We start from the raw sequence: 57417 nt of genomic DNA, 5'->3' as shown, positions 1-57417 counted from the left end.
ACACGGTCCGCGCACACCGCCCCGACGTCGCCGAGATCGACGTCGACTTCGTGGTGCACGGCGACGCGGGCCCCGGCACGCGCTGGGCCCGCCGCGCGATCGCGGGCGACCAGGCCGGGTTCCGCGCGGGAGGTTCGGCCTACCGGCCGCCGTCGGAGGGCTCGGTGCTGCTGGCGGCCGACGAGACCGCGTTGCCCGCCCTCGCGGCGATCCTGGAGGTGGAGACGCGGCCGGTGCACGTGTTCGTCGAGGTGCCGGACGAGTCGTACCGGCTCGACCTCGAGGCGGAGTGGGTGTTCCGCGGTGACGGCGAGCCCGGTTCCGCCGTGCTGAGGGCGATTCAGGGCAGAGTGCTGTCCGTTGTGGACTACGCGTGGGCGTGCGGGGAGTCGGCGCTGGCGACCGGGGTGCGGCGGCACCTCACCAAGGACCGCGGAGTGGATCGCAAGGCGATCATGTTCAGCGGGTACTGGAAGGCCGGTTCAGCCCGCATGTGAGACGCCGCTCAGCCGCAACGTCCTTTCGACCACGGGATCGGACGCCGCAATCCCGTACCGGTGCTCGTACACGGCGACCGTGATGCGGGCCAGGTCGTCGGCGGCGGCCGGGGTCTGGGCGACGTAGTCCGCGGCCATCAGCAGCATCGGGTAGCCGGCGCTGCCCTGCGGTGGCAGATAGCCGTTGACGGGCAGCAGCACGGCGCCGAGGCGGCGGTAGAACGCGATGCGGCGGTGCCGGATCCGTTCCTCCGCCGGGTCGATGCCGTGCTGGGCCGGGTCCTCGACGTCGTAGATGATCCGGGTGTGGCCCGCGTCGGTCATGGCTGTGCGCAGGTGTGTCCAGAGGTGTTCGCCGAGACCGCGGCCCTTCTCCCCCACGGTGAAGTAGCGCAGGTAGACCCAGCCGGTGTCGCCGAGGGTGCGCAGGACGGCGAGGCCGAGCGGTTTGTCGTCCATCAGGACCAGGGCGGTGTCGGCGAGCAGGTCGTCGAACGGCGCGCGCAGGTGTGGTTCGAAGCCGTCGAAGTAGATCTGCTGGACGTGCGCCAGTTCGTCCGGCGTCAGCGTTGAAGTGGCGACGAGCCTCATCGGAACTGTCCTCCCACCATCGTGCGCAGCACCTGGATGTCCTTGATCCGGTCGGCGGTGACCGGGTTGTCCGAGAGCACGACGAGGTCCGCGAGTTTGCCCACGGACAGCGTGCCCTTGAGGTGTTCTTGTTTGCAGGCGTAGGCGGAGCCGTAGGTGTAGGCGCGCAACGCTTCCAGGCCCGTCACGGCCTCGGCCGGGCTGAACGGCGTGCCGGACGACGTGAGCTGCTCGACCATGTCGTGCATGCCGAGCAACGGGGCGCCGTTCACCACCGGGCGGTCCGAGCTGCCGGGAACGATCATGCCCGCGTCGAGCAGCGAACGTTGGCGGTAGGCCCACGCGGCACGTTCCGGGCCGAGCGCTTTCAGCATGCCGTCGCCGATCTCGTTGACGAAACGGCCCTGCGGCACGGCGATCACGCCCAACGCCACCGCGCGCTCGACCTGGTCGGGACGGGCGACGCCGAAGTGTTCGACGCGGTGGCGGACGTCCGAGCGCGGGTCGAGGCGGTGAGCTTCCTCGTAGGCGTCCAGGACCAGGTCGATGGCCGCGTCGCCGATCGCGTGGGTGGCGACGCGCCAACCGCCTCGGTGGGCGGCGATGATCTTTGACCGCAACGCGGCCGACGAGTCCTGCAGGTAGCCGTGGTTGCCCGGGGTGTCGGCGAAGTCGTGGCACATCGCGGCGGTGTGACCGATCAGCGAGCCGTCGGAGAAGATCTTGGTCGGGCCGACGCGCAGCCAGTCGTCGCCGAAACCGGTGCGGACGCCCAGATCGAGGCCCAGGCCCAGTTCGGTGACGGGGTGCAGGGCGTCGGCGGCGATCATGAGTTCGACGCGGACGTGCAGTTTTCCCTGGTCGCGGGCGCGGTGGTAGGCCTCCAGCTCTACCGGGGACTTGCCGATCCAGCCTCCGCCGATGCCCGCCTCGACGCAGCTCGTGATGCCCTCGCTCAGGTACACGCGGCCGGCCCGGTCGATCGCGTCGACCAGGGTGTCCACCGGGTAGGGCAGCACGAGCGGGTTGACCAGTTGCTGCGCCTGTTCCTGCAACAAGCCGGTCGGGCGGCCGTTCTCCGTGACGACCAGCCCACCCGAGACGTCGACCGCGCGATCCGAGATCCCCAGAGCTTCCAGCACAGGTGTGTTGACCACGCACATGTGGCCGGAGGTGTGCTTGATCCACACCTTGCGGCCGCGGGCGACGCGGTCGAGGCCGTCGCGCGTCGGGTGGCCGCCGCACTTGTTCTGGTCGTAGCCGAAGCCGATGACCCACTCACCGTCCGGTGCGGCTTCGACAGCCGCGTACAGGGCGTCCAGGCTCGTGACCCGGCAGTCCACTTCGGACAGCGTGAGGCCGAACCACGCCATGTGGTTGTGGGCGTCGTGGAAGCCCGGCGTGACGGTCGCGCCCTGGAGGTCGGCCACCTCGCGGGCCGGCACCTCCTCCAGCGCCACGATCCGGTCGCCCAGCACGGCGAGCGCGGTCGCCGGACCGTCCAGCGTCACGAACTCGGCGTTCGTCAGCAGCAGGTCGGCCTTGATCATGAGAGCCCTTCGAAAGCCATGCGGTACCAGTCGCTCCACGGCGCGGGACGGCCGTCCGCGCCGACCTTGACGATCACCCGGTAGCCGGAGGCGTAACGGCCGCAACGAAAGCCGTAGCGGGCGCTGGTGGTGCCGATGCGGTCGGCGGTGATCTCGACCGGGAGCACACCGGGCGCGGTGAAGGCGGCGTTGAACTCGACGTGCAGTTCCTTGACCACGTAGTTCAGGTCGGGATGGCGGTCGGCGTAGGTGGACCAGCCGAAACCCATCGACTCGAACAGCGCGGACTGGGCTCGTTCGACGTGCAGTGCGAACCGAGAGTTGTGCAGGGTGCCGTTCAGGTCCAGCTCATCGAAGAAGACCGGGCTCTCCCAGTGAAAGCTCACCGCAGCAGCTCCTTGGCAACGCGTTCGGACGGGGTGCGCGGTAGATCCTCGCGGAACTCCCAGAAACGCGGAACCTTGAACGACGCCAGTCTTTCCGCGCAGAACTCGGCGAGCTCCTGATCAGTCACTTCCCCGACGACGAACGCTTTCACCTCCTCACCGCGAATGTCGTCCGGCACGCCGATCACGGCGGCGAGCCGCACCGACGGGTGCGACATCAGCACTTCCTCGACCTCGTGCGCGGCCACGTTCTCACCGCTGCGCCGGATCATGTCCTTGGTGCGGCCGAGGTGGTAGACGCGGCCGTCCTCGATCCGCGCCAGGTCGCCGGTGCGGAACCAGCCGTCCGCGAACGGCGAGGGCAGGCCCAGGTAGCCGTCCATCATGCCGGGGCCGCGCAGCCACAGTTCGCCGTCGACGATCTTGGCCTCGCGATGCGGCGCGGGCAGGCCGAGACAGCCCGTGCCGACGAACCGGTCGTGGTCTTCGGCGGTGATGCGGAGGTCCGCACCGGTCTCGGTCATGCCGAACGCCTCGAACCAGCCGACGCCCCAGCGCTCTTCCAGTTCGGCGTGCAGGGCGGGCGGAATCGCCGAGGCCTGCACGACTCGTACCGAATGCCTGCGGTCCAACGGATCGGCGGGCATGCGCAGCAACAGCGCCGGCATCGCGCCTAGGCAGTAGAAGTAGGTGACGCCGTGCTCGCGGACCTTCCCCCAGAACGACGACGGGTGAAAGCCGTCCAGCACCACGAGACGCGCACCGGCCAGCAGTGCCGCGACGACGTTCCACTGTGGATCGATGTAGTGGAACGGTTGCGCTGTCAGCATCACGTCGTCGGAGTTCAGCTGCGGGAAGTGCTCGACCAGGCTGCCGCCGAGCGTCAGCCAGTAGGTGTGCGACAGCACGCACGCCTTCGGCTTGCCCGTGGTGCCCGAGGTGAACTGCAGGCTGACCGGCGCGGACACCTCTCCCTGCACGAACCCGTCGACGGGCTCCAGCTCCTCGACGTAATGCACCAGGTGATCAGCGAGCAGCGGCCGGAACTCCTCGGTGCTGACGACGGCGACGGCCTGCGAGGTGGTCAGCACGTGCGAGGCGTCGACCGAGCGGTACTTGACGTTGAGCGGTACGGCCGTGGCACCGAGCTTGATCAGCGCGAACCACACCAGCGGGAACTCCGGCACGTTGCGCAGCATGATCGCGACCCGGTCACCCGCACGGATCCCGTTGTCCCGCAACGCCTGCGCGTACCCGTCCGACAGCGCGTCGATCTCGGCGAAGGTGAACGAGCCGCCGGGATCGAACGTCCACGCGGTCTTGTCCGGCCACCGAGTCACGGCCGTTCGCAATGCGGAGATGAGGTCAGCCACGGCCGAACTCCTCCCGGGGCTCGTCCCCCTCGCCGGACAGGCTCGTGACGATCGCGTGGTCGACCTCGGTCGCCATCGCCTGCTCCAGCGTCGAGTCCACACCCAGGTCGAGCGCTCGTTTCGCGAGCCCGGCGGCGACCGGCGGCTGGGCGGCGATGCGGCGCGCGAGCTTCATCGCGTGCTTCTCGTGGTTCAGCGCGTAGGAGTTGATCAACCCCAACTCGTACGCGCGCGGAGGGTGAATTCGTTCGCCGAGCAGGAGCATCTCCTTGGCACGCGCCAGACCGACGATCCGAGGCAGCAGGCTGGAGATCCCACCGGTGACGCTGAGCCCGACGCCGACCTCGGGAAATCCGAACTGCGCGCTGGTCTGCGCCACGACCAGATCGCAGCCCAGCGCGAACTCGGCGCCCGCACCGAGCGCGTAGCCGTGCACCGCGGCGATCACGATGCCGGGGAAGTCGCGGATCGCGCGGGTGACGTCCTGAATGCGCTCCAACCGGGCTCGCGTCTGCTCCTCGGTCTCGACCGGAACCGGCTCCTTCAGGTCGTGGCCGGCGCAGAACGCCCTGCCGCGGCCCGCCAGCACGATCACCCGCGCCTGGTCCTCACCTGCCCGCGCGAACGCGGCCAGCAGGTCCTCGACCAGCGCCGGGACCACGGCGTTGAGCCGTTCCGGACGGTTCAGGTGCACCTGCGCGATGCCCTCGGCACAGGAGTAGTCGACGGTCATCTCTCCCCTTCGATCGATCGATCGATCGGGACTGACGCTAGAGTGAGCGAGTCGGGCCGGTCAAGGGAGGCAGCATGACGACGGAGGAACGGGTCCGCGAGGCGGCCGTGCGGTTGTTCGCCGAGCGCGGCTTCCACGGCACCGGCATCCGCGACCTCGCCCAGGCCGCCGGCCTGTCGTCGGCGACGCTCTACCACTACATGGGCACCAAGGAAGACCTGCTGGTCGAGATCATGCGCACGAGCCTGACCGAGCTGATCGGCAAGGCCGAGCAGATCACCGGTGACGAGACGGACCGTCTTGTCTCGTTGGTCAAGATGCACGTGCAGGCGCACGCCGAGAAGCCGCGCGAGACAGCGGTGGTGGACGGCGAGATGCGCGCGCTGACCGGCGAGCGCCGCGAGGAGATCGTGGCGTTGCGCGACCGCTACGAGCGCTTCTGGCAGGACGCGATCGACGACGGCGTGAAGGCGCGCAAGCTGACGGTCGCCGATCCGAGCGTCGCGCGGCTCGCGTTGCTGGAGATGTGCAGCGGCGTCTCGCGGTGGTACTCCCCCGCGGGGCCGGTCAAGTTGAGTGATCTCACCATTCAGTACGCGGCTATGGCGCTGGGCATGCTCGGCGCGGCCCGCTAGTGTCGGTCCTGCCAGCGGTTCACCCGGGCTCGTTCCGGGTGGAGCAAAAGGGAACCCGGTGCGAGTCCGGGACTGCCCCGCAGCGGTGAGTGGGAACGAAAGCCGTCAGAAGCACTGGGTCTGCCAGATCTGGGAAGCGACGGCCGGTAGGAGCCAGCGAGACGCCCACGAGTCCGAAGACCTGCCGCCGGTCCGCGCGCCGACCCGGTGCGCGGTGCTCCGGAGCCTCTCGGGCGGGCTGACGGGCGCGGCTGCGTGCCGTCCTGCTCGCGTGTCTCCGGTGCTTCCGCACGCTCGCGAGGAGAGAGCCTGTGACCATTGGCAGCACTGTTTTCGGCTACCCCCGCATCGGACCGAAGCGCGAACTGAAGCGCGCGGTCGAGCAGTACTGGGCCGGGAAGATCGACGAGGCCGCCCTGCGGGAGACGGCGAAGCAGCTCAGGGCGCAGACCTGGGCCGAACTGTCCGAACTGGACTCCGTTCCGTCGAACACCTTCTCGTTCTACGACCAGGTGCTCGACACGTCGTTGCTGTTCGACGCGATCCCCCAGCGGTTCCGCGACCTCGGACTGTCCGAACTGGACACCTACTTCGCGGCGGCCCGCGGCCGGGACGGCGCCGCGGCCCTGGAACTGACGAAGTGGTTCGACACGAACTACCACTACCTGGTGCCGGAACTGGGCCCGGACACCGAGTTCCGGCTGGCCGGCGACAAGCCGATCGCCGAGTACCGCGAGGCGCTCGAACTCGGCGTCACGACCCGGCCGGTGCTGCTCGGCCCGGTGACGTACCTGTTGCTGGCCAAGAGCACGGTGCCCGGCTTCGAACCGCTGGCACTGCTCGACCGCCTGCTGGAGGCGTACGTCGAACTGCTCGGCCGCCTGCGCGTCGAAGGCGTCGAGTGGGTGCAGATCGACGAACCGGCGTTCGCCGCCGACCGCACACCGGCCGACCTGAACGCGTTGCGCCGCGCGTACCGGACGCTCAGCGGACTGCCCGGCAGGCCGAAGCTGCTGGTCACCGGCTATTACGGCGGCCTCGGCGAGGCGTTGCCGATCCTGGCCGAGTCGCAGGTCGAGGCGATCGGCCTCGACCTGGTCAGCGCACCGGACACGTCGGTCGCGATCCCCGCGTTGCGCGACAAGATCCTGGTGGCCGGCCTGGTCGACGGCCGCAACGTGTGGCGCACCGATCTGCACGCCGCGCTGGCGAAGGCCGCGACGTTGCTGGGCTTCGCGAACGAGGTCGTCGTGTCGTCGTCCTCCACGCTGCTGCACGTGCCGTACGACCTGGAGGCCGAGGACCTGGAGCCGGACGTGCGGGCGCGGCTCGCGTTCGCCCGGCAGAAGGTGCGCGAGATCGTGGTGCTGGGCAGGGCTTTGCGCGGCGGAGCCGACGGTGCCTGGGCCGACGAGGCGAAGCGCCAGGTGCCCAGCCCGCGCCGCGACGACCACGTCCGGGCGCGCATCGAGTCGTTGCGGCCGGAGCACAGTCTTCGCTCCCCGTACGAGGAGCGTGCCGCCGCCCAGCAGGCCCGGCTCGGGTTGCCGCCGCTCGCGACCACGACGATCGGGTCGTTCCCGCAGACCGGTGACATCCGCAAGGCGCGTGCGGCCGTGCGCAGCGGTGAGATCACCGAGGACGAGTACGGACAGCGGATGCGGGACGAGATCGGTCGCGTGATCGATCTGCAGGAGGACATCGGCCTGGACGTGCTGGTGCACGGTGAACCCGAGCGCAACGACATGGTCCAGTACTTCGCCGAGCACCTGGAAGGCTTCGCCAGCACGCAGTTCGCGTGGGTGCAGTCGTACGGGTCGCGGTGCGTGCGGCCGCCGATCATCCACGGCGACGTGTCCCGCCCGAAGCCGATGACGGTGCCGTGGAGCACCTACGCGCAGTCGCTGACGTCCAAGCCGGTCAAGGGAATGCTGACCGGCCCGGTGACGATCCTCGCGTGGTCGTTCGTCCGCGACGACCAGCCGCTGGCCGACACCGCGGCGCAGGTGGCGCTGGCGTTGCGCGACGAGATCCGCGACCTGGAGGCCGCCGGGATCCGGGTGGTGCAGGTCGACGAACCGGCGTTGCGCGAGCTGCTTCCGTTGCGCCGGAAGGACCAACCGGCGTACCTGGAGTGGTCGGTCGGCGCGTTCCGGCTCGCCACCGCGGGCGCGACGCCGGGCACCCAGATCCACACCCACCTGTGCTACTCGGAGTTCGGCGAGGTGCTCGGCGCGATCTCCGACCTCGACGCCGACGTCACGACGATCGAGGCCGCGCGGTCCAAGATGGAGATTCTGGAGGGCCTGGAGTTCCCGCGCGGCATCGGTCCCGGCGTCTACGACATCCATTCACCGCTGGTGCCGAGCGAGGACGACATCGTTTCGCTGATCACCGAAGCGGTGCGCGCGGTCCCAGGTGAACGTTTGTGGATCAACCCCGACTGCGGGTTGAAGACGCGCGGTTACGCCGAGGTGGAGCCCGCGTTGCGAAACCTGGTCGCGGCGACCCGTCGCATGCGGGCCGAACTGCACTGATGAGAGCGCGACCCCGGGACGTGATCGATTCCGTCCCGGGGTTGTTAATTTCCCGGTATGGCAAAGATTTGGCGAAGTACCTAGACGTGAACGTGGTTCATGTACCACCTTCGGCCTCGCAAGCCTCGCTCCCCTGCACCCCGGAGGCCTCTGTTGAGGAAGAAGCTCCTGTCCGCGCTCGCCGGCGCGCTGCTGATCACGGCACTGTTCCCCGGCATCGCGCTCGCTGACCCGCCCCGGGCCATCCCCGCCAACTACGAGGAGGCCGACGGCAAGTGGCAGCCGGCGTTCGACTACGACGGCGACGGCTGCTACCCCACCCCGGCGATCTCGCCGACCGGTGACATCGCGCCCGGCCTGAAGAACTCGGGCGCGTTGAACGGCAACTGCCACGACAGGTCCGACCTGGACAACACCAACTCCTACAGCCGCTCCAAGTGCAACAACGGCTGGTGCGCCTACCTGTACGACCTGTACTTCGAGAAGGACCAGGCCGTTCCGCTGATCGACTGCTGCGGCCACCGCCACGACATCGAGCACGTGGTCGTCTGGGTGCAGAACGACGTGGCCCAGTTCGTCTCGACCTCGGAGCACGGCAAGTACAAGACCCACCCGCGTGCCAACGTGCAGTGGGAAGGCAACCACCCGAAGATCATCTACCACAAGGACGGCGCCAGCACGCACTGCTTCCGGCTCGCGGGTGCGGGTGAGCAGGCGGAGAACCACTACGGGGTCTACCAGTACCCCGCGCTGGTCAGCTGGGACCGCTTCCCCGCCGGCGTGCGCGACAAGCTCGTGAACGCGAACTTCGGCAGCGCGTCCCTGGCGATCAAGGACAGCGCGTTCAACTACAACCTCGGTCAGGCCAAGCCGTCCGGGATCGCGTTCGACCCGAACGCCTAGCTATTTCGCCACACGGTTGAGCCACTCGGCCAGGAGGACCCGTTCCGCTGGAGACAGCATCAGGGGCGGGTCCTCCTCCAGTGCCACCCTCAGCGCGATCGCCCGGCTCGGGATGTCCGTCGGCTCGTCCGGCGCGGTGTCCGTCGTGATCGCCCTGATCACCTGCTCCCGTGAGAACGTGATCAGCTCCAGGTCGCGGTCCTCCTCCGGCGTCGCGATCAACGCCAGCACGACGCCCATGCCGGCCGCGTGCACGAACTGCGCCGCCTGCTCGACGGGGACCGTCAACCGGCCCGCCGACGCGATGCGGCTGATGATCTCGCGGAGCATCGCGTCCGCCGTCAACCGCGCCTCACGCTTGCGCGGCTCGCCGTACATCAGCAGGTAGAACGCGGGCCGCGCCAGGCCGAAGCCGATGTGCAGCTCCCAGCCCCGGCGCAGGTCGTCCACGGGGTTCTCGCTGGCGCCCATCGCCTGCTTGGTCGCGAGGTAGTCGGAGAAGCCGAACGCCGCCACGGCGTCGAGCAGCCCGTCCTTGTCGCCGAACAACCGGTACAGCGTCGGCGCCTGCACGCCGGCCGCCGAGGCGACCGCGCGCGTGGAGACCGCTTCCTTGCCACCCTCGACGAGCAGGTCGGCCGCAGCCTTCACCAGACGCTCTCTCGTGTCCATGTAACGACGATAACACATCAGCGGTAGCGCTGATTCGATATCAGTGCTACGTTGATTGAGGTAACAGCGGAAACACCAGCTAGGAGTGCTGACATGACTCGCGTTGCGATCGTCACCGGCGGATCGAGGGGCATCGGGCGGGCAGCCGCCGAGCGTCTCGCCGCCGACGGAACCGCCGTCGTCATCGTGTACGCCGGCAACAAGACAGCGGCCGACGAGGCCGTGGAGAAGATCAAGTCCGGTGGGGGCCAGGCCGTCGCCGCACAGGCCGACGTGGGCGACGAGGAAGCCGTCGCCGCCGCGTTCGAACTGGCCGTGGAGACGTTCGGCGGCGTGGACGTCGTCGTGAACTCGGCGGGCATCATGCCGCTCGGCACCGTCGCGGACATGGACCTCGACACGTTCGACCGCATCATGCGCACCAACGCCCGTGGCACGTTCATCGTGTCCCAGCAGGCCGCACGCCGGCTGCGCGACGGTGGCGCCATCATCAACGTCTCGTCGTCCGTGGTGGGCCTGCGCTTCCCCCAGTACGGGGCCTACGCCATGTCGAAGGGCGGCGTCGAGGCGCTGACCCTGATCCTGGCCCGCGAGCTGCGCGGCCGCGACATCACCGTGAACACCGTCGCCCCCGGCCCCACGGCCACGGACCTGTTCCTGGACGGCAAGGACCAGGCGACCATCGACACCCTCGCGAAGCAGCCGCCGCTGGAGCGTCTCGGCTCGACCGCCGACATCGCGGAGGTCATCTCCTTCCTGGCGGGCCCGGCCCGCTGGATCAACGGCCAGACCATTCGTGCGAACGGAGGCATCATCTGATGAGCAAGGTCATCGTCGTCACGGGAGCGTCCAGCGGTTTCGGCGCGCTGGCAGTGCGCAGGCTGGCCCTCGCCGGCCACACCGTCTACGCGGGTATGCGGGAGACCTCCGGCCGCAACGCCGCAGCCGTCTCGGAACTTCAGGCGTTCGGGACCGAGAACGAGGCCGACGTGCACGCCGTCGAGCTCGACGTGCAGTCGCAGGAGTCCGCGGACGCCGCGATCGCGTCGATCATCGCGGAACAAGGGCGCTTGGACGTCGTCGTGCACAACGCCGGCCACATGGTCACCGGCCCGGCCGAGGCCTTCACGCCGGAGCAGTACGCGGCCCTGTACGACGTCAACGTCCTGGGCACCCAGCGCGTGAACCGCGCCGCCCTGCCGCACCTGCGCGGTCAGCACTCCGGCCACGTCGTGTGGGTGGGTTCCAGCTCGACGCGCGGCGGCACTCCCCCGTACCTCGCCCCGTACTTCGCGGCCAAGGCGGCGATGGACGCGGTCGCCGTCTCCTACCGCGCCGAGCTGCTGCGGTTCGGCATCGAGACCACGATCGTCGTGCCGGGCGCCTTCACCCACGGCACCAACCACTTCGCGCACTCCGGCACTCCCGCCGACACGTCGCGTGCCGCGGAGTACGAGGAGTTCTACCCCGGCCTGATGGACCAGGTGGGCGGCCGCCTCGCCGAACTCGAGCCGTCGTGGGCGGACGTCGGTGCCGTGGCCGACGCGATCGTGGACGTCGTCGGTGCTGCCAAGCCGCCGTTCCGGGTGCACGTCGACCCGTCCGCCGATGGCGCCGAGGTCGTGAACGCGGTGGCGGACCGGGTGCGCAGCGAGTTCCTGCGCCGGGTGGAGCTGGCCGATCTGATCTAACGGCTGTTGAGGAGCGCGGACACGGTCAGGAACCGGTAGCCGCGCTCCTTCAGCCCGGTGATGATGGGCTTGAGCGCCTGCCTGGTCTGCTCGCGGCTCGCGTACATGGGGTGGAGCAGGATGATCGAGCCCGGCTTGGTCTCCTTCAGCGTCTGCTCGGCGATCTGCTGCGCGGTGGGCGTGCCTGCGGAGTCCGGTTCCACGTCCCACATGACCGTCAAGCGGTTGTGTTCCTCGAGGTAGTGCGGCAGGGCGAAGAGCTTCTTGCCGTTGGGCGGGCGGAAGTGGATGTCGCCGCTGTAACCGGTTCTGCGGATCTGCGCGTCGGTGTCCTCGACCTCCTTCGCCACCGTGCTCGGCAGGACGCCGATCATCCGCTGGTGATTGAAGGTGTGGTTGCCGATCTCGTGCTTCGCGTCCGCGATCTGCCTGCCGAGTTCCGGGTGCTTCTCGAGGTCGCGGCCCATCAGGAAGAACGTGGCCGGCACGTCCTCCGCCTTCAGCAGGTCCAGCACCTGCTGGGCACCGGCGGGGTCGGGACCGTCGTCGAACGTCAGCGCGACCAGCTTCTCGTTGGTCTCGACGCGGTCGACCAGGTCACCGAAGAACTGGAACGTGCGCGCGCTGGCGACATTCCACAGGGAGAACGCGGTGGCGAGCACCAAGGTGAGGCTAACCGTCACGATGATCGTTGGCTTGCGGCGCAACCACTTCATGCGCTCACTAGACCATGCGGCCGGAGAGCCTTGCACAGGCTCCCCGGCCGTTGGCCTCAGGTCACCGCCGGTAGATCCCGAACTCGTAGAGCGAGTAGCCCCAGCCGGTACCGCGCTGGGTGGCGTGCAACCGGACATAGCGGCCGGTCGCCGTCACGTCGATCGAGTCCACTCCACCGTTGCCGGTCGTGGTGCCGTAGACGGACCGGAAGTTGGTGCCGTCGTCGGACACCTGAATCTCACAGGCACGGCCGAAAGCACCCTCCCAGACCAGTTGCACGTGCTGGAACGTCGTCACCGCGCCCAGGTCGACCCTGATCCACTGCGGATCGGCCCAGTCCGTGGCCCAGCGCGAGGTTGCGTTGCCGTCCACCGCGTTCGACGGCGGGAACGGCGCCCCGTCACCGACCTGCTGATACGATGACGCCAGAGTCGGCCTGCCCCGAGCCACGTTCACACCGGACGGTTGAGGCGCCACGACTCGGACCGAGCGGGTCTCGATGCCGATGTTGCCGCGGCCGTCCTCGGCCATCACGTAGACCTTCCACACACCCAGGCGGTCGGGTGCGGTGACGGTGAGCCGGTTTCCGTTGACCTGCACGGGAGTACTCGCCAGGCCGCCGCTGTTGTCGATGTACTTGCTGTTGAACGCCGCCGACCACTGAATCGCGTCACCGTTCGGATCCGACGCCGCCACATCGATGTTCAACGGGGCACCGGCCGCGATGGTCTGCGGCAGGTTCATCGCGGAGATCACCGGTGGGGTGTTCGTGGGAGTGCCGCCACCGAACGCCTTCTGCACCGAGTAGAACGAGAGCCGCTTCTTGCCCGCCGGGGTGAGGTTGAACCACACCGCGCCGAAGTCGTACTCCGTGCCGTAGTGGAAGAGCGTGCCACCGAACGACACACCGGTGTGGCCGATGATGCAGTTCCACGCCTGCGTGTAACCATCACGCTTCTGCACATCAGTGGGCTCGGCCGGAACACCGTTGGCGTCGTTGGGCACCTCCCACTCACCGGCCGGACCGGCCTCCGTGAGGATGTACGGCTTCGTGTAACCACCAGAGATCCAGTCCTGACGGACCTTGCACACGTTGCCGTAGGAGTTCACCGAATACAGGTCCAGGTCAGGCGTGTACGCCTTGAGGTACACCCACGCACCGGTCCACGCGTCCGTGTTCGTCACCGGATGGTTCGTGTCGATCGCGTGGATCGCCCGCGCAGCCTCGTTGATGTACTTCGCATACTCAATGCGCTGAGTCTCCAACTCCGCACCCGAATAGCAGTTCTGCAAGCCGAGGATGGACTCGTTGCCTACGTTCCACATCAACACGCCGGGATGATCCTTGTACGTGGTGACCCACTGGCGGATCTGGCCGAGCATGTCCGCTTTGTACTGCCCGTCGGTCACGTAGTTCACGCAACCACCCGAACCAGGACCACCACCGGGCTGCAACCAGAACCCGTTGATCACACGCAAACCGTTCGCGGCAGCCGCATCCAACAACGGACGAGTGGAGGCGTCCGTGCCCCAGGTGCGCAACGTGTTGACACCCATGGACTTCAGCTCCGGCATGTACCGCGCCGCATCCGCCGCCGGCGGACCCCAGGTCAACCCCTTCACCACCCACGGCTGACCATCCACCGTCAGCCGCCAGTTGCCCTGCGACCCGGTCACCCGCACGCCGGTGCCAGGCTGCGGGTTCGAGCCCTGCTCGCCGTACACCCGGAACTCCCACAACGACACGCCGTAACCGTTGGCACGCTGGGTCGAGAGGACTCGGACGTACCGGCCGGTGCCGGTCACGTCGAAGCCCTGCCGGCCACCGGTCCCACCGGTCACCGAACGGATCGACGTCCAGGAATCGCCGTTGTCGGAGACCTCGATCTGGAAGGACGTCGCGTAGGCGGACTCCCAGTCGAGTTCCACCCGTGTCACGGTCGAGGTCGCGCCCAGGTCGACCCGCAGCCACTGCGGGTCGCTCCACGCACTGGACCAACGGGTTCCCGGATCACCGTCGACCGCGGCCGACGCGGGTGTGCCGCCACCCTCGGTCGACGAGGCGGTGGCGGGCTTGCCTTGGGAAAGCAGCGAGGGCGCGGCGCTGACCGTGCCCGGCAACACTGCTAGTCCCACCAGCACGGCGAGCACCGTGCCGACGGAGCGGAGGCGGAACATTGCGTCTCCTGCAGGGTCTAGTGAGGGATGAAAATGCGGGAGAGCGCTCTCACAACCCTGGCGGCGAATGTTACGAACAGACGTCGTCTCGTGTCAACGACCCCCTTGACAGCATCCCGACACGGGCGGACGCTAGTTGGGAGAGCGCTCTCCCAGCCGGTTTCCCCACGTCGGCAGGAGGACGAAGTTGTCCCGAAAACTCAGCGCGCTGGCCCTCGCGGCCAGCCTCATCGCGGCGGCGCTCGCAGTGGCCACGAGCTCGGCGCAGGCCGATGACTACGTGAGCCACCACGAGTTCCAGGCGAACTGCGCGTTCACGACGGACCGTCCGGACGACCCCATCGTCTTCCCCGGTCTGCCGGGTGCGTCGCACCTGCACACCTTCCTCGGCAACAGCTCCACGAACGCGAACAGCACCAACGACTCGCTCAAGGCAGGCCAGACCAACTGCAAGACGCCCGACGACAAGTCGGCGTACTGGTTCCCGTCCGTGCTCAACGGCGACCAGGTCGTGCGCCCCGAAGGCAACCAGGTGATCTACTACAAGTCCGGCATCCTGAGGTACCAGGACGTCGTGCCGTTCCCACCGGGCATGCGGTTCGTGGTCGGCAGTCCCACCGCGACAGAGGAGCAGTTCCGCACCTCGCCCGGCGCCATCGAGGGCTGGGAGTGCGGCGACAGCGCCCACAACTGGGACATCCCCGCCCACTGCGCACCCGGAAGCCAGCTCAACGTCCGTTACCAGGCACCGAGCTGCTGGAACGGCCGCGACCTCGACTCCGCCGACCACAAGTCCCACATGGCCTACCCCGACCGCGCGACCCTCGTGTGCCCGGCCAGTCACCCGGTCGCCGTACCGATGATCGAGTTCAAGATGGCGTTCCCCGTCTCCGGCGACATGTCCCGCGTACGACTCTCCAGCGGCCGCGGGTACACCTGGCACTACGACTTCATGAACGCCTGGGACGCACCCACCCAGGCCGCACTCGTCCGCCACTGCGTCAACGGCGGACTGCAATGCGACCCACGCGGATTCGACCAGTACAAGCCCCACCGGGGCGCCGCACTAGGACCGGACTACCGGTTGCCGAGGTGAAGTCGTTCTTCAGCACCCCAGGGCGCACGCGCTCTGGGGTGTTTTTCGCGCTACCGCAGGACTGAGCCGGGCGCGGCCAGGGTCGTTCCCTCGACGAACTCGCACGCCAGCAGCACCTCGGACCGCTTCTGGGGCAGGCGGGCCAGCAGGTGCACCGCGCGGCGGCCCGTCTCCCACCTCGGCACGCGCAGTCCGCTGAGGCCCAGCAGGTCGCCTTCAGGCAGGTCGAGCGCCATCACCGAGAGATCTCCCGGGACGGACAGGTGCCGGCGACGTGCCGCACGGACGAGTGCCGCCGCGTCGTCGGAATGTTCCGCGATCACCGCCGTCACACCGATCCGCAGCAGCTGGTCGAGCCAGACCGCGGGCGCGTGCATCCCCTTGACGTCCCAGGCCTTCGTGGCGGTGCGGAAGGCGTGCAGGCGCTCGACCGAGGTGGTGCCGCTCGGCAGGCCGATGTAGACGATCTGACGATGGCCGAACGCCGCGGTGCGCGCGACGAGGTCGCGCACGCCCGCGGCGTGATCTATGTCCACACATGGCACTTGTTCGCCGGCGCAGTCCCGTCTGCCGATCGACACGAACGGGATCGCGTGGTTCGCCAGGCACGTCAGGTCGGCATCGCCGGCCGTGCGGTCCAGCAGGACGCAGCCGCTCAGGGCCACGTGCCGGGTGTCGACGAAGTCGAGATCGGCGCACAGGAGCAGGCCGTTGCCCATCCTGTGCGCCGCGTGCCCGATGCCCGCCAGAGCGGGCGTGCTCTCACCGGGAATGACGTCCCGGGAGAGCACGCCGATCAGACTCACGGATAGTTCACCAGGTACCGGATCTGGTTGGCGGCGTTCGCGACGCCACCGGTGCCGTTGATGACGTTGGCGATCGTGCCCACCCCGCCGAGCGACACCGTGACCAGGTGCGTGAACCGGACACCCGACCGGTTCGGCGCCTCGAAGCCGTTGTCCGTCACGATGCTCGGATCAGCCTGGTTGAACGCGTACACGCCCACACCGAACGCCTCGTGCGTCGTCACCGAATCAGCCACCTTGTACCCGGCCCAGCCCCGTTTCGACCCGTTCATCCACGCGGCCTGGTTCGGCGGATCGTACGGCAACTCGTTCTGATACAGGTAGACCTTGCCGCCGTTGCCGTTCCACACGAGGTTGTGCTGCTGGTAGTGCTCCACGAACAACCCGTACGCGATCACGTTGTCGCCGTTCACGACCACGCCGTTCCGGCCCGGGTTCGCGGTCCAGCTGACGCCCGCGCCGTGGTCCGCCCGCCACACCCACGTGTGGTCGATGATCGTGTTGCGGCTGTTCACCCGCAGGCTCTCGGTGGCCTTGCCGGCCTGCGACCCGCCGACGCGCAGGTACACGTCGTGCATCGAGGTCGGGTTCGCCGCGTGGTCGCGGGAGGTCGAGTCGCCGATCTCCAGCAGCACCGGGGAGTTCTGCACGCCAGCGTCGACCAGGAACCCGGCCAGCTTCACACCGTCCACATCGGACGTGGTCAAAGCCGCCTTACCGGTGGTCGGCGTCAGGGTCGCCAGGCCAAGGCCGAGCACGACGGTGTTCGGCCGGGTCACCCGGATCGTGTCGTCGAGCTGGTGGATGCCCGGCGTGAGCAGCAGGTGTTTGCCCTGCATCAACGCGGCGTTGATCGTGGCCACCGGCGTACCCGGCTTGACGATGAAGAAGTCCGCCAGCGACACCGACGACCCCGGGTTGCCGTTCTCCCAGCTCGTCCCACGCGAGTTCTGCCGCAACGCGGGCAGGAACACCCGGTACTCCCCCGAGCCGTCCAGGTACAGGTAGGGCTTCTCGCGCGTCACCGGTGAGGTGTCCACAGTCGTGTGCGACGGGTTCGGGAAGTTGTTGGGCGGTGCACCCTGCGTACCGGCGAACACCATGTTCCACACCGAACCCGACCAGCCGCCCGCGAGGTTGCTGTTGCGCGTCAGGAACTGCTGCTGCGAACCGGAGATCACCGTGCCGTCGATCTTGCTGTCCACGATCAGACCACCACTGGCCCAGCCGTCGTAGCCGTTCCACAGGTGCGCCTGACCGCGCAGGTGCATCCGCCGGTACGCGGTGGCCTGCGAAACGGCCCACCGCTCGATCTGGTTCGCGGGCAGGGTCACCGACAGGTTCTCCGCACCACGCCAGAAGTTCTGCGTCGCGTTGCCGAGGTTGTTCGGGTCGTCGCCCTGCTGCAACCAGTCGGCCTCGACGCGGATGTGGCCGTTGATGTTCACGTCGTCCGGGTTCAGGCCCAGGCCCGCCACCTGCGTGTAGAACCGCAGGTTCACGTCCGCGTTGTACGACCCCGGCTTGAACAGCACGGCGTAGCGCTGCGGCCCGAACTGGTTGGTCTTCATCTGCGCGGAGATCGAGTCGAGCCGCGACTGCATCTCCGACTGCGACGAACCCGGCCCGTAGACGAACACGTTCGGCCCGAAGTCCGGGTTGCGCGGATCGGTCGACGGCACACCCGGCGTGTCCGTGGTGGTGAAGACTCCCAACTCCCACAACGAATAGCCGTACCCGGTGCCACGCTGCGTGCCCAACACGCGCAAGTAACGGCCGGTCCCGGTCACGTCGACCGACTGCGTGCCACCGGTACCGGTCGTGGTCGAGTAGAGGCTGCGCCACGAGCCGGCATCCGCGGCGTTGTCGGTCACCTGGACCTGGAACGCCTTGCCGTACGCGCCTTCCCAGCTCAGCGACACGCGACAGACCTGCTGACTCGAACCCAGATCCACCTGCAACCACTGCGGATCCGAGAACTGCGAAGACCAGCGCGTACCGGCGTTCCCGTCCACGGCAGCGGAAGCAGGGGTGCCACCGTTCTCGGTCGACGACGCGGTGGCGGACTTGTTGAGAGCGACATTGGTGGCACCGCACTCGGCGGCACCGGCGGGAAGAGTGGAGATGCTCGCGGTGGTCACGAGACACAGGGCGGCAGCCGCTAAAGCAGCCGTCCTGGACAGGGGAGAGCTCATGATCCTGCCTGACACCTTTGGGGCGAGGGAGCCCGAACGGTGGCGTCCGTGGCACCGGACGCCGGGAGAGCGCTCTCCCGTAGATTAACGCGTGGTGTCGAACAGGTCAATCATGCTGACGCCCGAACCACGAGTTCCGGTTCGAAGATGACGGACCTCGGGCGCTCCTCGGGATCGTCCAGGGCCGTGATCAGCACTTCTGCCATCTTCGCGGCCATCTCCTCCACCGGCTGGCGCACGGTGGTGAGCGGCGGCCGGCAGGCGAGAGCGGGCGCGCTGTCGTCGAACCCGACCACGGCGACGTCCTCGGGAACGCGTTTCCCGTGCGCCAGCAGCACGTCCACGGCGCCCTGCGCCATCAGGTCGTTCGCCACGAACACACCGTCCACCTCGGGGTACTCGGCGAGCAGCCGCCGCATCGCCGCCGCGCCGCTGGCCACGGTGAACCCGCCCTCGACGACCGGAACGTACGGGAAACCGTTGCGCGCCATGGCCTCCCGGAACCCGGTGAGCCGGTCCTGACTGGCGTGCACGTCCAGCGGTCCCGCGATGGTGGCGACGCGGGTGCGGCCGATCCCGGCGAACCGGGCGGCGGCGAGCCTGCCGCCCGCCTGATGGTCGAGGTCGACGTAGCTGACCGGCATCGGCCGGCCCGGCCGCGCGTAGAGGACCGTGGGCACACCGGCCTCCAGCAGCCTGCCGGGCAACGACTCGGCGGCGTGCGTGGTCACCAGCAACGCGCCGTCCGCGCTCCCCTGCCGCAGGAACTCCACGACCTCCACCCTGGTCCGGTCCGTGTCCGCGAGCATCAGCACCGGGTGCACGCCCCTGGTGCGCAGGAAGTCGACGACACCGGCGGTGACGCGGCCGAAGAACGGGTCCACGAAGACGTCGGATCCGCCACCCGCGCCGGAGATGACCAGCGCGACCGTCCCGGTGCGGCGGGTGACGAGCGAGCGGGCGGCGTGGTTGGGCGTGTAGCCGGTCTGCTCGATCGCGTTGCGCACCGTCTCCTGCAGCTGCGGGTCGACGTTGCGCGTGCCGTTCACTACGCGGGACACGGTCGCACGGGACACACCCGCGATCCTCGCCACGTCCTCGAGCGTCGGCGTTTCCTTGATCATGATCCGTTTTACCACGGCCGGAGAGCGTTCTCCGACTCGAGGCGCAGTGGTGTGTCACCGGCGTTCGGGCCGATCAGGACGGTGAACGCGCCTGGCTCGACCTCCCAGGATCCCGCCCAGTGGCTGATGGCTCGCCGCTCTATCCGGACCAGTGCTTCCACGCTTTGTCCCGGTTCGGCGGTGACGGCCGCGAAGCCCGCCAGCCACCGCTCCGGTCTGGCCACGGCGCTGTCCGGGCGGGACAGGTAGACCTGCACGACCTCGCGTCCGGCGCGGTCGCCGGTGTTGCGCACCCGGACCCGGACCACGTCCCGCTCGACCCGTGCTTCCTCGTAGTCCCAGATGGTGTAGCCGAGCCCGTGGCCGAACCAGTACGCGGGCGCGACACCGCCGGCGGCCCACGCGCGGTAGCCGATGTCGAGCCCTTCCTCGTACGACAGGGATCCCGCGACGGGCAGGTAGTCCTTCACCGGCACGTCGGACTCGAGGCCGGGCCAGGTCGTCGGCAGCCGCCCGCCGGGTTCGGCGTCGCCGAACAGCACGTCCGCGAGCCCGTTCCCGCCCTCCTGCCCCGGGAACCAGGTCAGCAGCACCGCGGCGACGTCCTCCCGCCACGGCAGCAGCACCGGACCGCCGGAGTTGACCACGACGACGGTGTTCGGATTCGCCTCCGCCACCGCCCTGACCAGCGCGTCCTGCTCACCCGGCAACGCCAGGGTGTGCCGGTCGCGCCCCTCGCTCTCGATCGCGTCGGTCGTGCTGACCACGACCACCGCGACGTCGGACTCGCGCGCCGCGACCACGGCGGCGGCGAGTTCCCCGGCCGCGGCCGGCGGTGGCGGATCGGCGGCCAGCATCGAGGCCATCCCGCTGTCCTCGCCCAGTTCGCGGCGGGCGACCAGTTCGGCCTCGGTTCCCTCCGTGAGCAGCACCTCCACGCTGTGATGAGGCGGGCGAAGGTGCTTCACGGCGGGATCGTCGGTGTCGACGGGCTGGACCACGTCGAGCACTCGGACGCCGTCGACGTCCAGCGTCAGCCGGCCGTAGCCCGCGACCGCGATCCGCCACGGACCGGTCCTGGTGACGGGCAGGCCCGTGCTGATCTCCAGAACGGCGGCGCCGGGCACCTCCTCGGTCTCGAGGATGCGGCCGGTCAAGCGGTGTTCGCGGAACAGCACGTCGTCGTCCGGGCCGAGCACGCGGACCAGGACGGGAGCATCCACCGGCGTCGGGCGGTCGTCTATGCGCACACCGGCCGCGTGAACCACGTCGGCGCGCGTGGAGAGGGCGTCGAACAGGGAGTTCTCGGCGGCCGGGTAGAGGCCGGAACTGCCGCCGCCCTGCACGCGGGGAGCGGTGGCGCCGGGCCCGATCACGGCGATGCGCAGGCCCGGCGCGAGGGGAAGAACCCCGTTGTTGCGCAACAGGACCGTGCTCGCGGACACGGCCTCACGCAGCAGACTCCCGTCGGCGACCGGCGGTTCGATCGCGACCGATCCCTCCAGCGCACCGACCCGTTCGGCCAGCCGCAGCAGCCGGAACACCTTGTCGTCCACCAGGCTCTCGGCCACGTCCCCGGCCTCGACCGCCGCGACCAGCAGATCGCCCCACGGTCCCCACGGTCCCGGCATCGAGAGGTCCTGCCCGGACACCGCCGCCGCGACCGTGGTCCGCACCGCGCCCCAGTCCGACACCACCAGCCCGGTGAAACCCCACTCGTCCTTCAAAGGTGTGGTGAGCAGCGGGTTCTCCGACATCGGATGGCCGTTCACGCCGTTGTAGGCGGACATCACCGCCCACGCGCCCGCCTCCACGGCTGCCTCGAACGGAGCCAGGTACACCTCACGCAGGGCGCGGTCGCCGACCCGCACGTCGTGCGTGAGCCGGTCGGTCTCGGTCTCGTTGGCGACGAAGTGCTTCGGGGTGGCGGCGACACCGCCGGCCTGCACGCCGCGCACGTAGGCGACGCCGAGCCGGGCCGTGAGCAGCGGGTCCTCGGAGAAGCACTCGAAGTGCCGTCCGCCGTAGGGCGTGCGGTGCAGGTTCAGCACCGGCGCGAGCAGCACGTCCACGCCCTTGCGGCGGGACTCGGCGGCCAGCAGGCCACCCAGCCTGCCGACCAGGTCCTCGTCCCACGTCGCGCCCAGCGCGGTCGGCGACGGCAGTGCCAGCGACGTGCGGCGTTCGTCCCAGCCGGGACCGCGCACGCCCGCCGGGCCGTCGGAGAACGTCAACGCGCGCAGGCCGATCAGCGGCTCGGCACAGCTGCGCCAGACCGATCCCCCGGCCAGCAGCCGCACCTTCGCGCGCAGGTCGAGCTTGCCTACCAGGCGGGCCAGCTCGTGGTCGTCGTGCACCCGAAACCTCCTTGGAGAGCGCTCTCCAAAAGAGTCGGGGGCGGAACGCCCGGTGTCAATGCCGGATTGGCTCCCCTCAAACGATCTCGCGGACGGGACGGACGTCGGCACCTGCCTCGAGCAGCATCGCGACCGGAAGCGTGGCCGCGCCGACCGCCACGGCGTCCGGACCCGTCCGGCCCAGCTCGATGCGAACCTGCCCGAACGGGTGCCGCAGCGCGTGTTCGGCCGTCGCGGCGACGATCTCGTCCAGCTTCCGCGCGCCGAGCGCGAGCCCGGCCCAGCCGCCGAGGACGACGCGTTCCGGGTTGAAGAGGTTCACGAGATTCGCGAGACCAGCGCCCAGATAGCCCACGGACTCCTCCACCACCCGGCGGGCGACAGCGGACCGCGACGAGAGCAGCTCCTCCAGTGCGGTCTGCTGGTCGAGCGGTGAGTCCTTGCGGCGCAACGCCTCCCGGTAACGGCCGAGCATGGCATCCGCTCCGGCGTAGGCCTCGAGGCAGCCGCGCACGCCACAGCGGCAGCGGCGTCCGCCGTAGACGATCGTGGTGTGGCCCCACTCCCCCGCGTTGCTGGTCGCTCCCCTGTGCACGGCACCGTCGGTCACCACCGCGATCCCGACACCCGAGCCGACCAGCGCGATCACCGCGTGGCGGGCACCGCGGCCGGCCCCGAACCACATCTCGGCCTGGCCCTGGGTCTTCGCGCCGTTCTCCACGAACAGCGGCGGCTCGACCCCCGCCGCGCGGATCATGTCCTCGAGCGGCACCGCGTCCCAGCCGATGGTCTGCGCGTGCACGACCGCGGAGGTTCCCCGCTCGACCGTGCCGGGTACGCCCACACCGACGCCGAGCACCGAGGACGCGGCGACTCCCGCCGCCGACAGGACCTCGGCGACCCCCGACGCGATCACCGCGCTGACGGAGACGGGCTCGACGACCGCCAGCAGCCGATCCACTGTGGACAGTCTGGTCATGGCGAGGTCGAAGAGCTCGACCTTGATCCCCGTCTCGCCGACGTCGACCCCGATGACGTGCCCGAACGCCGGGTTGACCCGCAGCAGCACGCGCGGCCTGCCCCCGTCCGACTCGACCGAGCCGGCCTCGACCAGCAGGCCCTCGTCCAGCAGTTCGCCGGTGATCGTGCTGGCCGTCGCGGCACTCAGGCCGGTGGCCGCACTGAGCTGCTGACGGCTCAGCGGACCGTCGAGGAACAGGGCCGTCAGCAACACCGACCGGTTCTGGCGGCGAAGGTCCCGCACGGTCGCCCGAGTACGCACCATGGGCGCCGAGGTTAGTTCGAGCCTAAAAATAAGCCTCGGGTCGTGACCTCTTCGTTATTGACTTGCGCTCGATGACAGGCGTCTACTCTACGGCGACCAGAGGTCCTCACCGGCCTCACCCGCGATGGCACGCGCGGTCACCTTCTCTTAGCGCTCACTTGATTCTTCTCGCTTTCGTTGGAGAACAAGGAGTTCCCCCATGAGAATCAGGCGTGTTTGCGCTGCCGTCGCCGCGACCGCCCTGGCGTTCACCGGCGCCTGTTCGGCCACGAACCCAGGAAGCACCGGCAACTCCGCCGGCGTGCTGAACGTGGGTATGCCGAACGGACCGCAAACGGAGAACAACAACCCGTTCCTCAACTCGTCCGCGTCCTCGTCGCTGGGTTACCGGCGACTGCTGTTCGAACCACTCGCCATGGTCAACGAGGTCAAGGTGACCGACCAGCCGAAGCCCTGGCTGGCAACGAAGTTCACGTGGTCGGAGAACTTCCACAAGCTGTCGCTCACGATTCGCGACGGCGTGACGTGGTCCGACGGCAAGCCGCTCACGGCGGAGGACGTGGCGTTCACCTTCGAGCTGCTCAAGAAGAACCCCGGGCTGAACATCGAAGGCGTTCCGTACCAGGACATCTCCTTCTCCGGCAGCGAGGTCACCGTCGGCTTCCCGAAGTCGCAGTTCGTCAACCAGAAGAAGATCCTCGAGCAGTTCGTGGTGCCCAAGCACCAGTGGTCGACCTTCTCGAACCCGTCGACCGAGACGCTGAAGGAGCCGATCGGCAGCGGCCCGTACACGCTGAAGTCGTTCACCCCGCAGACGGTGACGCTGGCGATCCGGGACAAGTACTGGCAGGAGCTCCCGAAGGTCAAGGAGCTGCGCTACACCTCCTACAGCGACAACAACGCGCAGACCAACGCGCTGGCCACCGGTGCCGCCGAGTGGAGCTTCGTCTTCATCCCCAACTACCAGGCCGCGTACACCAGCAAGGACCAGCAGAACCACAAGCTGTGGTTCCCGCCGGTGCTCGGCGTGCACGGACTGTGGTTCAACACCAAGGCGAAGCCGTGGGACGACCCCGCCCTGCGCCGCGCGGCGAACATGGTCGTGAACCGCGACGACATCTTCACCCAGGGCGAGGCGGGCTACTTCTACCCGAAGGTCGACAACATCACGGGCATCCCGACGCCCGCCGGTGAGTCGTTCATCGCGCCGCAGTTCAAGGACAAGAAGGTCACGGTCGACGTCGAGGGCGCGAAGAAGGCGCTCACCGAGGCCGGCTACACCTTCGACGGGACCACGTTGAAGGGCAAGGACGGCGCTCCCGTCACGATCACGCTCACGGTGCCGTCCGGCTGGTCGGACTACGTCACCGACCTGGAGATCATCAAGGACAACTTCGCCAAGATCGGCATCGCCGCGACGGTCAACCTGCAGAACGCCGACGCCTGGACCAAGGCGCTGGACACCGGTGACTTCGGTGCCGCACTGCACTGGACCAACAACGGACTGACGCTCTACGACATCTACCAGTCCATCATGGACGGTGCGTTGTACAAGCCGATCGGCACGCCCGGCGTCAACGGCAACTACGGCCGTTACGAGAACCCCGCCGCCACGAAGGCGTTGGACGACTTCGCGAACGCCGCCGACGAGTCCGTGCGCAACGCAGCGTTGCAGGAGCTGCAGAAGATCTTCGTCCAGGACATGCCGGTCATCATCACCTCCGCGGCCAACGGCGGCGGGCAGTACAGCACGAAGAACTGGGTGGGCTGGCCGAGCGAACAGGACCAGTACGCCCCCGTGCAGCCCACGCTCGAAAACGCACTCGACATCGTCATGAAGCTGAGGCCTGCCTCGTGACGGCCGAGGTAGCGCCGGCGGTCTCCGGGGCGGTCTCGACAGAGATCGTCCTGGAGGCCGCGGGCCTCACCAAGCACTTCCCGATCAGCAAGCCGTTCGCGCGCACGAAGAAGGCCGTGCGCGCGGTCGAGGGCGTGTCGCTGCAACTGCGCAGGGGCAGGGTCACCGCGCTCGTCGGCGAGTCCGGGTCTGGCAAGTCGACGGTCGCGCGGCTGCTCGCCCAGCTCTACCCGCTGACGTCCGGCGAGATCCGGTTGCACGGCACGAACGTCGCTGTACAACGAGGTTGGCGGCACGGGCGGAGGTTCCGCGCGTACTGCCGCCAGGTCCAGATGATCTTCCAGGACCCGTTCGCGTCGCTCAACCCCGTGCACACCATCCGCTACCACCTGACCCGGTCGCTCACCATCCACGGCAACCGCGGCGACGACCTGGAGAAGTCGCTCGCGGAGCTGCTGACCCGAGTGCACCTGACGCCGGCGGAGCGGTACCTCGACCGGTACCCGCACGAGCTGTCCGGCGGGCAACGGCAGCGCGTGGCGATCGCGCGGGCCCTGGCCGCGAGCCCGGACGTGCTGCTGGCCGACGAGCCGGTGTCCATGTTGGACGTCTCGATCCGGCTCGGCGTGCTCAACCTGTTGCGCGACCTGAAGGAGCGCCTGCACCTGTCGATCCTGTACATCACGCACGACATCGCGTCCGCGCGCTACTTCGCGGACGAGACGGTCGTGATGTACGCGGGCCAGGTCGTCGAGGGCGGCGACAGCGAGACCGTCACGCAACGGCCGGCGCACCCGTACACGCAGCTGCTGATCGAATCGGCACCCGACCCCGACCGCCCGGCGGTGCAGGAGAAGGACGGCGGATCCGGCGAACCGCCGTCGCTGATCGAACCCCCGCCGGGCTGTCGGTTCCACCCGCGCTGCCCGTTCGCGATGGACGTCTGCCGCACGGACGTCCCTCCGCGCTTCGAGCTCGGTGACGGGCACTTCGCGGCGTGCTGGCTGTACCGGGAGGAGTCGTGAGCTACCTCCTCAAGCGGATCGGCTTCTACCTGCTCACCGTCTGGGCGGCCGTCACGATCAACTTCTTCGTGCCGCGGATGATCCCCGGCGACCCGGTGCAGGCGCTGATCACCAAGCAGCGCGGGCAGATGACGAGCGAGGCCGTCCGGTCGCTGTACGTCCTCTTCGGACTGGACAAGAACGAGAGCCTGGCGAGCCAGTACTTCTCCTACCTCGGCCAGCTCCTGCGGGGCGACCTGGGGATGTCCTTCACGTTCTTCCCCAGTCCGGTCGCGGACGTGATCGGGGACGGGTTGCCGTGGACCGTCGGGCTGGTCGGCATCACGACGGTGATCGGGTTCCTCCTGGGCACCGCGGCGGGCGCCGTCGTGGGCTGGCGGCGCGGAACGTGGGCGGACTCGCTGATCCCGGTCACGACGTTCGTCTCGTCCATCCCCTACTTCTGGCTCGGTCTGGTCGCGATCACCCTGCTCACCGGTCCGGGGAGCTTCTTCCCCGCGTCGGGCGCCTACGAGATCGGGCTGGTGCCGAACTGGGACTGGCAGTTCATCGGCAGCACCGTCCAGCACGGCCTGCTGCCCGGCCTGACGATCCTGGTGTCCTCGGTCAGCGGCTGGATCCTGAGCATGCGCAACATGATGGTGACGGTGTCATCGGACGACTACGTCACCGTCGCGCACGCCAAGGGGCTGTCCGAACGCCGGGTGATGCTCGCCTACGCCGCCCGCAACGCGTTGCTGCCCAACGTGTCCGGCTTCGCGCTGGCACTCGGGTTCATCGTCGGCGGCACCCTGCTGGTCGAGATCGTCTTCTCCTACCCCGGTCTCGGCCTGCAGCTGTTCCAGGCGGTCGGCGCCAAGGACTACCCGCTGCTGCAGGGGATCTTCCTCATCATCACGCTGTCGGTGCTGCTGGCGAACCTCCTCGCGGACGTCGCCTATCTCGCACTGGACCCGCGCACCCGCAGGGAGGGCTGATGCGCAACAACCCCAAGGCTCTCACGGGTCTGATCGCGCTCGGCGTGTTCGCCGTGCTGGCTGTCGTCGGCCCGTGGCTGGTGCCGTTCGAACCGTCGATGCGCAGCAACGCGTTGTTGCGGCCACCGTCGTCGGAGCACTGGTTCGGCACGACGCACCTGGGCCAGGACATCTTCAGCCAGGTGCTCGCCGGCACGCGCAGCGTCGTGTTCGTGGGCGCGGTCTCCGGCCTCGTCGCGACCGTGCTGTCGGTGCTCGTCGGCGTCACCGCCGGATACCTCAGCGGCTCGGCGGGAGAGGGTCTTTCCGCGCTGTCGAACGTGTTCCTGGTGATCCCGGCGCTGCCGTTGATCGTCATCATCACCTCGTCGCTGCCCGAGACCAGCAACCTCACGATCGCGCTGGTGATCGGGCTGACGTCGTGGGCCTGGAACGCACGGGTGCTGCGCGCGCAGACGTTGTCGTTGCGCAGGCGGGACTACGTGGAGGCGGCGCGGGCGAACGGCGAGTCGACGTGGCGGATCATCCTGTTCGAGATCCTGCCGAACCTCACCGCCGTCATCGCGTCCGGGTTCGTCGGCACCGTGCTGTTCGCGGTGATCTCCGAGATCACGCTGGCGTTCATCGGCGTGTCCGACGCGGGCGGCTGGAACTGGGGCACGGTCCTGTACTGGGCCCAGTCGCAGCAGGCGCTCGCCCAGGGCGCGTGGTGGTGGTTCGTGCCGGCCGGTCTCGCGATCGCGTTGCTCGGCACCGCGTTGTCGCTGGTCAACTTCGGCATCGACGAGTACGTCAACCCGCGCCTGCGCACCCACTCCCTGCGCGGCGTGCGCATGCGCGTCGGCTTCACCCCGGTGCTCGCCAAGGAGACGACATGAAGGAACGCATTCTCGAGGTGCGCGGGCTGAACGTCGACTACGGCGTCGGCCAGGAGGCGGTCCGGGCCGTCCGCGAGGTGGACCTGACCCTGCACCGCGGCGAAGTGCTCGGCCTGGCAGGGGAATCCGGCAGCGGCAAGTCCACTTTGGCCTACGGCATGACCAGACTGCTGCCACCACCCGGTGTGGTGGCCGGCGGCGAGGTGATCTACCACCTCGACGACGGCACCACCGTCGACCTGCTGCGCATCCGCGACGCGGACCTGCGGCGGCTGCGGTGGGCGGAGATCGCCATCGTCTTCCAGGGCGCGATCAACTCGCTGAACCCCGTGCAGAGGATCTCGGCCCAGCTGCTGGACGTGCTCAAGGCGCACGCGCCCCGCTGGTCCCCGCGGTCCCGGCAGGACCGGGCGCGGGAACTGCTCGGGCTGGTCGGCATCGCCGCGGACCGCCTGAACAGCTATCCGCACGAGCTGTCCGGCGGGATGCGGCAGCGCGTGATGATCGCGATGGCACTGGCGCTCGAACCACGCGTGGTGATCATGGACGAGCCGACCACCGCGCTGGACGTGGTGGTGCAGCGGCAGATCCTGCGCACCCTCGTCGAACTGCGGGAACGGCTCGGGTTCTCGGTCGTGTTCATCACGCACGACCTCTCGCTGCTGGCCGAGTTCTCGGACCGGATCGCGATCATGTACGCGGGACAGGTCGTCGAGGAGGCGGTGTCGGCGGACCTGTACCGGACTCCCCTGCACCCCTACAGCGACGGGCTGCTGCAGTCGTTCCCGGCGTTGAAGGGACCACGACGGGAGCTGTCGGGCATCGCCGGCTCACCGCCCGACCTGCGGATGATGCCGAGCGGATGTCCGTTCCACCCGCGGTGCGCCCGCGCCATGGACGTCTGCGCCGAGCAGAAGCCCGTGCTGGGACAGAGCAGGGACAACCGCTCGGTGGCCTGCTGGTTGCACCCGGTCGCGGTGAGCTGAGCCGGCGGTCAGGCCGTGCGGGAGGAACTCGCCCTGATCGCGAGTTCGAAGCCGACGAGGTGCAGGCGGCCGGGTTCGTCCGCGCCCTCGATGCGGTCGATCAGCCGGCCGACGGCGAGTTCGGCGATCTGCCGCTTGTCCGGCGACACCGACGTCAGCGGAACCAGGCCGTACGCGCTGTCGTCGATGTCGTCGAAGCCGACCACGGCGACATCGGCGGGAACCCGCAGCCCGGCCTGGTTCAGCGCGTGCATCGCCCCGAGCGCGACCGGGTCGTTGGCGCACAGCAGGCCGTCGACCGGTTCGGAACCGTTGCCGCCCAACAGGTCCGTGACAGCGGCGAAACCGTTCGCGCGGTGGTAACCGTCCACTTCGACTATTTTGCGGAACGGCAGGGCGGCGGCGGTCAACTCGCGGTCGTAGCCGTCGATGCGCTGCTCGGCCATGTCGGAGCGGAAGTCGCGGGCCCTGCCGATGAACGCGATGCGGCGGCAGCCCTGGTCGACGAGGTGCCGGGTGGCGGCACGGGCCGCGGCGACGTTGTCGATCGCGATCCGGTCGATGCCGGGGATCTCGTGCTCGCCCAGCAGGACGATCGGCCCGGTGTCGCTGGTCTCGATGTCCGCCGGTTCGCACGCCGAGGCGCTGAAGAGCAGGCCGTCGACGAGCTGGCGGTCGATGCGCTGGAGCAGGGCCGCTTCCCGGCCGCGTTCACCGAGGGTCTGCATGACCAGCACGGTGTACCCGCGGCGTTCGGCCTCGTGCACGACCAGCCGCGCCAGCTCGGCGAAGTAGCCGACGTCGAACTCCGGGAAGGCCAGCGCGATCATCCCGCTGCGGCCGGTCCGCAGGCTCCTGGCCGCGCGGTTCGGCCGGTAGCCCACCTCGTCGATCGCGGCGAGCACGCGGCGGCGGACGTCCTCGCTGATGTGCTGGTAGTCGTTGACGACGTTCGACACGGTCCGCGTGGAGACGCCCGCCCGTAGTGCCACGTCGCGCTGGGTAGCCGCCACGGTCGCATCCTCCAGTGCCCAGATTCTTGCCAGTCAGCTCCTTGTCCAGCAAGTTTGCCACGTGGTAGGAATATGCCACGTGGCAAACGGGGCGTGTCGCCCAGATGCGATTGGCCGCGGACCATCTGTCGACCTCAGTGCGGAGGCGCTCAATGGTGACGCTCGACCGACGACAGGCGCTGCGGATGCTGGCGCTCGGCGGGACCGCCCTGGCGACCGCCGCGTGCGGCAGTCCGCTCGCGAGCGGACTCGTGGCGACACCGCTGGAGCCGGAGAAGGTCGCGTTCTGGAACCTCTGGTCCGGTGGTGACGGCGCTCGCGCCCAGACGATCTTCGAGCGCTACCGGGCCGCGCACGGCGCCGGATCGCTGGAGGCGACCACACTGGCCTGGGGAAGCCCGTACTACACGAAGCTCTCCCTCTCGATCGTCGGCGGCCGCCCGCCGGACGTGGCGGTCTGCCACCTGTCCCGGCTGTCCAACTTCGTCCGCGCGGGACTGCTCACCGAGCTCACACCGGACCTCCTGACGGGCGTGGGAGTGGACGGCACCCAGTTCGACGCGGCGGTGTGGCGGTCGGGCCTGGTCGACGGCAAGGCGTACGGACTCCCGGTCGACATCGGCGCACTCGTCCTCTACTACAACACCGACATCTGCGGCCGCGCCGGACTGCTGGACGCCGCCGGTCGCCTGAAGCCGTTCACGGGTGAAGCCGCCTTCCGCGCCGCGCTGGCCGCCACCGTCCAGGCCGGCGCCCGGTGGGGCCTGGTGTCCCCGGTCATCGCCGACCCGTCGTCGAACTGGCGGATCTTCGACACGGTGTACACGCAGCGGGGCGGCCCGACGCTGCTGGCCGGCGACGGCACGCGGGTCGCGATGGACGACCGGATCGCCGCGGAGAGCCTGCGCTGGCTGCGGGACCTGACCACGGCCGGGCTGAGCCCCGACACGGCCACCGACGTCACGTCCGTGTCGCTGTTCGCGACGGGACAAAGCGCCTTCCTCGTCCACGGCGCCTGGCAGACCCCGACGGTCGTCGACGCGAAGGTTCCCTTCTCGCTCGCACCGATCCCCCAACTCTTCGAGCGGCCAGCCGCGTTCGCCGACAGCCACACGCTGGTGTTCCCCCGCAGGCCGTCCGGGGACGATCCGGGGCGCGCGCTCGGCTTCGCGAAGTTCTTCCTGGAGAACACGGACGTCTGGGCGCAGGGCGGCAGCCTCCCGGTCTACCGGCCGGTGCTGGACGGGTCCTGGTTCCGCGGCTACGAGCCGGTCGCCAGCACGGCCCCGACGAAGGACATCGCCATCTACGACCCTCCGGCCTGGTACGCGGGCGCGGGCTCGACCATGCAGACGCTGGTCGGTGCTCAGGTGGCCCTGGCCCGGCAGGGGCTCACCGGTCCGGACGAGGCGGTCCGCGCCATCCGGGACGCGCTCGCCGGATACGCCGCCACTCCCAGCCCCCTGTGAACCGGAGGACCGCCATGACCAGCACAGCGGTGGCGCCCCCGCGCACCTCACCGTCCACACGCGACTCGATCAGCGCCGTCCCGCGCACTCGCGGCAGCGCGGCGCCCCTGTTGTTCCTCGCCCCGTTCGGCCTGCTGTACCTGCTGTTCGTGCTCGGGCCGACCGCCTACGGGTTCGTCCTGTCCTTCTTCGACACCAGCCTCGTGAAGCCCGGCCTGGGTAATGCCGTCGGTTTCGACAACTTCGCCGCTCTGTTGTCCGGCCAGGACTTCTGGTCCGCGCTGTGGAACACCGTGCGGTTCACCCTCTACACGACGCCGGTGCTGGTGGTGCTGAGCCTGGTGCTCGCCGTCCTGGTGAACCGGGTCGGGCGCGGCAACCGGCTGTTCCGCTTCGCCTTCTTCCTGCCCTACGTCCTGCCCTCGGCGACGGTCGGGCTGATCTGGCTCTTCATCCTCACCCCGGACAGCGGCGTGCTCTCGACCGTGCTGAAGGCCGTGGGTGCCGATCCGCCGTCCTGGCTCGGTGATCCGGCGTGGGCGATGCCGTCGATCGCGGGCGTCACGCTCTGGTGGACGCTCGGCTTCAACTTCGTGCTGTACCTGGCCGCGCTGCAGGAGATCCCGCGTGACCTCTACGAAGCCGCGGCGATCGACGGTGCGGGCCCGTGGCAGCAGACCACGCGGATCACGTTGCCGTTGCTGCACCGCACCACCGCGCTGGTCACCGCGCTGCAGCTGATCGCGTCGCTGAAGGTGTTCGACCAGATCTACCTGATGACCATGGGGGCCGCCGACACCCGGCCGGTGCTGGAGTACGTCTACGACACCGGTTTCACCGACTACCGCGTGGGCGCCGCGTCCGCCGCGTCGATGCTCTACTTCCTGCTGATCCTGCTGGTGTCGGGGCTCTGGCTGCTCGCCACCCGCCGCCGCGACCGCGAGGTGACCCGATGACCGCGCTCAGCGCAGCGGCGCCCGGCCGGCGCCGGAGCCCCGTGTCCCCCACCAAGGTCTTCGACACCCTGTGTCTCGTGGTCGTGGCGGTGTTCGCGCTGCTGTGGGTGCTCCCGACCGCCTTCGCGGTCAGGACCTCACTGGTGGAGAACACGACAGCGGCCGAAGGTGCCACGGCGATCGCCGGCAGCGGTGACCTGACGCTGCACTCCTACCTGGCGCTGTTCGCCCAGGGCGACGTCCTGAACTGGTACCTGTCCAGCGCGATCACCTCGGTCCTCACCGTGGTGCTGACGCTGGTCACCGCGAGCACGGCCGCGTTCGCCCTGTCCCGGCTGCGCTTCCGCGGCAAGCGGGCGGCGTTCCTGGTGGTGCTCGCGGGAATCGTGATCCCCGGGCAGGTGCTGATCGTGCCGTGGTTCCGCGAACTCGGGGCGTTCGGGCTGCTCAACACCTACTGGGCGGTGATCCTCCCGCAGGTGCCGTCGGCGATCGCGGTGGTCGTCTTCAAGCAGTTCTTCGACGGGATCCCGCGCGAGATCGAGGAATCCGCGATGGTCGAGGGCGCGGGACCGTGGACGCTCTACCGGTGGATCGTGCTGCCGCTGAGCCGTCCGGCCGTCTCCGCCGTCGCGATCTTCACCTTCGTCTGGACGTGGAACAACCTGCTCTGGCCGTTGATCGCGGTGTCGAACCCCGCGCTGATGACCGTCCCGGTCGGGCTCGCCACCGTGCAGGGCTCGTTCGGCGAGCGCTACGCCGACGTCATGGCGTCCTCCGTCCTCGGCGCGCTGCCGTTGATCCTGCTGTTCCTGTTCTTCCAGCGCCGCATCGTCGAAGGCGTCACCAGCACCGGCCTCAAGGGCTGAGCCGGGATCCGAAGGAGCTCACCGATGACCCACCCCCGTCCCCAGCTGACGCGGGCGAACTGGACCGACCTGTGCGGCGAGTGGGAGTTCACCCACGACGACGCCGACGCGGGCCTCGACGAGAACTGGCACTCGGCGGGGGCGGTGTTCGGCCGCACGATCACCGTCCCCTACCCGCCGGAGTCGGCCGCGAGCGGCATCGGCGACAAGGGCTTCCACCCGGTCGTCTGGTACCGCCGCACGTTCGACGCCCGAGCCGACGGTCACCGGGTGCTGCTGCACTTCGGCGCCGTCGACCACCGCGCGTCGGTCTGGGTCAACGAACGACTCGTCGCGACGCACGAGGGCGGCCACACCCCGTTCTCCGCCGACATCACCGCCGCACTGCTCGACGGCGAGGAGCAGGTGCTGGTCGTGCGGGCGGAGGACCGCAACGATCCGCACCAGCCGCGGGGCAAGCAGGACTGGCGGCCGGAGCCGCACGACATCTGGTACCACCGCACCACCGGCATCTGGCAGCCCGTGTGGCTCGAACAGGTGCCGCGGGTGTGGATCGACTCGGTCCGCTGGACGCCGAAACCGCTCGACGGCCTGGTGGAACTGGAAGCCGGGTTCGGCGGTGTGCCCGACGGCCACCGGCTCGACGTCCGGCTGCGGCTGGGCGACGAGGTGCTCGCCGAGCAGTCCGCGGTCGTGCGGGGTGACCGCGCCCGGCTCACGATCAGCCTGCCGGTGGCGGAGAACCGGCAGGAACTCGGCCGGCTGCTGTGGTCTCCCGAGCGGCCCGTCCTGATCGACGCCGACCTCGAACTCTCCGGCGCGACCGGGACCGACGTCGTGCACAGCTACCTCGGGCTGCGCGAGATCGGCGTGCGCGAAGGCCGCTTCACGCTCAACGACGCGCCCTACTTCCCGCGAATGGTTCTGGCACAGGGGTACTGGCCGGAAACGCACCTGGCCGCGTCGGACGACGACCTGCTCCGCGAGGCACAGCTGGTCAAGGAGCTCGGGTTCAACGGCGTGCGAGTGCACCAGAAGGTCGAGGACCCCCGGTTCCTGCACCACTGCGACCGCCTCGGCCTGCTCGTGTGGGGCGAACTGCCGAGCGCCTACGCGTTCTCGTCGACGGCGGCCGACCGGCTCTGTCGCGAATGGACGGAGGTGGTCCGGCGCGACGTCAGTCATCCGTGCGTCGTGGCCTGGGTTCCGCTCAACGAGAGCTGGGGTGTGGACCACATCGCCACCGATCCGGCGCAACGGGCACTGGCGACGGCCCTGTACCACCTGACCAAGGCGCTGGACCCGACCCGGCCGGTCATCTCGAACGACGGCTGGGAGCACACGGTCAGCGACATCTACGGCCTGCACGACTACACCCCCACCGCCGCGGGGTTGCTGTCCCGCTACGGCGACGCCGGCCGCGTCGAGTCCACTTTGGCCGGATCCGGTCCTGCCGGGCGACGGCTCCTGCTGGAAGGACGCGTGCCGGGCGTTCCGGTGATGCTCTCGGAGTACGGCGGTCTCAGCTTCACCCCGCAGGCCGGGGAGGAATGGCACGGCTACGCGACGCTCGCGGACGCGGACGCGTTGCTGAAGCGCTACGACGAACTCACGTCGGCGTTGCTCGAAAGCCCTGCCGTGGCCGGATTCTGCTACACGCAGCTCACCGACACGTTGCAGGAGACCAACGGCCTGCTCACCGCCGACCGGCAGCCGAAGCTGCCCGTCGACCAGGTGCGCCGGATCAACACCCGCCCAGCAGCCGCGATCCCGGTCGAGGAGATCGCGGACGAGTACCGCCAGGCAGTGCGCCGCGCCCGCGGCGAATGACCGATTCCAGGAGGCGACACCGATGCGTCTGCGAGTGTTTCTGGCCATTGTGCTCACCATGGTCTCGCTGGCAGGGTTCGTGACACCGGCGACAGCCGCGGCCGGCACCGAGGTCGGTGCCGGGATGTACCCGCGACTGGTGCGGTTGCAGCATTCCGGCTCGGCGAACGGGACCTACCTGAGCAGTTCCGTCGCGTTCCCGGCGGACCGGCCGAACGGCGTGGCGAAGATCTACTCGAGCACCGACGGACGCACGTACAGGAACATCGCGACGATCGACGACGCGACGGCGTCACGCGGTATCTGCTGCGGCACGCTGTACGAACTTCCCGTCGCCGTCGGCGGTCTTCCCGCGGGAACCCTGTTGTGGTCGGCGTCCTTCGGTGGCCAGAACCACAGCGCGAGCCAGCCGATGGTCATCCGCGTGTGGCGCAGCACCGACCAGGGCAGGACCTGGCGGTTCCTCTCCACCATCGCCACCGCGGGGAACGGCGGCGGCATCTGGGAGCCCGAGTTCGCCATCGCCTCGAACGGGCGCCTGGTCTGCTACTACTCCGACGAGACCGACGCTAACCACAGTCAGAAACTCGTCCAGGTGACGTCCACGGACGGGGTCGGCTGGACCGCCCCGAAGAACATCGTCGCGCTGGCCAACCGCGACGAACGGCCGGGGATGCCCGGCGTGCGCAAGCTGCCCAGCGGCACTTTCGTGATGGCGTACGAGATCTGCGGCCCGACCTACCGCTGCGCGGCGATGCTGAGGACGTCGGCCGACGGTCTGAACTGGGGCTCGCTCACCGCGGTGGGCACCCGTCCGGTGACGTCCAACGGCTCGTACTTCTCCCACACGCCGACGATCGTCCTGACCGGCTCGACGATCGTCCTGATAGGACAGGTGCTGCTCACCGCGAGCGGCACGGCCCAGACGGGCAACGGTGGAGCGATCTTCGTGGGCACGCTGGGTGGTAGCTGGACGCAGCGGACCGCGCCCGTCACGGTCGCCGGTCCTTCGGTGGGGTCACCGGGTCCGGTGCAGAACTACAGCCCCGCACTGGTGTTCTCCGCGGACGGCCGGTCGCTCGCCGAGGTGACCACCGCCGACAAGTCGGGCACCAGCACGGTTTACGCCGGTATCGCCGCGTTCTGATCGCGGTGGGACATCTCGCCGGGTTTCTCCCGTCCTCGCGGAGGAATTCGGCGAGACGCTCCGAACAGACCTAATAACTGGACGCGGTGTTTCGTAATCACTAGAGTTTCTGTACATGATGCATCGAAACTTGCCGGGAACGGCCCTCGTCATCGGCGCCTCGCGCACCCTGGGCCTCGCGCTGGCCACCGAACTGCTGCGTCGCGGCTGGCACGTCATCGGCACCGTGCGCGGCCACCGGCACACCGGCCTGCACGACCTGGCCGAGACCTCCGGTGGCCGGCTGACCGTCGAATCACTGGACATGACCGACCAGGACCAGATCTCCGCGCTGCGCGACCGTCTGGCCGGACACGACCTGGATCTCCTGTTCGTCAACGCGGGCATCGCCCACGCGAACGTCCCGGTCGGCGAGGTCACCACCGAGTCCTTCACCCAGGTCATGGTCACCAACGCGCTGAGCCCCCTGCGCGTGATCGAGACGCTGGGCCCGCTGGTCGCGGAGACCGGGACGATCGCCGTCATGTCCTCCAGGCAGGGCAGCATCACGATGAACACCAACGGCGGCCACGAGGTCTACCGCGCCAGCAAGTCCGCCCTCAACCAGCTCATGCGCAGCTACGCGGCACGCCACGCCGAGAGCTCCAAGACCCTGCTCCTGATCAACCCGGGCTGGGTGCGCACGGACCTCGGTGGCCCCGGCGCCCTGCTGGAGATCGAGGAGAGCATCCCCGGCGTCGTCGACACCCTGGAGGCCCGCACCGGAGAGAAGGGGCTGCACTTCGTGGACCACCAGAACCAGACCCTGCCCTGGTGATCTCGGCCGGCGAGCGGGAGTGCGCCGGCGTTTCCAGGTGCGGTCGCCCGCGACACCTCGCTGGACGCCATGTCTCGCAACTGGTCCCTGCCCCGCGACCGGTTTCGGCGACGCCGACCTGCGCGGCGGTGTACGAAGGAGGTGTCATGCCACCGCTGTAGGGGGACCGCGCTGATGGCGACTGTTCGTCCGATTCCGTTGATGCTCGCGGAGAACGCCCGGCTGCGGGGAGGCCGCAACGCCTACAGCGACGGGCGCAGGACGGTGACCTGGTCCGAACTGGACGACCGCACGGCCAGACTCGCGGCGGGTTTCGGAGTGGAGCGCGGCGCGCGGGTGGCGGTGCTGCTCGACGACGGAGTGGAACTGGTGGAGGCGGTGCTCGCCACCACCAGGGCGTCGGCCGTCGGCGTGTTGCTGAGCTCCAGCGCGACCGGTCCTGAGCTGGCGCGGCTGCTCGACGACTGCCGGCCTGACCTCCTGATCACCAACGAGCGCCTGCTCGCCAAGCTGTCCGGGCCGCTGCCGCGAGTGGCGATGCTCGAGGACCTCCTGGCAGACGGCGTGCCCCGGGACGACCTCGGGCTGGACGAACTCGCCTGGCTGCTCTACACGTCCGGAACCACCGGTGCACCCAAGGCCGCGATGGTGACGCAGCGCGCGGGTTTGTGGGTGCCGGCGACCAGCTACGGGCCGCTGCTCGGACTGTCCGAACAGGACAGACTGTTGTGGCCGCTGCCCCTGCCGCACAGTTTCGCGCACTCGCTCTGCATGCTCGGCGTGCTGGTGGCGGGAGCGCACGCCCGCATCTGCGGCCCCGCGGAGCTGAAGAGGCTGATCGGCGAGTTCGAACCGACGGTGCTCGCCGGCGTTCCGACGACGTACCGGATGCTGCTGGAGACCGAGCCGGCGACCGCCCCGGCGCTGCGCCTGTGCATCACCGCCGGTGCGCCGAGCGACGCCAAGCTGCGAGCGGACGTGCAGGCGGCGCTCGGTTCACCGCTGCGGGACCTCTACGGCAGCACCGAGACGTGCGGCGCGATCACCATCGACCTGGGTGACGGCACCAACGGCCCGCCGGTCGCCGGCGTGTCCCTGCGGATCGTCGACCACCGGACCGGCCAGGACGCGGCCGAGGGTGAGGTCCGGGTCAGCAGCCCGGGACTGTTCTCCGGTTATCGCGGCAGACCCGAGGCGACGGCGAAGGCCCTGCTGGACGGGTGGTACCGCACCGGTGACCTCGGCCGGATCGACGAGAACGGCTGCCTCCACCTCACCGGCCGGGTCGGCGACCTGATCATCCGCGGCGGCCAGAACGTCGATCCCGTCGAGGTCGAGACCGTGCTGCTCGGCCTTCCCGGCGTGCGCGACGCCGCCGTGGTCGCCCGGCCGGACGCCGTGCTGGGCGAGGTCCCGGTGGCGTTCGTCGTCCGTCTCGACGAGGCGGTGGACGAGGCCTCGCTCCTGCGCGCCTGTGCGGAATCGTTGTCCCCGCACAAAGTTCCCGTGGAAGTGCGCTTCACCCCGTCCGTTCCACGCACCGCCTCCGGCAAGGCGCGCCGGAACGTGCTCCGGGAAAGCCTTCGCGAACTGCCGCCCGCCGACCTCGCGGACCGCTTCGCCGGTCTGTCCTCGCGTGAACGCCTTGCCGCCCTGGAAGAACTGGTCCTCGCCGAGGCGTCGACCACGCGCGGCGACCAGGTCGGCTCGACCACCGCCTTCGCCGACAGCGGGATGACCTCCCTGGACGTCACCGCGCTGCGACACCGGCTGAGCGCGCTGACCGGTCTGGACCTGCCCGCCACCCTGGCGTGGGACCACCCGACGCCGTCGGCCGTCGCGCGCTATCTGGACCTCCGGCTGACCGGCGAGGTCTCCGCCCCGGCGGACCCGCTCGGCGACGAGAACGAGCCCATCGCCGTCGTCGCCGTGGGCTGCCGGTTCCCCGGCGGGGTCACCTCACCGGACGACCTGTGGCGACTGGTGGCGGACGGCGTCGACGCCACCTCCGCCTTCCCGGTGAACCGGGACTGGGACACCGACGCGCTGTACGACCCGATCCCGGACCGGGCGGGGAAGACCTACGTGCGCCGAGGCGGTTTCCTGCACGACGCGGCCGACTTCGACGCGGCCTTCTTCGGCATCTCCCCGCGCGAGGCGATCACGATGGACCCGCAGCAGCGCCTCCTGCTGGAGGTCGCGTGGGAGACCGTCGAACGCGCCGGGATCGCGCCGACCTCGTTGCACGGCAGCGACACCGGGGTGTTCGTCGGCCTGATGCTCAACGACCACGCGACCCGCGCCGACCCACTGGGCATCGAGTCGCAGCTGGCCCTCGGCTCGACGGGCAGCGTCGCGTCCGGCCGGATCTCGTACGTGCTCGGCCTTCGCGGACCGTCGCTGACGATCGACACGGCCTGCTCCTCCTCTCTCGTCTCGATGCACCTCGCCGCGAAGGCCCTGCGCGACGGCGAATGCTCGCTGGCGCTGGCCGGCGGCGTGACCGTGATGTCGACACCGCTTCCGTTCGTGGCGTTCAGCCAGCAGCACGCCCTCTCACCGGACGGCCGCTGCCGGTCGTTCTCCGCGGGCGCCGACGGCACCGGGTGGTCGGAAGGCGCTGGACTGGTGCTGCTGGAACGGCTTTCCGACGCGCGGCGCCACGGCCACCCGGTCCTCGCGGTCCTGCGCGGCTCCGCGGTGAACTCCGACGGCGCGTCGAACGGTCTCACCGCCCCGAGCGGACCGGCGCAGCAGGACGTGATCCGGCGAGCACTGGCCGACGCGGGCGTCCGAGCGTCCGATGTGGACGTCGTGGAAGGGCACGGCACCGGCACGGCGCTCGGTGACCCGATCGAGGCGTCCGCCCTGCAGGCCACTTACGGGGTCGCGCGGCAGCAGCCGTTGTGGCTCGGGTCGGTGAAGTCGAACATCGGCCACACCCAGGCCGCCTCGGGGGTGGCGGCGCTGATCAAGGTGGTGTGGGCGATGCGGCACGCCACGCTGCCCAGGTCCCTGTACGCGGAGGAACCGTCCCCGCACGTCGGCTGGACCGGGATCCGCCTGCTCGCGGAGTCCGCGCCCTGGCCCGCCGGACGTCCGAGGCGGGCGGGAATCTCGTCCTTCGGCATCAGCGGAACCAACGCGCACGTCATCGTGGAAGAGCCACCGGCGCTGGAAAGCACCGACATCGCCACCCGTGCCCCGATCGCGGCGCCGTGGCTGATCAGCGGTGACGACGACGAGGGTCTGCGCGCCCACGCCACGGCGCTCGCCGGCGCGCTGACCGACGAGTCCACACTGGACGTCGCCTTCTCGCTCGCCACGTCCAGGGCCCATCTCGGCCGGCGAGCGGCGGTGCTGGGCGGTGGCGACATGGTCGGCGCACTGCGGGATCTGGCCCGCGGCACCGCGAACCCGGCGATCCGGCGGGCAACGGCGTCGCGCGATCCGCGGCTCGCGTTCCTGTTCACCGGGCAGGGTTCCCAGCGGCCGGGCATGGGCGACGAACTGGCCGAGGCGTTCCCGGTCTTCCGCGAGACCCTTCAGTCCGTGTGCGACGAGTTCACGCTCGAAGTCCCGCTGCGCGACGCCATCACCGGTCCGCTGGTCGACCGCACCGAGTACACCCAGCCCGCGCTGTTCGCCTACGAGGTGGCGCTGTCCGCGTTGCTCGCCGCTCACGGCGTCAGTCCCGGCCAGGTCATCGGCCATTCGATCGGCGAACTCGCGGCCGCCCACGTCGCAGGTGTGCTGTCCCTGCCCGACGCGGCCCGTCTGGTCCAGGCGCGCGGCCGGATCATGGCTGCGGCACTCGAAGGCGCCATGATCGCGGTCCGCACCTCGCCGGACCGGGCGCGGCGGGTCGCCGCCGAGTTCGGCGTCTCCGTCGCCGCCGTCAACGGACCGGACTCGATCGTGTTGTCAGGCCGGGAAAACGCCGTGTTGGACGCCGCTGCCGCGCTCGGTGGCCGCCACACCCGCCTGCCCGGCCGGTACGGATTCCACTCCGCGCTGCTCGACGACGGGCTGGACGAGTTCCGCGCGGTGGCCGACTCCGTCACCTACCACCGTCCGCGCATCCCGTTCTTCTCGACGCTGACCGGGCAGCAGGAGTCCGAGGCCCTCACCCGGCCCGGTCACTGGGTCCGCCAGGCCAGGGAGACGGTCCTCTTCGCGGACGCCCTGAACAGCCTCGACGCCGCGGTGTTCGTCGAGGTGGGCCCGGCGGCCACCCTCACGGCGCTGGGGCAGGAGTCCGGGGACGCGGTGTTCGTGCCGATGTCACGCGGCGTGCTCGACGGCCTCGCGACCCTGCACGTCCACGGCGTCACCGTCGACTGGAGATCCGCGTACTCGGGTACGGGTGCCCGCCGGTGCGACCTCCCGGTGTACCCGTTCCAGCGCGAGCGCCTCTGGTTGAAGCCCAGGAGCACCACTGCGGACCTCCCGTTGCTCGGCGACGCCGTGCCCGCCGCCGACCGCCAGGAGGTGCGGCACACCACCGTTCTCTCGGCCGCGCGCCTGCCGTGGCTGGAGGACCACCGCGTCGGTGACGACGTCGTGGTGCCCGCGACGGCGTTCATCGAGATGGCGTGGCAGGCGACCGGCCGTCACCTCCAGGAGCTCGTGGTCCACGAACCGTTGGTGCTCAAGGGCGAGGCACAGGTCCAGGTGGTCGTCGAGCGGGGAGCGGTCACGATCTGGGGGCGTTGCGGCGGCACAGATGTCTGGACCCGGCACGTCACCGCCTCCGCGGCACCGGACACCGTCCCCGAGGTGGTGCCCGAGCCGTGGCCACCGCCCGGAGCCGAACCGGTGCCGGTCGACTACCGGGGGCTCGCCGCGCTCGGTCACCACTACGGACCCGCGTTCCAGGGCGTGACGGCGCTGTGGCGGCGTGGCGACGACCTGTTCGCCGACCTGCGGCTGCGCGACGCCGACGGTGCTTTCGGGCTCCACCCGTGCCTGCTCGACGCGGCTCTGCACGCGTCCCTGCTCGCGGAACCACCGAGCGGCACGCTCAAGGTTCCCTTCGCGTTCAACGGAGTCGAGCTCTTCCGGAGCGGCGTGGAGGCCGCACGGGCTCACCTGACCCGCCGGTCCGAGGACGAGGTGCACGTCCTGATCACCGACCAGGCAGGGCTGCCGGTGGCGCGCATCGAGTCGATGGTGACGCGACCGCTGCGGATCACGTCGGACGCGCTGGCCGGCCGGGTGCTGCACGAGGTCGGCTGGGTCCCGGTGCCGGAGCAGGCCGTCGGTGCGCACCAGATCTTCGACACCGCGACGGTCGAAGCCTCGGGCGACATGCCTTCGCGCATCAGGGAACTCACCTCGGCCACCCTCCTGCGAATCCGGGAATGGCTTGCGGTACCACGACAAGAACGCCTGGTCGTGGTCACGCACGACGCCACGGGTGACGACCCGGACCTGGCCGCGGCCGCGGTGTGGGGACTGGTGAGCAGCGCCCAGGCGGAACAACCCGGCCTCGCAGTCGTCGACCTGCGCGGGAACTCCGCCCTGAAGCTGGCCGACCAGCCGCGGATCGCCGTGCGGGACGACGTTCTGCTGGCACCGGAGCTGATGCCGGCCGGGCACCCGGACGGCGAGCGGCCGGTCTTCGACGGATCCGTGCTGATCACGGGCGGCACGAGCGCTCTCGCCGAGTCGCTGGCCCGGTACCTCGCGCCTGACGTCCAGCACCTCGTGCTGGCGAGCCGGCAAGGTGTCGAACCAGTGTGGGCGAAAGAGCTTCCCTGTGCCGTCACCGCCGTGTCGTGCGACGTCAGCGACCGGGCCGCGGTCGACCTGCTGGTCAAGTCGTGCGATCCCCCGCTGCGAGGCGTGTTCCACCTCGCCGGGGTGCTCGACGACGGACTGGTCGACGCGATGACCCCCGAACGCATGGACGCGGTGCTGGCACCCAAGGTCGACGGCGCGTGGAACCTGCACGAAGCGACCGCGCACCTCGACCTCTCGGCGTTCGTGCTGTATTCCTCCTGCACCGGGATTCTGGGCAGGCCGGGCCAGTCGAACTACTCGGCCGCGAACGCGGTCCTCGACGCCCTCGCACGCCACCGCGTGGCCAGGGGCCTGCCCGGTCAGTCACTGGCGTGGGGACTGTGGCAGGCCGGCATGGGCGCGGATCTGGCCGCGGACAGCACGGCCGCGATGAGCGCCGAGGTCGGGATCGCCGCGCTGGACCGGGCGTTGCGCACTCAGGCTCCTCTCCTCGTGCCGTTCCTGCGCGAGCCGCCCGCACCCGTGACCGCGACCTGGAGCGACGTCGGCAGCGGCATCCGGGCGGAGCTGGCCGCCGTGCTCGGCTACCCGGACCCGGCATCGGTCCCGGACGACAAGGAGTTCGGCGAGCTCGGGTTCGACTCGCTCACCGCTCTGCAGCTGAGGAACCGCATCAACGAGGTGACCGGTCTCAAGCTCGGCGCGACGATCGTCTTCGAGCACCCGACACTGCCCCGGCTCACCGCGCACGTCGAAGCACTTCTCGCCGCTACCGCGCCTGCTCCCCCGCGCCGGCAGCGGTTCGCCGGTCTCTACCACCGCGTGCTCAGCGAGAAAGGGCCCGCGGAGGCCATGTCGATGCGGTTCCTGGCCTCGTACGCGCTGCCCTCCAGCAGCTCACCGGTTCCGATTCCCCCGGTGCGGCTCGCCTCCGGACCGGACGCGGTTCTCGTGTACGTGCCCAGCTACCTCACGCCAGGTGATCCGGCGCCTCGGCAACTGGCCCGGCAGTTCGAGGGTGAGCACGACCTGTTCCTGCTGTCCCACCCCGGTTTCGGCGACGACCCGGCGATCCCCGCGGACGTCGAGACGCTCGTCCAGTCGCACGTGGACTCAATCGGGCCGCTCGTCGCCGGCAGGCCGGTCGTCCTCATCGGACACTGCGCCGGCGGTCTGGTCGCCCACGCGGTCGCCGCGCGACTCGGCGCCACCGGCGTCGTGCTCGTCGAAACCGACGCGGGTGTGCTGATCAGGAACGACGACCGCGCGCTCGCACTGGTCACCGGCGAGGCCCGGCTTCCCCTGGAGGACTACGAGAACCTCGTCAGCGACGCCGCGGTCCTCGCGGGTGGCGGGTACGTCCGGATCTTCGAGGACTGGCGGCCGCAGCCCTCGCCCGTGCCCACGTTGCTGCTCCAGGCCGGCCCCACACCGGAGATGCTGGCCGTCGACCCCGGCCGGGACTGGCGGCCGCGGTGGCCGCTGCCCCATGACGTCGCGGGCGTCCCTGGTGACCACGACACCGTTCTCACCGACCACGCCGCAACCGTTGCTTCGGCGGTGCGCGACTGGATGGCCAGGCTCAGGTGACCCGTGCGCCGACGGCGTGTGCAAGGCCGTTCAGGATGAGGGCGAGGCCCGCCTCGAACGCGGACTCGTGATCGATCACCGGTAGGTCGGGCGGCAGATCCCCACCGGTGTCCGCCTGTTCCTCCAGCACGCTGCCGACCGTGAAGCGGCTCGTGGCCAGCATCGCCATGCCCGCGTCGTGTTCGGGAACGCCGGAGGCGACGAGGAAGTCCATCTTGTGGCGGATCCGGTCGAGGTCGTTCACCGGCGTGCTGCCGGCGTGCAGCCGTGCGCCGTCCCGGTGCATCAGCAACGTGCGCCTGAAGCTGCGCGTGTTGTCGGCGAACCATTCGCGCCAGTCGTCGCCCGGCGTCGGCAGCGGCGCGGTCGCGTGGGGCTCCATCGCCGCCTGCGCCATGGCGGCGAACAGGTCCTTCTTGGTGCGGAAGTGCCAGTAGAGCGAGGGCTGCTCCACGTTCAGCCTGGTCGCCAGGCGTCGTGTGCTGACGCCGTCGAGCCCGGCCTCGTCCAGCAGGGCGAGCGCCTCGGCGATGACGACCTCGCGGTTCATCTTGGTCACGTTGACAATCTATCGCTGATAGTTGACGCTGGAAAGGAACCTATCACCGATAGATTTTGGAGAAACGATCATGTCAACGAGATTGCGGGTCCTCGTCGCCGGTGGCGGGGTGGCGGGGCAGGCGCTGGCCTTCTGGCTCACCCGCGGCGGCCACCAGGTGACCGTCGTCGAACGCTTCCCCGCGCTGCGGGCGGCCGGCGCCCAGGTCGACCTCCGAGGCCAGGGCATCGAGGCGGTGCGACGCATGGGACTTCTCGACGCCGTCCGCGCCGAGCTCGTGGACGAGCCCGGGGTCGCCTTCGTCGACGCCGGCGGCAGGACCAAGGGGACGATCATGGCCAACACCTCCGGCCGCGGCCGGCAGACCCTCACGTCCGAGTACGAGATCATGCGCGGGGATCTGGTGCGGATCCTGCACGACGCGACGAAGGACGACGCCGAGCACGTGTTCGGCACGAGCGTGGACGGCTTCGAGCAGGACGAACGCAGGGTCGTCGCGCACTTCTCCGACGGCTCCTCCGGTGAGTACGACCTCCTGGTCGGGGCCGACGGACAGGGCTCGCGCGTCCGGCAGGCCCTGCTGCCGGACGGCGTGGATCCCTACCTGCGCCTGGGAATCCACATGGCCTACTGGTTCGTGCCCCGAATCCCGTCCGACAGCAACATCCGCGACACCTACCTGGCTCCCGGCGGCCGGCAGATCATGCGCCGCAGCCACAACCCGTCCGAGACTCAGGCGTACTTCGTGCTGCGCGAGGAGTCCGAGGAGGCGTCAGCGATCCACCGGGAGCCCGTCGAGAGCCAGCAGGCGTTCTGGGCCACCAGGTTCCGCGACGCCGGTTGGCAGGCCGCGCGGTTCATCGAGGGCATGACAGCCAGCCCGTTCTTCTACTCCCAGGAGATCGTCCAGGTCCGCACGGACACGTGGTCGCGGGGCCGCGTGGTCCTGGCCGGCGACGCCGCGCACTGCGCGTCCCCCTACAGCGGCATGGGCATCTCCGGCGGCCTGGTCGGCGCCCACGTCCTGGCCGGCGAGATCATCCGGCACCCGGACGACCTGCCGACCGCACTGGCGAACTACGACGAGGTGCTGCGGCCGTTCGTCGACGAGATCCAGAGCGCGGTCAACCCGCGTCTGCTGCGCCTGGCGCTGCCCGACAGCCAGCGTGCGATCAGCATGATCCACGCCGTCGCCGCACTGGCCTGTTCCCTGCGCATCCCCGATCTCGTCGCACGTCTGTCCACAGAGGACCGCGGCGGCAGCTGGCAACTCCCCGCGGACCCGGCCCCGATCCACGCCCGGTAGCGCGGCCTCACACGTCCCGGCTGCGCATGGCGAACGCGGCGGCGACGAGAGCGGCGACGACCCAGGCGACGAGGACCGCGACACCGGCTCCCGAGCCGAGTTTGCTGTCCCCCGCGGCGGCGACCGCGGTGAACGCGGACGCGGCGGAGCTGGGCAGGAACCGCAGGATCGTGTCCCAGCTGTCGGGCAGCAGCGCGCCGGCGATGTTGGGCAGGATCATGATGCCGCCGACGACGACGCCGATGCTCCCGGCGACGCTGCGCAGCAGGACGCCCAGGCCGAGGCCGATCAGGGCGATCGCGGTGATGTAGCCGACCATGCCGAGCAACGAGGTCAGGACACCGTCGTCCGTCAGGGAGACGGTGGGGGCGTCGTTCGCGGAGAGGATCGCCATGCCGGCGGCGTAGGAGCCCATGACGGCGACGAGCGCGGTGGGAACCACCACGGCGGCGAGCGCGACGGTCTTGGCGACGACGACCTGCCAGCGGCGTGGCACGGCGGCGACGGTGGCGGTGATCATGCGGGAGCTGTACTCGCGGGCACCGGCGAGGCTGCCGAGGACGCCGATCAGGAGCACCGCGAACGTGGAGCCGGTGAGGACGGTCGAGAGGGCTCCACCACCACCGAACGGGCCGCCGCCGGGGCCGGGACCGTCGCCGGGCCCGGCGATGGAGCCGCTGGACACGGCCGAGGCGATCGCACCGAACCCGATCATGACGACGGCGACGGCGGCCATGCCGATCCAGGTGCCGCGCAGGCTGCGGATCTTGATCCACTCGGCGCGGATCGCCCTGCCGAGGGTCTGCGGGCGGGTGTGCGTCGTGGTCGCCCTGGCGTGCCGGGGCGAGGAGAGCGTGGTGGTCATCAGGCGGCCTTCTCGTGCGTGGGGACGGCGGAGGTGTACTCGACGCTGTCGCGGGTGAGTTCGAGGTAGGCGGACTCGAGCGACGCGGTGACGGGGGTCAGTTCGTGGATGCGCAGCCGGTGCTCCATGGCGATGTCGCCGATCGCGGCGGAGGTCATGCCGCGGATCTCGAACCGGCCGGCCTCCCTGGTCGTCAGCGTGATGCCGTTGCCGGTGAGCAGCGTCGCCAGCGCGGTCGCGTCGGGCGAGACCACGACGACCGCGTTGCTTCCGGGGGACTCCTCGATGAAGTCCGCGATCGAGGAGTCGGCCAGGATGCGTCCCTGGCCGATGACCAGCAGGTGGTCGGCGACCAGTTGCATCTCGCTCATCAGGTGCGAGGAGAGCAGCACCGTGCGGCCCTCGTCGGCCAGTTCGGTGAGCAGTTCCCGGATCCACTGGATGCCGTCGAGGTCCAGGCCGTTGACCGGTTCGTCGAGGAGCAGCACGGACGGGTCGGCGAGCAGCGCGGCGGCGATGCCGAGGCGCTGGCCCATCCCGAGCGAGAACGACCTGGCCGACTTGTGCGCCACCTCGGTCAGCCCGACCTGGGCGAGCACCTCGTCGACCCGGCGCGCGCCGATGCCGACGGTGGCACCGAGCGCGAGGAGGTGGTTGCGGGCGCTGCGGCCGCCGTCGACCGCCTTGGCGTCGAGCAGTGCGCCGACCTCGGCGATCGGTGCGCGGGAGGCGGCGTAGGGGTGTCCGTTGACCAGCGCCGAGCCGGACGTCGGCCGGTCCAGGCCGACGATCATGCGCATGGTCGTGGACTTGCCGGCACCGTTGGGGCCGAGGAAGCCCGTGACGACTCCGGGCCGGATGGTGGCGTCGATACCGTCCACCGCGACTTTGTCGCCGTAGGTCTTGGTGAGTTGCCGCAGTTCGATCATGTCTCAACGATGCGCCGGACGAGGGCTTCCGCGCGTCCTCCGGCCGTGGACACATAGGACAGTCACGCGTACTGCGTTCGTGGTACGTCAACCGGAACGCGGTACCGCGGCCGGGAGATGCCTCGAATCACCACGACGTCTACGTTGATCAGCATGGATCGGATGTCGGTCAGGCGGTGGGTCGCTCGCCACCCGCTGCTCCGCGACGTCGCACTGGCCTGTTTCGTGGTGGCGGGCGGCACCGCCGGACAGCTGAGCGGGATGCACGGCCGGACCGACGGGATCATCTCCACCCCGGACGTGCTGGCGCTGGCCATCGCGTTCGTCGCCCTGGCCACCCGTCGCCGGCGGCCGGCCCTCAACCTGGTCGCCACCGCCGTCGCCGCCGCGGTGCTGGTCGCGACGACCGGGATGCAGCCCGTGCTGGTCGTGACCCTGGGAATCCTCACGTACACCACGACCTCGACCACCGACCGCCGTTCCGGGGCGATGCTGGCCGCTCCGGTCGCCATCGGCCTCTACTTCGTCGACGCGTTCGCCGACACCGGAACCGCGTGGTCACCCCCGAGTCTCGGGCTGGTCGCCTGGATCGGCATGACCGCGGCCGCGGGAGACGCCGTCCGCAGCCGGCGCGCCTACATCGCCGAGGTCGAGGAACGGGCGCGCAGCGCGGAACGCACTCGCGAAGAGGAAGCCGCTCGCCGGGTCGTCCAGGAGCGGCTGCGCATCGCGCGGGACCTGCACGACGTGGTCGCCCACCACATCGCGGTCATCAACGTGCAGGCCGGGGCCGCCAGTCACGTCCTCACCCGGCACCCGGACCAGGCCCACCGGGCTCTCACGCACATCCGTGAGGCGTGCGGCACCGTGCTGAGCGAGCTGGCCTCCATCGTCGGCGTGCTGCGGGAGAACGACGACCAGGAAAGGGAACCAGGCCGCGGACTCGCGAGGCTCACCGAGGTGGTCGACTCGCTCGCCGCCGCCGGTCTCACGGTGGAACGCAAGCAGATCGGCGAGTCGAGGGAGCTTCCCGCCGTCGTGGACCTCGCGGCCTACCGAATCCTGCAGGAAGCACTCACCAACGCCCACAAGTACGGCACCGGAACGGCCCGTCTCACGGTCGCCTACACCCCCGACGCCCTCACCCTCGACGTCGTGAACCCCATCGCCGAGGACCGCGCGCCGGTCACCTCGGGCTACGGCATCATCGGGATGACCGAACGCGCCGCCACCGCGGGTGGCAGCCTCGACACCTCCATGCGGGACGGGCGGTTCTCCGTCCACGCCGAACTCCCCGCCCCAGCGCTGAAGGCCACCACATGACCATCCGGGTACTGCTCGTGGACGACCAGGCCCTCATCCGCGCCGGATACCGGATGATCCTCGACGCCGAGCCCGACATCGAGATCGTCGGCGAGGCGGCCAACGGGCGGGACGCCGTGCACCTCGCCCGCTCCACGCGCGCCGACGTGGTGCTCATGGACATCCGCATGCCCGAGGTCGACGGCATCGAGGCCACCCGCCGCATCGCCGCCGACGACGACCTGGCCGGCGTCCGCGTCCTAGTGCTGACCACCTTCGAGAACGACAAGAACGTCCTGCACGCGGTCCGCGCCGGCGCCAGCGGCTTCCTCGGCAAGAACGTCGGCCCCGACGAGCTGATCCACGCCGTCCGCGTCGTCGCCGCCGGAGACGCCCTGCTGTCCCCGAAAGCCACCAGGGGCCTCGTCCAGCACGTCCTCGACCAGCCGGAACCCGTGCCGCTGGCAGCACTCGACACCCTCACCGACCGCGAGCGCCAGATCGTCGTCCTCGTCGCACACGGACTGTCCAACGAGGACATCGCCGAGCGCCTGGTCCTGTCCCCGCTGACGGCCAAGACCCACGTCAACCGGGCCATGACCAAACTGGGAGCACGCGACCGGGCCCAGCTCGTCGTCATCGCCTACCACAACGGCCTGGTCCGCCCCGGCGATCCGGCCCCCTGACGACCGCCAACCACTACGGACTTGTTTAGCGGTTAGCGCGCAGGTACGGTGACGGCCAACCCGACGACGGAGATGGCTTGACCCAGGACGAGGATCTGCTGCTGGCCGTGCTGAACAGCGCGCCGGTCGTCGACGGCACGCGGACCGAGCAACTCGTGGGCGAGACCGGGAAAGCACTGGCCGCGCGGTACGACGGCACCCCGGCCGAACTCGAACACCTGCGGCAGGTGCGCGACACCCTGCAGGACCTCGTCCGCGGCCAGGCCGACGCGACGAGCCGCCTCACCGCACTGCTCGCCGGCACCGCCCTCGTCCCCGAGGCCACACCGGCCGGCCTCGACTGGGAACTCGTCACGCCGCCGGAACGACGCCTGGCGGCCCGGGTCGCCTTGGCGTGGTCACGGGTGGAAGAGGCGATGCCCGGCCGTCTTCGCGCCTGCGCCAACACGCGGTGCAACCTCTTCCTGGTCGATCACAGCCGCCCCGGCACCGCGAAGTGGTGCTCGATGGCCGTGTGCGGCAACAGGATGAAGACGCGGGCGCACGCCAGCCGCAAGCGGAATTCCCGTGCCGCACAGCAACAGCACTGATCAGTCCTCAATGGACCGCGCCCAGAAAGAGACGTGGATGACCGACCGCTCCCCCGCTCGACGCTTCCTGCTCCTGCACGGCCTGGACAACTACCGCCCGCAGGGGCACTGGATGTGGTGGCTGACCGAGTCGCTCCGCCGTCGCGGCGAGCAGGTGCTCTACCCCCAGTTCCCCGCCCCCGGTCAGCCGTCCCTGGAGACCTGGACCGCACTGCTGCACAGCGAACTCGCGCAGCTCGGCGATCAGGAACGGGTCGTGGTGGCCCATTCGCTCGGCACCGCCCTGTGGTTGCGTGCGGCGCAAACCCTGCCGGACGACCTGCGCGTGCACCGGGTCCTGCTGGTCTCTCCCCTGGGCGCACAGGCGTTCTGCGCGGAGAACCGCAACGAGGAGTTCGCGGTGACGGACGTCGATCCCGAACGAGTCGCGGCCGCGTCGGGCAAGCCGCGCGCGGTCATCTCGACGACCGACCCGTACACGCCCGCCGACCCGTCCGCGTGGGCGGACGAACTCGGCATCCCGGTCGACTTCCTGCCCGATGCCGGACACATCACGCCCGGGGACGGCTACGGCCCGTGGCCCGGCGTCCTCGACTGGTGCCTTGAGGACAGCGTGCCCGTGCGACCTGTTTCACCGTCGTAACGCGGTCACCCGAACGCGACTTCCGCGGTCCCGACGCGCAGCACGCCGTCGTCCAGCGGCACGCAGCGGATCCCGCCCTTCCCCCGCAACGCCCGGAACGCGCCCGGAGCGATGACCTGATCCATCCAGGCGCAGGGGTGAGCGGGCCGGCCGACCTCGAACCGCACCGGCCCGTCCCCGCTGTCCAGGCTGAACACCGCGCCACGTGGCAGCGAGTCCACGTCGAACCCGCGCACGACGACGTTCCGCCGTGCCACCAGCGGGTCCACCGGCCACGGGTCGAGCGACTCGGCCGCGATGAACGTGACCGCGGCGTTCCGGTGCGCCGGGTGGTTGAAGTACCGGTCACCGACGATGCCCATCCCCGCCCGCACGTCCACGCGAGAGCGCGAAACAGGCCCGGGATCGGAACGAGGGCCGTCCGTCGGACGGCCCTCGAAAGCGTGCACGGGTGAGACGTGCAGCGCGACGATCTCGATCAACGCTCGCCGAGCTGCCACTCCGGCCGCACGTAGTGGCACGTGTAGCCGTTCGGGTAGCGCTCCAGGTAGTCCTGGTGCTCCGGCTCGGCCAGCCAGAAGTCCGACTCCTGGGTGACCTCGGTGACGACCTTGCCCGGCCACTTGCCGGAGGCGTCGACCGCGGCGATCGTCTCCTCCGCGACCTGCTTCTGCGCGTCGTCGGTGTAGAAGATCGCCGATCGGTAACCGGCGCCGATGTCGTTGCCCTGGCGGTTGCGGGTCGACGGGTCGTGGATCTGGAAGAAGAACTCCAGGATCTGCCGGTAGCTCAGCAGCGAGGGGTCGAACGTGATCTCGATGGCCTCGGCGTGGTTGCCGTGGCGGCGGTACGTGGCGTTCGGCGTGCTGGGGTCGCCGGTGTAACCGACGCGCGTGGAGACGACGCCGGGGTGGCGGCGGAACAGGTCCTGCATGCCCCAGAAACAGCCGCCCGCGAGAACAGCCTTCTCCGTCACTGTGTCACTCCTCTTCTCGGGTTCACTCAGGAGAACGTTCGGTCTCGCCTGGTTCATCCCCGTCAGGTTGTGACGTAACCATTACGGACCTCGCCTCGATGACTTCGCCCAGGTAGCGCATCACAACGGCCACGGCGGCGGCAACCGGGACGGAGAAGAACGCGCCCGCGATGCCGTACAACGACGTGCCCGCGGTGACGACGAGCAGCACGACCGCCGCGTGCAGGCGCAGGCTGCGCGACTGCAGGATCGGCTGCAGCACGTTGCCCTCGACCTGCTGCACCACGATGACGATGATCAGCATGATGACGGCCGTGGTCAGGCCGTTGCTCACCAGGGCGACCAGCACGGCCAGCGCCCCCGCGATGAACGCGCCGATGATCGGGATGAAGCCGCCGAGGAAGGTCAGCGCGGCCAGCGGGATCGCCAGCGGCACGCCGAGGATCAGCAGGCCCGCGCCGATGAACACCGCGTCGATCAGCGACACGATCGCCTGGCTGCGGATGAAGCTGCCGAGCGTCACCCAGACCCGCTCCAGCACCGTCGTCACGTGGCCGCCGGCGCGCTCGCCGATCAGCCCGCGCACCCACGGCGTGAACCGCGAGCCGTCCTTGACGAAGAAGAACGCCAGCAGCAGCGCCACCAGCCCGGTCACGACACCGGAGGTCACCGCGCCCGCGCCGGTCAGCAGCCCGCCGGCGATCGACCCGATGCTGGCCTTGATCTGGTCGACGCCCTGCGAGATGAGCCGGTCGAGGTCGCTGCCCTTCAGGTTGAACGGCGGCCCTGACGCCCAGTCCTGCAGCTGCGTGACGGCCTTCTGCGCGCTCTGTGCGATCTCCGGCACACCGGACGCGATCGAGGCCGAGATCGCCGCGATCACACCGCCCAGCACACCCAGTCCGACGACCAGCACGATCGTCGCCGCCAGCGTCGAGTTGAGGCCCTTCGACATCATCCACTTCGCCGGCGGCCACAGCACCGTCGTGATCAGCAGTCCGAGCAGCACGGGCATGACGACCACCCAGAGCGTCCCGATCAGCCAGAACACCATCCAGAAGCCGAGCGCGGCCAGCGCCGTCCGCAGACTCCACCGCGCGAGCCAGCTCACGCCGTGCCCGATGGCCTCACCCTTGTCCGCCCACCTGCGATCCCGTTCCACGCCGCACAGTCTGTCGTGATCTAGCCCGTTCGGGTGGCGAGACGCGCCGAATTCACCTCTGACCCCAGAAGGTGTCCTCCTCCGCCGGGTCGGCCGTGAACAGCCACACCTCGACGACCTTGCCCCCGGCCACGCGCATCAGGTCGACGCCGACGCCGTCCATCTCCGCGCCGGACCGCTTGGCCGTCCAGTGCACCGAGGCGGCCACGGTGTCGCCGTTCACCATCAGCGGGGCGTTGCGCTTCAACGAGAACGTGCCCTCGGACACGGACATCATGCCGCCGATCATGGCCCCGACGGCGTCGCTGCCGCGGTGCAGGCCCGAGAACCGGTTGTCGCCCGGCTGGTGCCACACGACGTCATCGGCGAACTGGGCGGCGACGGTGGCGAAGTCACCGGACTCGAGGGCCTCGAAGTAGGTGGTGACGACGGCGAGCGGGGTGGTCATGGTTCTCCCTTTCGTTGCGGTTGACCTATGCTCACCAAAAGTAACCAATTACCTCAACGTAACTAATGGACGGATGTGCGCCGTGTCACAGACCATGCCGGACTGGAGCGTGCTGGCGGCCACCTGCCCGTCGCGCACGAGCCTGGCGCGCATCGCGAACAAGTGGACGGCGATGGCGGTGTCGGTGCTGGGCAACGGGCGCACGCGGTTCGGCGACCTGAAGACGCAGCTCGACGGCATCAGCGGCAAGGTGCTGACCGAGACCCTGCGCGATCTCGAGCGGGACGGGCTCGTCACGCGGCACGTGCACGCCGAGGTGCCGCCGCGCGTCGAGTACGAGCTGACGGAGCTCGGATTTACTCTGCACGCGCCGTTGCTCGCGTTGTGCCAGTGGGCGGAGGAGCACATCGCCGAGGTGCTCACGAACCGCGAGGCCTACGACGCCCGTTAGCGCAGCGACGCCGCGCACTCCACGACGGTGTCACGGGCCGGGCGAGGTGCCCAGCCCAGCATCGACGACGCCTTGGCGTGCGAGTAGGAGTAGCCGCGGCCGAGCATCGGCACGAGCGGCCGCATGTCCTTGGCCACCAACGAGGCCGCGCGCACCACGAAGTTCGGGAGTTCACGGGACGGCGCGTCCAGTGAACGCGCCACGTCGGCCATCCACATGAACTCGCTGACCGCGATGAACCTCTCCCCCGCCGCGTCCGGCGCCGTCATGGCCCTGATGTGCAGGTCGGCCACGTCGCGGACGTCGACGATGTTGAGACCGACGCGCGGCACGCCGGGCATGCCGCCCATGATGCGTTCGATCACCCGCACCGAGCCCCAGTTGTCACGCGACCGGACCGGGCCGAAGACCGCGCCGGGCAGCACCGTGACGAGCGAGGTGTCCTTGTCGCGCATGAACTCCCACGCCGCCTGCTCGGCCAGCAGCTTGGAGCGCCGGTACTCGTCGATCCCCACGCCGGACGGGTCCGTCCACACCGTCTCGTCGAACGACCCGGTCGAGCCCCGCGGAGGCGTCGCCGCCGCGCAGGACGACGTCATCACGACCCGTTCCACGCCTGCTTCCACCGCGAACCGCAGCACCCGCAGCGTTCCGTCGCGCGCGGGGCCGACCAGGTCGGCGCTGCCGGACATGGGCGACGCGACGTGCAGCACGTACTGGACGCCCTTCATCGCCTCGGCCCAGCCCTCGTCCGACGTCAGGTCTGCCTTCACCACCTCGTAGCGACCAGGAACGACGGGCTTGCGGCCGCGGGTCGTCGTCCGCACGTCGTAGCCGCGCTCCAGCAGCGCTTCGATGGTCCAGCCGGCCACGAACCCCGTGCCACCGGTCACCAGGACAGTCACGACTTACCTCCCGTTTCATTAGCCTATCGGCTAACGAAACTGACTGTACCATCGCCGCATGACTCGTGCCGCGCAAGCCGAACGCACCCGTGCGACGATCCTCGTCACCGCGCGGAAGCTGTTCGCCGCGCACGGGTACGACGCGACGTCGTTGCAGACGATCGCGGACGAGATGGACGTGACGAAGGCGAACGTCTACTACTACTTCCGCACGAAGTCGGCGATCCTGGAAGCGTTGCTGGACAACAGCATCGCGTTCTTCGAGACGATGCTGGACGAGACCGCGAAGATCAGGGGACGGCGGGCCCGTGCCGAGCACATGGTCGCGGGGTTCGTGGACCAGGTCGTCGCGAACAGGGCGTTGTCGCCGCTCGGCCAGACCGATCCGAGCGTGCGGCGCAACGAGAGGATCAACGCCGAGCTGGCGCGGCTGGCCGAGAAGGCCATGCAGTTGCTGTTCGGCGACGAGCCGACCGACGACCAGCGGGCGGCGTGGTTCCTCACGAGCGACGTCGGCCCGGTGATCGCGGCGTTGCCCCACCTGACCGACGACGAGCTGCGCGAGGTGCTCAGGCGGCTGTGCCTGCGGGTGCTGCGGGTGTGAGCACCCCGTCGACGTCCGGCATGACCGAACCGCGGATCAGGTTCCGCACGACGGGCAGGCCGGACAGCCGGAACGCCAGGTCGCGCAACGAGATCCGCCACGCCGACGAGGGCGCCATCCAGCCGATGAACCGCCGCCCGAACTCCTGAGCGTGCTCCACCGCGGGTTTCATCCGCGCCTGGTAGCGGTCGAACGCGCCGTCGAGGCCCGCGGCGAGTTCCTCCGCCAGCACGCAGGCTCCGGTCATCGCGAGCGACGCCCCGTGGCCGGCGAACAGCGAGACCGCACCGCACGCGTCCCCGACGAGCACGACCTTGCCGCGATGCCAGACCTGCATGTCCACTTGGGACACCTCGTCGTGGTACACGTCCTCCGGCACAACGGAGAGCAATGAGGGCGCGACCCAGCCGAGGTCACCGAACCGCGACCGCAAATCCGCCGCCGGATCAGCGGGCAGTTCCGGCGACGCGGACCGGTAGAGCATCAACGCGGCCGTCGAACCGTCCCGCACGGCGTAGCAACCGATCATCCGGTGCGGCACGGTCAGCATCTGGTAGCGGTAACCGATCCGGGCGCTCAACTCGGGATCCTGGACCGAGAACGCCGCCACGTGATGCCCCAGGTACCGCACGAACGACGGTCCGAACACCAGCTCCCGCACTCGCGAATGCACCCCATCCGCACCCACGACCAGGTCGAACTCGTCAGCAGAGCCGTCCGAGAACGTCACCAGCCCGTCATCGATGGCGGAAACCGTGGTGCCGTAACGAATCGAAGCTCGCACGTCGTCCCGGATCACCGAAGCCAGATCACCGCGCAACAGGCTGATCACCCCGTCCGCGACCGCCTCGTAAGCGGCCGTGGAGATCTCACTCCGCCGCCGACCGGCCGAGTCCACGCTGGTCACCGACGAGATCGGCGCCCGCCGCCGTTCCAACGCCGGCAGCAGGCCCATCCGCCGCGCCACCTCGTGACCCGGTCCGAAGAAATCGATCATGTAGCCGCCCGCGCGGAACGACGGCGCCTTCTCCACCACCAGGACGTCCCACCCCGCGCGTTCCAGCCACCACGCGGACGCGAGCCCGGCGATCCCCGCTCCGACGATGAGCGCTCGCTGTTGGGCATTCGACTTGGGCATATGCCCAATCTAGCACTACGGGTGCATCCGGCGGCTGCTCCGCCCGCTCGTCCAGAACCACAGACCGGCCACGACCAGCGCCAGCACGCCCAGCCCGATGAGGCCGTCAGGGACACCGTCGCCCTGTTGTTGCTGCTGGGAGTACTGGGAGTTCTGCTGCGGCACACCCACGGGAGCAGAAGGCGCGACCGAGGAGGGCTGCGCGACCAGCGCCAGCGGGATCGCCTCGGTGTCGTTGAAGTCGACCATCCCGGTGGCTTCGAGCACCGTCATGTGGTCGAGCACGGTGTCCATGCAGACCTTGGCGTAGTCACGGATCGCCGTGTTGCGCGTGCCGGTGCGCACCGTGGCCAGGAACTTGTAGACC

Annotated in this window: 50 protein-coding genes and 1 riboswitch (2 of these 51 only partly in view); of the genes, 26 read left to right on the top strand and 24 right to left on the bottom strand. The window is 69.7% G+C overall.

The window, feature by feature from the left end; genetic code table 11:
• Positions 1-497, top strand: the 3' portion of a protein-coding gene (locus ACIQF0_RS07605; RefSeq protein WP_401025731.1) for a siderophore-interacting protein. The gene continues 325 nt to the left of window position 1, outside the view; only the last 497 of its 822 coding nucleotides appear in the window; its start codon lies off the left edge, out of view; its stop codon occupies positions 495-497.
• Here ACIQF0_RS07605 and ACIQF0_RS07600 read toward each other — a convergent pair.
• From ACIQF0_RS07600 to ACIQF0_RS07580, 5 genes are read right to left on the bottom strand one after another with little or no spacing between them, the layout of a single operon-like run.
• Entirely contained in the window at positions 483-1088 is a 606-nt protein-coding gene (locus tag ACIQF0_RS07600) for a hypothetical protein (RefSeq protein WP_401025728.1), read from the bottom strand. The genes ACIQF0_RS07605 and ACIQF0_RS07600 overlap by 15 nt on opposite strands.
• Complete coding sequence (locus ACIQF0_RS07595; protein ID WP_401025725.1) at positions 1085-2638, bottom strand: amidohydrolase; 1554 nt, start codon at positions 2636-2638, stop codon at positions 1085-1087. The genes ACIQF0_RS07600 and ACIQF0_RS07595 overlap by 4 nt, the downstream gene beginning before the upstream one ends.
• Positions 2635-3024: a hotdog domain-containing protein gene (locus tag ACIQF0_RS07590; RefSeq protein ID WP_360029538.1), complete on the bottom strand. Its 390-nt coding sequence runs from the start codon at positions 3022-3024 to the stop codon at positions 2635-2637. Before ACIQF0_RS07590 ends, ACIQF0_RS07595 begins: the two co-directional genes overlap by 4 nt.
• On the bottom strand, positions 3021-4397 hold the full coding sequence (locus tag ACIQF0_RS07585; protein ID WP_401025721.1) for an AMP-binding protein: 1377 nt from the start codon (positions 4395-4397) through the stop codon (positions 3021-3023). The genes ACIQF0_RS07590 and ACIQF0_RS07585 overlap by 4 nt, the downstream gene beginning before the upstream one ends.
• Positions 4390-5130, bottom strand: a complete 741-nt coding sequence (locus tag ACIQF0_RS07580; protein ID WP_401025717.1) for an enoyl-CoA hydratase/isomerase family protein — start codon at positions 5128-5130, stop codon at positions 4390-4392. Before ACIQF0_RS07580 ends, ACIQF0_RS07585 begins: the two co-directional genes overlap by 8 nt.
• A 74-nt stretch (positions 5131-5204) precedes the next feature.
• Between ACIQF0_RS07580 and ACIQF0_RS07575 the strand changes: the two genes are divergently transcribed.
• From ACIQF0_RS07575 to ACIQF0_RS07565, 3 genes are all read left to right on the top strand, one after another.
• Positions 5205-5765 (top strand): TetR/AcrR family transcriptional regulator, encoded by a 561-nt coding sequence (locus tag ACIQF0_RS07575; RefSeq protein ID WP_401025714.1) that lies wholly within the window; start codon positions 5205-5207, stop codon positions 5763-5765.
• Positions 5764-5969, top strand: a riboswitch (cobalamin riboswitch). (Overlaps the previous gene by 2 nt.)
• 107 nt (positions 5970-6076) lie before the next feature.
• Positions 6077-8302 carry a 5-methyltetrahydropteroyltriglutamate--homocysteine S-methyltransferase gene (gene metE / locus ACIQF0_RS07570; RefSeq protein ID WP_401025712.1) on the top strand — a complete coding sequence of 742 codons (2226 nt, stop codon included), beginning with the start codon at positions 6077-6079 and terminating at the stop codon, positions 8300-8302.
• A gap of 153 nt (positions 8303-8455) precedes the next feature.
• Positions 8456-9205: an NPP1 family protein gene (locus ACIQF0_RS07565; RefSeq protein ID WP_360029532.1), complete on the top strand. Its 750-nt coding sequence runs from the start codon at positions 8456-8458 to the stop codon at positions 9203-9205.
• Here the strand turns inward: ACIQF0_RS07565 and ACIQF0_RS07560 are convergent, their stop codons facing one another.
• The gene (locus ACIQF0_RS07560; RefSeq protein WP_401025709.1) at positions 9206-9877 is read right to left on the bottom strand and encodes a TetR/AcrR family transcriptional regulator; all 672 of its coding nucleotides are present in this window, start codon (positions 9875-9877) and stop codon (positions 9206-9208) included.
• Positions 9878-9970: 93 nt separating this feature from the next.
• Between ACIQF0_RS07560 and ACIQF0_RS07555 the strand changes: the two genes are divergently transcribed.
• A complete protein-coding gene (locus tag ACIQF0_RS07555) occupies positions 9971-10696 on the top strand; it encodes an SDR family oxidoreductase (RefSeq protein WP_401025706.1) in 726 nt (241 codons plus the stop codon).
• Positions 10696-11568, top strand: coding sequence for an SDR family NAD(P)-dependent oxidoreductase (locus ACIQF0_RS07550; protein WP_401025704.1), 873 nt, complete (start codon positions 10696-10698; stop codon positions 11566-11568). The genes ACIQF0_RS07555 and ACIQF0_RS07550 overlap by 1 nt, the downstream gene beginning before the upstream one ends.
• Here ACIQF0_RS07550 and ACIQF0_RS07545 read toward each other — a convergent pair.
• Entirely contained in the window at positions 11565-12284 is a 720-nt protein-coding gene (locus ACIQF0_RS07545; RefSeq protein WP_401025701.1) for a polysaccharide deacetylase family protein, read from the bottom strand. The genes ACIQF0_RS07550 and ACIQF0_RS07545 overlap by 4 nt on opposite strands.
• A 61-nt stretch (positions 12285-12345) precedes the next feature.
• Positions 12346-14463, bottom strand: coding sequence for a discoidin domain-containing protein (locus tag ACIQF0_RS07540; protein ID WP_401025699.1), 2118 nt, complete (start codon positions 14461-14463; stop codon positions 12346-12348).
• A gap of 187 nt (positions 14464-14650) precedes the next feature.
• Between ACIQF0_RS07540 and ACIQF0_RS07535 the strand changes: the two genes are divergently transcribed.
• The gene (locus tag ACIQF0_RS07535; RefSeq protein WP_401025697.1) at positions 14651-15559 is read left to right on the top strand and encodes a DUF1996 domain-containing protein; all 909 of its coding nucleotides are present in this window, start codon (positions 14651-14653) and stop codon (positions 15557-15559) included.
• 50 nt (positions 15560-15609) lie between these two features.
• Here the strand turns inward: ACIQF0_RS07535 and ACIQF0_RS07530 are convergent, their stop codons facing one another.
• From ACIQF0_RS07530 to ACIQF0_RS07510, 5 genes are all read right to left on the bottom strand, one after another.
• Positions 15610-16365: a substrate-binding domain-containing protein gene (locus ACIQF0_RS07530; RefSeq protein WP_401025695.1), complete on the bottom strand. Its 756-nt coding sequence runs from the start codon at positions 16363-16365 to the stop codon at positions 15610-15612.
• Positions 16362-18560, bottom strand: a complete 2199-nt coding sequence (locus ACIQF0_RS07525) for a discoidin domain-containing protein (RefSeq protein WP_401025693.1) — start codon at positions 18558-18560, stop codon at positions 16362-16364. The genes ACIQF0_RS07530 and ACIQF0_RS07525 overlap by 4 nt, the downstream gene beginning before the upstream one ends.
• 110 nt (positions 18561-18670) lie before the next feature.
• Positions 18671-19684 carry a LacI family DNA-binding transcriptional regulator gene (locus tag ACIQF0_RS07520; protein WP_401025690.1) on the bottom strand — a complete coding sequence of 338 codons (1014 nt, stop codon included), beginning with the start codon at positions 19682-19684 and terminating at the stop codon, positions 18671-18673.
• An 8-nt stretch (positions 19685-19692) separates the two neighbouring features.
• The gene (locus ACIQF0_RS07515) at positions 19693-22041 is read right to left on the bottom strand and encodes a glycoside hydrolase family 3 C-terminal domain-containing protein (RefSeq protein ID WP_401025687.1); all 2349 of its coding nucleotides are present in this window, start codon (positions 22039-22041) and stop codon (positions 19693-19695) included.
• A 76-nt stretch (positions 22042-22117) separates the two neighbouring features.
• On the bottom strand, positions 22118-23326 hold the full coding sequence (locus tag ACIQF0_RS07510; protein ID WP_401025684.1) for an ROK family protein: 1209 nt from the start codon (positions 23324-23326) through the stop codon (positions 22118-22120).
• 199 nt (positions 23327-23525) lie between these two features.
• On the opposite strand from ACIQF0_RS07510, the gene ACIQF0_RS07505 reads away from it, so the two are divergent.
• From ACIQF0_RS07505 to ACIQF0_RS07485, 5 genes are read left to right on the top strand one after another with little or no spacing between them, the layout of a single operon-like run.
• Positions 23526-25184 carry an ABC transporter substrate-binding protein gene (locus ACIQF0_RS07505; protein WP_401025682.1) on the top strand — a complete coding sequence of 553 codons (1659 nt, stop codon included), beginning with the start codon at positions 23526-23528 and terminating at the stop codon, positions 25182-25184.
• The gene (locus ACIQF0_RS07500; RefSeq protein WP_401025679.1) at positions 25181-26209 is read left to right on the top strand and encodes an ABC transporter ATP-binding protein; all 1029 of its coding nucleotides are present in this window, start codon (positions 25181-25183) and stop codon (positions 26207-26209) included. Before ACIQF0_RS07505 ends, ACIQF0_RS07500 begins: the two co-directional genes overlap by 4 nt.
• Positions 26206-27186 (top strand): ABC transporter permease, encoded by a 981-nt coding sequence (locus ACIQF0_RS07495; protein ID WP_360029517.1) that lies wholly within the window; start codon positions 26206-26208, stop codon positions 27184-27186. Before ACIQF0_RS07500 ends, ACIQF0_RS07495 begins: the two co-directional genes overlap by 4 nt.
• Positions 27186-28064, top strand: coding sequence for an ABC transporter permease (locus ACIQF0_RS07490; RefSeq protein WP_401025676.1), 879 nt, complete (start codon positions 27186-27188; stop codon positions 28062-28064). The genes ACIQF0_RS07495 and ACIQF0_RS07490 overlap by 1 nt, the downstream gene beginning before the upstream one ends.
• A complete protein-coding gene (locus tag ACIQF0_RS07485; protein WP_401025673.1) occupies positions 28061-29050 on the top strand; it encodes an ABC transporter ATP-binding protein in 990 nt (329 codons plus the stop codon). The genes ACIQF0_RS07490 and ACIQF0_RS07485 overlap by 4 nt, the downstream gene beginning before the upstream one ends.
• Before the next feature lie 8 nt (positions 29051-29058).
• Here the strand turns inward: ACIQF0_RS07485 and ACIQF0_RS07480 are convergent, their stop codons facing one another.
• Complete coding sequence (locus ACIQF0_RS07480) at positions 29059-30063, bottom strand: LacI family DNA-binding transcriptional regulator (RefSeq protein ID WP_401025670.1); 1005 nt, start codon at positions 30061-30063, stop codon at positions 29059-29061.
• Positions 30064-30215: 152 nt separating this feature from the next.
• On the opposite strand from ACIQF0_RS07480, the gene ACIQF0_RS07475 reads away from it, so the two are divergent.
• The 7 genes from ACIQF0_RS07475 to ACIQF0_RS07445 all read left to right on the top strand — a co-directional run bounded on the left by ACIQF0_RS07475 (position 30216) and on the right by ACIQF0_RS07445 (position 44486).
• Positions 30216-31532, top strand: a complete 1317-nt coding sequence (locus ACIQF0_RS07475; RefSeq protein ID WP_401025667.1) for an extracellular solute-binding protein — start codon at positions 30216-30218, stop codon at positions 31530-31532.
• Positions 31533-31546: 14 nt separating this feature from the next.
• Positions 31547-32488 (top strand): carbohydrate ABC transporter permease, encoded by a 942-nt coding sequence (locus ACIQF0_RS07470; RefSeq protein ID WP_401025666.1) that lies wholly within the window; start codon positions 31547-31549, stop codon positions 32486-32488.
• Complete coding sequence (locus tag ACIQF0_RS07465) at positions 32485-33357, top strand: carbohydrate ABC transporter permease (protein WP_401025663.1); 873 nt, start codon at positions 32485-32487, stop codon at positions 33355-33357. Before ACIQF0_RS07470 ends, ACIQF0_RS07465 begins: the two co-directional genes overlap by 4 nt.
• 24 nt (positions 33358-33381) lie before the next feature.
• Positions 33382-35187, top strand: a complete 1806-nt coding sequence (locus ACIQF0_RS07460) for a glycoside hydrolase family 2 protein (RefSeq protein ID WP_401025660.1) — start codon at positions 33382-33384, stop codon at positions 35185-35187.
• A gap of 22 nt (positions 35188-35209) precedes the next feature.
• Complete coding sequence (locus ACIQF0_RS07455) at positions 35210-36334, top strand: sialidase family protein (RefSeq protein WP_401025658.1); 1125 nt, start codon at positions 35210-35212, stop codon at positions 36332-36334.
• A 115-nt stretch (positions 36335-36449) separates the two neighbouring features.
• The gene (locus ACIQF0_RS07450; protein ID WP_401025655.1) at positions 36450-37151 is read left to right on the top strand and encodes an SDR family NAD(P)-dependent oxidoreductase; all 702 of its coding nucleotides are present in this window, start codon (positions 36450-36452) and stop codon (positions 37149-37151) included.
• 174 nt (positions 37152-37325) lie between these two features.
• Entirely contained in the window at positions 37326-44486 is a 7161-nt protein-coding gene (locus ACIQF0_RS07445) for an SDR family NAD(P)-dependent oxidoreductase (protein ID WP_401025653.1), read from the top strand.
• On the opposite strand, the gene ACIQF0_RS07440 is transcribed toward ACIQF0_RS07445, so the two are convergent.
• Positions 44479-45036: a TetR/AcrR family transcriptional regulator C-terminal domain-containing protein gene (locus ACIQF0_RS07440; RefSeq protein WP_401027747.1), complete on the bottom strand. Its 558-nt coding sequence runs from the start codon at positions 45034-45036 to the stop codon at positions 44479-44481. The genes ACIQF0_RS07445 and ACIQF0_RS07440 overlap by 8 nt on opposite strands.
• Before the next feature lie 79 nt (positions 45037-45115).
• Here ACIQF0_RS07440 and ACIQF0_RS07435 point away from each other — a divergent pair, with 79 nt between their 5' ends.
• Positions 45116-46351 carry an FAD-dependent monooxygenase gene (locus ACIQF0_RS07435; RefSeq protein WP_401025651.1) on the top strand — a complete coding sequence of 412 codons (1236 nt, stop codon included), beginning with the start codon at positions 45116-45118 and terminating at the stop codon, positions 46349-46351.
• 7 nt (positions 46352-46358) lie between these two features.
• Here ACIQF0_RS07435 and ACIQF0_RS07430 read toward each other — a convergent pair whose 3' ends face one another.
• Together ACIQF0_RS07430 and ACIQF0_RS07425 are read right to left on the bottom strand one after the other, a co-directional pair.
• Positions 46359-47216, bottom strand: coding sequence for an ABC transporter permease (locus ACIQF0_RS07430; protein WP_401025648.1), 858 nt, complete (start codon positions 47214-47216; stop codon positions 46359-46361).
• Positions 47216-48145, bottom strand: coding sequence for an ABC transporter ATP-binding protein (locus ACIQF0_RS07425; protein ID WP_401025645.1), 930 nt, complete (start codon positions 48143-48145; stop codon positions 47216-47218). The genes ACIQF0_RS07430 and ACIQF0_RS07425 overlap by 1 nt, the downstream gene beginning before the upstream one ends.
• A gap of 162 nt (positions 48146-48307) precedes the next feature.
• Here ACIQF0_RS07425 and ACIQF0_RS07420 point away from each other — a divergent pair, with 162 nt between their 5' ends.
• The 4 genes from ACIQF0_RS07420 (at position 48308) to ACIQF0_RS07405 (ending at position 51366) form a co-directional block, all read left to right on the top strand.
• The gene (locus tag ACIQF0_RS07420) at positions 48308-49468 is read left to right on the top strand and encodes a sensor histidine kinase (RefSeq protein WP_401025643.1); all 1161 of its coding nucleotides are present in this window, start codon (positions 48308-48310) and stop codon (positions 49466-49468) included.
• Positions 49465-50133, top strand: coding sequence for a response regulator (locus ACIQF0_RS07415; RefSeq protein ID WP_401025640.1), 669 nt, complete (start codon positions 49465-49467; stop codon positions 50131-50133). Before ACIQF0_RS07420 ends, ACIQF0_RS07415 begins: the two co-directional genes overlap by 4 nt.
• 77 nt (positions 50134-50210) lie before the next feature.
• Positions 50211-50723, top strand: a complete 513-nt coding sequence (locus tag ACIQF0_RS07410) for a CGNR zinc finger domain-containing protein (protein ID WP_401025638.1) — start codon at positions 50211-50213, stop codon at positions 50721-50723.
• A 37-nt stretch (positions 50724-50760) separates the two neighbouring features.
• Entirely contained in the window at positions 50761-51366 is a 606-nt protein-coding gene (locus ACIQF0_RS07405; protein ID WP_401025635.1) for an RBBP9/YdeN family alpha/beta hydrolase, read from the top strand.
• A gap of 5 nt (positions 51367-51371) precedes the next feature.
• On the opposite strand, the gene ACIQF0_RS07400 is transcribed toward ACIQF0_RS07405, so the two are convergent.
• The 4 genes from ACIQF0_RS07400 to ACIQF0_RS07385 are packed head-to-tail and all read right to left on the bottom strand — an operon-like array spanning position 51372 to position 53952.
• Entirely contained in the window at positions 51372-51866 is a 495-nt protein-coding gene (locus ACIQF0_RS07400) for an MOSC domain-containing protein (protein WP_401025632.1), read from the bottom strand.
• Positions 51845-52342, bottom strand: a complete 498-nt coding sequence (gene msrA, locus ACIQF0_RS07395) for a peptide-methionine (S)-S-oxide reductase MsrA (RefSeq protein WP_360029503.1) — start codon at positions 52340-52342, stop codon at positions 51845-51847. Before msrA ends, ACIQF0_RS07400 begins: the two co-directional genes overlap by 22 nt.
• Before the next feature lie 22 nt (positions 52343-52364).
• Positions 52365-53504, bottom strand: coding sequence for an AI-2E family transporter (locus ACIQF0_RS07390; RefSeq protein WP_360029502.1), 1140 nt, complete (start codon positions 53502-53504; stop codon positions 52365-52367).
• 52 nt (positions 53505-53556) lie between these two features.
• On the bottom strand, positions 53557-53952 hold the full coding sequence (locus tag ACIQF0_RS07385; RefSeq protein WP_360029501.1) for a nuclear transport factor 2 family protein: 396 nt from the start codon (positions 53950-53952) through the stop codon (positions 53557-53559).
• 82 nt (positions 53953-54034) lie between these two features.
• Between ACIQF0_RS07385 and ACIQF0_RS07380 the strand changes: the two genes are divergently transcribed.
• Entirely contained in the window at positions 54035-54403 is a 369-nt protein-coding gene (locus ACIQF0_RS07380) for a helix-turn-helix domain-containing protein (RefSeq protein ID WP_093606142.1), read from the top strand.
• On the opposite strand, the gene ACIQF0_RS07375 is transcribed toward ACIQF0_RS07380, so the two are convergent.
• Positions 54400-55308 carry an NAD-dependent epimerase/dehydratase family protein gene (locus tag ACIQF0_RS07375; protein WP_401025626.1) on the bottom strand — a complete coding sequence of 303 codons (909 nt, stop codon included), beginning with the start codon at positions 55306-55308 and terminating at the stop codon, positions 54400-54402. The two genes, ACIQF0_RS07380 and ACIQF0_RS07375, sit on opposite strands and share 4 nt — an antisense overlap.
• Positions 55309-55366: 58 nt before the next feature.
• Between ACIQF0_RS07375 and ACIQF0_RS07370 the strand changes: the two genes are divergently transcribed.
• A complete protein-coding gene (locus ACIQF0_RS07370) occupies positions 55367-55912 on the top strand; it encodes a TetR/AcrR family transcriptional regulator (RefSeq protein WP_401025623.1) in 546 nt (181 codons plus the stop codon).
• Here the strand turns inward: ACIQF0_RS07370 and ACIQF0_RS07365 are convergent.
• Together ACIQF0_RS07365 and ACIQF0_RS07360 are read right to left on the bottom strand one after the other, a co-directional pair.
• On the bottom strand, positions 55878-57050 hold the full coding sequence (locus ACIQF0_RS07365) for an FAD-dependent oxidoreductase (protein ID WP_401025621.1): 1173 nt from the start codon (positions 57048-57050) through the stop codon (positions 55878-55880). The two genes, ACIQF0_RS07370 and ACIQF0_RS07365, sit on opposite strands and share 35 nt — an antisense overlap.
• A gap of 15 nt (positions 57051-57065) precedes the next feature.
• A protein-coding gene (locus ACIQF0_RS07360) for a DUF4142 domain-containing protein (RefSeq protein ID WP_401025618.1) crosses the window boundary here: on the bottom strand, positions 57066-57417 show its 3' portion. The gene runs 413 nt beyond the window's last position; the window shows 352 of its 765 coding nt (coding positions 414-765); its start codon lies off the right edge, out of view; its stop codon occupies positions 57066-57068.

The organism is Lentzea sp. NPDC092896 (assembly GCF_044754905.1).
Lineage (GTDB): Bacteria > Actinomycetota > Actinomycetes > Mycobacteriales > Pseudonocardiaceae > Lentzea.
This window is presented reverse-complemented; position numbering and strand designations above follow the sequence as displayed.

Coding starts and splice junctions, on each gene's coding strand:
- ACIQF0_RS07460 (WP_401025660.1), top strand. CDS start 33,382: ATGACCCACCCCCGTCCCCAGCTGACGCGGGCGAACTGGACCGACCTG.
- ACIQF0_RS07440 (WP_401027747.1), bottom strand. CDS start 45,036: ATGAACCGCGAGGTCGTCATCGCCGAGGCGCTCGCCCTGCTGGACGAG.
- ACIQF0_RS07445 (WP_401025653.1), top strand. CDS start 37,326: ATGGCGACTGTTCGTCCGATTCCGTTGATGCTCGCGGAGAACGCCCGG.
- ACIQF0_RS07415 (WP_401025640.1), top strand. CDS start 49,465: ATGACCATCCGGGTACTGCTCGTGGACGACCAGGCCCTCATCCGCGCC.
- ACIQF0_RS07510 (WP_401025684.1), bottom strand. CDS start 23,326: ATGGTGCGTACTCGGGCGACCGTGCGGGACCTTCGCCGCCAGAACCGG.
- ACIQF0_RS07525 (WP_401025693.1), bottom strand. CDS start 18,560: ATGAGCTCTCCCCTGTCCAGGACGGCTGCTTTAGCGGCTGCCGCCCTG.
- ACIQF0_RS07520 (WP_401025690.1), bottom strand. CDS start 19,684: ATGATCAAGGAAACGCCGACGCTCGAGGACGTGGCGAGGATCGCGGGT.
- ACIQF0_RS07550 (WP_401025704.1), top strand. CDS start 10,696: ATGAGCAAGGTCATCGTCGTCACGGGAGCGTCCAGCGGTTTCGGCGCG.
- ACIQF0_RS07430 (WP_401025648.1), bottom strand. CDS start 47,216: ATGACCACCACGCTCTCCTCGCCCCGGCACGCCAGGGCGACCACGACG.
- ACIQF0_RS07560 (WP_401025709.1), bottom strand. CDS start 9,877: ATGGACACGAGAGAGCGTCTGGTGAAGGCTGCGGCCGACCTGCTCGTC.
- ACIQF0_RS07540 (WP_401025699.1), bottom strand. CDS start 14,463: ATGTTCCGCCTCCGCTCCGTCGGCACGGTGCTCGCCGTGCTGGTGGGA.
- ACIQF0_RS07505 (WP_401025682.1), top strand. CDS start 23,526: ATGAGAATCAGGCGTGTTTGCGCTGCCGTCGCCGCGACCGCCCTGGCG.
- ACIQF0_RS07450 (WP_401025655.1), top strand. CDS start 36,450: ATGATGCATCGAAACTTGCCGGGAACGGCCCTCGTCATCGGCGCCTCG.
- ACIQF0_RS07385 (WP_360029501.1), bottom strand. CDS start 53,952: ATGACCACCCCGCTCGCCGTCGTCACCACCTACTTCGAGGCCCTCGAG.
- ACIQF0_RS07490 (WP_401025676.1), top strand. CDS start 27,186: ATGCGCAACAACCCCAAGGCTCTCACGGGTCTGATCGCGCTCGGCGTG.
- ACIQF0_RS07405 (WP_401025635.1), top strand. CDS start 50,761: ATGACCGACCGCTCCCCCGCTCGACGCTTCCTGCTCCTGCACGGCCTG.
- ACIQF0_RS07370 (WP_401025623.1), top strand. CDS start 55,367: ATGACTCGTGCCGCGCAAGCCGAACGCACCCGTGCGACGATCCTCGTC.
- ACIQF0_RS07475 (WP_401025667.1), top strand. CDS start 30,216: ATGGTGACGCTCGACCGACGACAGGCGCTGCGGATGCTGGCGCTCGGC.
- ACIQF0_RS07575 (WP_401025714.1), top strand. CDS start 5,205: ATGACGACGGAGGAACGGGTCCGCGAGGCGGCCGTGCGGTTGTTCGCC.
- ACIQF0_RS07595 (WP_401025725.1), bottom strand. CDS start 2,638: ATGATCAAGGCCGACCTGCTGCTGACGAACGCCGAGTTCGTGACGCTG.
- ACIQF0_RS07425 (WP_401025645.1), bottom strand. CDS start 48,145: ATGATCGAACTGCGGCAACTCACCAAGACCTACGGCGACAAAGTCGCG.
- ACIQF0_RS07455 (WP_401025658.1), top strand. CDS start 35,210: ATGCGTCTGCGAGTGTTTCTGGCCATTGTGCTCACCATGGTCTCGCTG.
- ACIQF0_RS07580 (WP_401025717.1), bottom strand. CDS start 5,130: ATGACCGTCGACTACTCCTGTGCCGAGGGCATCGCGCAGGTGCACCTG.
- ACIQF0_RS07365 (WP_401025621.1), bottom strand. CDS start 57,050: ATGCCCAAGTCGAATGCCCAACAGCGAGCGCTCATCGTCGGAGCGGGG.
- ACIQF0_RS07435 (WP_401025651.1), top strand. CDS start 45,116: ATGTCAACGAGATTGCGGGTCCTCGTCGCCGGTGGCGGGGTGGCGGGG.
- ACIQF0_RS07470 (WP_401025666.1), top strand. CDS start 31,547: ATGACCAGCACAGCGGTGGCGCCCCCGCGCACCTCACCGTCCACACGC.
- ACIQF0_RS07545 (WP_401025701.1), bottom strand. CDS start 12,284: ATGAAGTGGTTGCGCCGCAAGCCAACGATCATCGTGACGGTTAGCCTC.
- ACIQF0_RS07465 (WP_401025663.1), top strand. CDS start 32,485: ATGACCGCGCTCAGCGCAGCGGCGCCCGGCCGGCGCCGGAGCCCCGTG.
- ACIQF0_RS07600 (WP_401025728.1), bottom strand. CDS start 1,088: ATGAGGCTCGTCGCCACTTCAACGCTGACGCCGGACGAACTGGCGCAC.
- ACIQF0_RS07555 (WP_401025706.1), top strand. CDS start 9,971: ATGACTCGCGTTGCGATCGTCACCGGCGGATCGAGGGGCATCGGGCGG.
- ACIQF0_RS07485 (WP_401025673.1), top strand. CDS start 28,061: ATGAAGGAACGCATTCTCGAGGTGCGCGGGCTGAACGTCGACTACGGC.
- ACIQF0_RS07420 (WP_401025643.1), top strand. CDS start 48,308: ATGTCGGTCAGGCGGTGGGTCGCTCGCCACCCGCTGCTCCGCGACGTC.